Consider the following 57671-nt stretch of genomic DNA (forward strand, 5'->3'; position numbering starts at 1 on the left):
CGTCATCAGCCTGGCCAGCCGCTCCTCGCGCGGCAGACCCGCCAACTCCTTGTAATGGCGAACGAGGGCCTGAAAGCCCTCCTCCCGCATCAGCCGTTCGAGCTCGACCGGTGCGACGCGCTCGGCCGCCGCCACCCGCGCCACCTCGCGGCCGGCCCCCAGCGCCTGCGCCGCGCGCCGCCGATCCCGCCTTGCCGCGAAGGCATAGCGAGGAAGACGATGGCGAGACGCGCTGGGCCCATGCATGATCATGAGATTATAGGAATATAAGCAAGCGCGCAAGCTGGCATGCATGGCTGTTTTACGAAGCTCGCCGACGTCTTTGCCGAAGGAAAGAAGGACCGAGAAAGAGAAGGAAAAACGACGAGATCGGACCTGGCCGCACGGTGCTGTGGAGATATCGACTGTCTAACCCGGCCGGATTGACGCGCGCTCTGACAGCTCGCGCATGACGCCGTCACGCATCATGAACGGCCTCTCGGACTCGACGCATATGGGCGCATGCTGGAAGGGAATTTTCGCACAATACTGGATCGGCATTGCGCTCCTGCTCGTCGAACCGCCGCATGTGGCCGGCCGCTTACGGTTCGATTGCCGGCCCAAGGGCGATTTTCCCGGTCCGCCGGTGAATGGAATGCGCGTCGTCTTGGCCGAGAACATCTTCTACGAGTTCCAGGACGGCAGGATCTGGCGGTCCTCTCGATCGTCGACAGGGCCGCCATCGCGGCTCGGCTTTAGCCAAGGAGGCTCAAGGACCGGCCGGGTCGTCTCCCTGATCAAGAAAAGCCAGGACCATGCGGCTGAAGGCGGCCGGGGTCTGGAGCGGAGCGAAATGTCCCGTGTCGGGGAGAAGTTCCAGCCGCGCGCCGGGGATCGCCGCTGCCATCGACCGAGTATCGTCGGGATCGATGAATTCCTCGTACTGGCCATCGGCGATCAGCGTCCGCGTCCTGATCCGGGCAAGATCGGCCGATGTCCAGGACGGCTCCGTATCCCACATTCGCTGCACATCATGCGTGAGACGCTGCCAAGCGGCCGGTCCCGCACCGTCGGCGATGAAATCCTCCTCCGAGCGCTGGCCGATCTCCACCATCACGGGATTGATGACTGGCTTGACCAGGGCATCCGCCCGGCTGTTGGCGCCATAGGTGACAAGGCTCTGGAGACGCTCGGGATGGTGCATGGCGATGTCGAGGCCGATAATGCCGCCATCGCTCCAGCCAACCAGCGCCACCTTGCTCAGATGAAGGCTGTCGAGCAGGCCCAGATAATCGTCGGCCAACTGGTCATAGGTCATGGGTGCGCTGCCGCGCTCGCTCCGCCCATGGCCGCGCGTGTCGGCGACGATGACTTGGTGGTGCGCTGCGAGCGGGCCGACCACGGCCGCCCACTGCTCGGCGTTGCCGAGCCCGCCATGAATGAGGAGGACAGGCGAACCGGCGCCGTAAATGGCATAAGCCATCTTGAAGTCGCCGACCGTGGCGAAGCCCTGCCGGGCCGGAAGCGGCATCGCCGGCTCGGGCGGCAGGTCGAGCTGCCAGGCATAACGGCTAAAGAGCGGCGAATCGGTCGCCAGCGTGAAGGCGGAACAGCTAAGGGCGACGACTAGGCTCAAGGGGCCGAGCCAGCGCCACAGGCCGAAGAGCCCCACCTGGCCTTCCCTGCCAATGCCGCTGACCGACGCTGCCTGCATGACGCAATTATCCCTCAAGGCGACGCTCTGTTGCGACTCGAAAGAGGCACTTAGCAATGAAATGTCGTCGCGAAAGCGAAGACTGGCGGGTGGCGCCCTATGGTAAGCAAAAACGGACCATGCAGGCCTCAACCGCCGGCATGGCGGCGGAGGAAGAGAAGGCCCGGCAGACCGGACGCAAGAACGAGGAAGCCGCCGGGGAGCGGCGTCACGATGGCGCTCGCAACGTTGATGTCGACGAGGTTCGAGACGTATCGTCCACCCTTGGTATCACCGGGGACAACCAGCCGGGCGAAACCCGCGTCGCCCAGATCATGGCCGTCCTGCCTATAGGCGACCAGAACGCCTGCATTGCCGAAGTCGGTCAGCAATTCGCCCAGCGAGAACACCGCCTTGTAGCCGTCGCTGCCCGTGGCGGTGACGTAGCGGCTGAGGATCTCGCTCTTGATGCCGGGATTAGTCTTGACCGTCGCCCGGTCGAGAATATCGGTAAGAAGCACGCCCGTGAACGTCGACGTTACCGACCTCTTGCCGGCAAGATAGGTCACCGTGCGCGTGGTCGAAGGCAGGGCAGCCAGTGCCGCCTGATCATAGGTGGCGGGCGTCGTGACACCGCCGGACACGGTAAAGGCCGTCGAAAGGGCCGCCATGGCGTTCGAGACCAGCGCCAGGAATATGCTCGCGGCGAGGCCAAGAAGCCTAGTCGATGTCATTAGATGCCTTCCCCCTTCGGATAAGGGTGATATCTGCATGAATACAACGTCATGCTCAAGCATGAACGTCGGCTGGGAGAGCCAATATTGTCATCCCAAGATAGGCTTGCGGGCCAGGATATGCGCGTGGGCGAGATAAGGACCGAGCTTCCCGCCACGCGGAACGCCGGCCTCATCTTCATCGGCCGCATCCGCACGCCCTGGCAGGACCGCAAAGCCTGCCCCCGCCAGGGACGGCTGGACGGTCCCCTTTGCCGCATCGAGCTGGCGGATCCCTGGGGAAGGGCCCTGGACGGCATCGAGGTCTATGATCGGCTCGAGGTGCTCTACTGGCTGGATCGCTCGCGTCGCGATCTCCTGCGCCAGAGCCCGCGCGACGACGGCAGGACGCAAGGCACCTTCGCGCTGCGCTCGCCCGTGCGGCCAAATCCGATCGGCACCTCGATCGTCCGCCTCGTCGCCCGCGAGGGTGCAACGCTCCTCGTCCAGGGTCTGGACTGCCTGGATGGCACGCCACTTTTGGACCTGAAGCCGGATCGCAGCGTCTTTGGCCCCCTGGCCCAGGCCGGAGTCAGGGCCGGGAGCCGATAGGAAGCCGGGCCCGTTGTGTCGAGCGACGAATGGCGAGATAAAGAAGAGAGGGCAGCAGATGCTGCCACCCGCGACGAAAGGTTAGGACATGGGCCACGAAAAAGAATTCTATATCGATGGCAGTTGGGTCGATCCGATCGTTCCTAAACTACTCGATGTGATCGATCCCTCCAACGAGGAGCCGGTGGCGCAGATCTCGGTGGGCGGCAAGGCCGACGTCGATCGCGCGGTCGCCGCCGCCAAGGCCGCCTTTCCTTCCTTCTCGCAGGTCAGCCGCGAGGACCGTCTGGCCCTCCTGCGTCGTATCCTCGAGGTCTATGACCGCCGTGCCGAGGACCTGGCACAGGCCGTCAGCCGCGAAATGGGGGCTCCCCTCAAGTTCGCCCGCGAGGCGCAGGTCGCGATCGGTCGCGGGCATCTGGCCCAGATCATCAAGACGCTCGAGAGCTTCGCCTTCACCGAAGCGCGCGGCTCGACCCTGGTCGTCAAGGAGCCCATCGGCGTCGTCGGCATGATCACGCCATGGAACTGGCCCTTGAACCAGATCACCTGCAAGGTCGGCCCGGCCCTGGCCGCCGGCTGCACCATGGTCCTGAAGCCAAGCGAGATCGCACCTCTCGATGCGATCATCTTCGCCGAGATCCTGGATGAGGCCGGCGTGCCCAAGGGTGTATTCAACCTCGTCAACGGCGATGGCCCGACCGTGGGCGAAGCCCTCTCGCATCACCCCGACATCGACATGATGTCCTTCACGGGCTCGACCCGGGCTGGCATCCTGGTCGCCAAGGGCGCGGCCGAGACCGTCAAGCGCGTCAGCCAGGAATTGGGTGGCAAATCCGCCAACATCCTCCTGCCGGACGTTGATCTCGAGACAGCCGTCACCAAGGGCGTGGCCGGGTGCTTCGGCAATAGCGGCCAGTCCTGCAACGCGCCAACCCGCATGTTCGTGCCCGCCGATCTCATGGACAAGGCAGCCCTCATCGCCAAGCAGGCGGCCGAGACCTTCAAGGTCGGGCATCCCAATGCGGGCGACACCGTCCTGGGTCCGGTCGTCAGTGCCGTCCAGTTCGACAAGATCCAGGGCCTGATCCAGTCCGGCATCGAGGAAGGCGCCGAGCTTGTCGCCGGCGGCCTCGGCCGTCCCGAGGGGCTCAATCGCGGCTACTACGTGCGGCCGACCGTCTTTGCCCATGTCCGCCCCGAGATGCGCATCTCGCGAGAGGAGATCTTCGGCCCGGTCCTCTCGATCCTCGGCTACGAGAACGAGGAGCAGGCCATCGACCTCGCCAACGACACGCCCTATGGCCTGGCCGCCTACGTTCAGTCCAAGGACCTGGATCGGGCGCGCAGGGTCGCGTCCCGCATGCGCGCCGGCAACGTCTTCATCAACTATCCGGCCTGGGACTCAGCAGCGCCCTTTGGCGGCTACAAGCAGTCCGGCAACGGGCGCGAATATGCCGATTTCGGCCTGAACGAATTCCTCGAGATCAAGGGCGTGGTGGGCTACGAGGCCGCCTGAGGCGCCCTTCCACCGGCCAGCCGGCGGGTCTTCAAGCCCGCCGGCCATCGAAAAAGCCCGCCTCCGACAGGCGGGCTTTTTTCTTGCGGCCGGGCGGGGGCGCTGCCTAGGCCAGGTCGACCCAGACAGACTTGGTCTGGGTATAGTGGGTGAGGGCTTCGAGGCATTTATCGCGGCCATTGCCCGACTGCTTGAAGCCACCCCATGGCTGGGTCATGTCGCCATGGTCGAAGCAGTTGACCCAGACGACGCCGGCCTCGACGTCACGGGCGAAAGTAAGCGCCTTCTTGACGTCACTCGTCCAGATCGAAGCGGCCAGGCCAAAGCTCGTATCGTTCGCGATGGTGAGCGCCTCGGCCAGTCCATCGACCGGCAGGATCGAGGCCACCGGCCCGAAGATCTCCTCCTTGGCTATGGTCATCTGGTTGGTCACGTCGGCAAAGACCGTGGGGGAGACGAAGGCGCCCTTCTCCAGGCCCGCCGGCACGCCGCCACCCAACTTCAAGCTGGCCCCCTCGGCCTTGCCCTTCTCGATGAAGCCAAGCACACGCTTTTGCTGCTCGCTGGTGACGAGCGGGCCCATCGTCGTCTCCGGGGAGAGCGGGTCGCCCGGCTGGTAGCTCTCGGCCGCCACCGTCAGGAAGCGATCGAGGAAGCGATCGTGAACGCTGCGATCGACCAGAAGCCTGGAGCCCGCATTGCAGACCTCGCCCTGGTTGGCGAAGATGCCGTTCACCGCATAGGTGACCGCGCGATCGAGGTCGGCGACGTCGGGCAGGATGATTTGCGGCGTCTTGCCGCCGCATTCGGTCGTCACCCGCTTCATGTTCGACTGACCGGCATAGATCATCATCTTTTTGCCGATCTCGACGGAACCCGTGAAGCCGATCTTGTCGACATCCATGTGCAGTGCCAGCGCCGCACCTGCCTCGTGGCCCAGGCCCTGAACGACGTTGAACACACCCTCCGGTCCGCCCGCTTCGATGAAGAGATCGGCCAAAAGGACAGCACTGGAGGGCGATTGCTCTGCCGGCTTCAGGACGACCGAGTTGCCGCAGGCCAGGGCCGGCGCCAGCTTCCAGACGGCCATCATCAAGGGATAGTTCCAAGGCACGATCAGGCCGACCACGCCCAGAGGCTGGCGCAGGATATAATGGAAGGCGTCGAAGGCGGTGCTCGTCACGGCGCCCTCGATCTTGTCGATCGTCTCGGCGAAGAAGCGCATGCAGGTGGCCGAGCCCGGAACGTCGACATTGACCATGTCCATGACGGGCTTGCCCATGTCGAGCGTATCGAGCAAGGCAAAGCGCTCGGTATTGGCAGCGATGAGATCGGCGAATGTCGAGAGCACCGCCATCCGCTCGCGGGGGGCCAGCCTCGACCAGGCGCCGCCGCGAAACGCCTTACGGGCCGACTTGACAGCGACGTCGACGTCCTCGGCCGTGCTCCTTGGCGCCTTTGCCCGTACGGCACCGCTCACCGGGCTCACCACATCGAAGGTTTGCCCACTAAGCGCGCCCCCATGCCTGCCATCGATGACGTTGACGATCTCGACGGCCAGACCATCGGCCGCACTGTGCCATGCGGCGGTCGAGCGAGTGGCCAGGGCTTCTGACATGATGGCAATCCTCAATCGTGCGTGGGCGCGTCTGCCATCGCTATAGCGATATGCGTGCCACGTCCTCAAGCTACGATAGCTTGCCGTTATATTCACATGAATATACCGTCGGCCTCCGCGAAATCAGAGTCGCGAGCTTGCAAGGGAGCATGGATGAGCAGGATGCAGGCAGGCCTCCTCGGCCGGACGATCGGCGGGCCCGCCACGCTCGACCGAGCGGCAGCGATCGCCGCCATGCCGGCCACGCTCCGCCGTGAGCTCGGCCTGGAGACGGTGGCAGCCCAGCCGGCTTTATCGCGCCGCCGCTCGCTCTGGGAGTTGGACAGCGTCCTGCACTGCTCGATCATCGGCACCTGCCTGACGACCGGCGAGTTGCGCGCGATCATGGGGCGGGTCGATCCGGCCTTGAAGGACCGCCAGGCGCACGACGATCACGACGTGCATCATGCAGCCGTCCTGGCGGCCGGCCGGCCCGAGAAGGGTGGCAAGCTGCTGCACAAGGCGCTGGACCTCCGCTTTGCCGGCAAGATCCGCCAGTTCGCCCAGGCGGAGGACGAGGCTGCCCTGGTCCGGCTCTGGAAGCGGCATCTGGATGAAGGCGACGTTCCCGGCGCCTATTGGGCCGCACTCAGCCATCCAGCCCTCCGCCAGGACAGCCGGGCCCGGATCTTCGGCGACGTCCACATGCTCTCCCATCTGGTCGGCGCCTCGAATCGGGCCGCACTCAAGCAGCTCCAGGCGCTGGAGGCCGCCAATGCCACCCTCGCGGAGGAGCGGCAAAGGCTGCGCGCCGACCTGCAGGCCATGACCGCGCAACGGGACCGCCTCGAACGGGAACTGCATCGCGAGCGGGCAGCCGGCCTTGCGCATGAGCAGCTTACCGCCCGTCTGACCGGCCAGCTCCAGGACCGCGCGAGCATGGAAGCGCCGCGCGAGTTGCAGGCGGCCCGCGCCGCCGAGGCCACGGCACGCGGCCAGGCCATCGACCTTGCGAGCGAACTTTCGGCCGAGCGCCAGCGGCGGAGCGAGCTGGAGGCGGCGCTGGCCGACGCTCAGGCCGAGATCGACGTCTTGACCCGACTGCCGCAGGACGAGGCCGAAGCCCCGCTCGATCTGGCTGGCGGCCGGGTGCTCCTCGTGGGAGGCCGGACGGGTCAGGCAGCCCATGCGCGCGCCTTCGTTGAACGTCGCGGCGGCCGCTTTGCCCACCATGATGGCGGCCTCGAGCGCTCCTGCGCGCAGCTGCCCGCGCTGGCGAGCCAGGCCGACATCGTGCTGGTGCCGGTCGACTGCGTCAGCCACGAGGCGGCCCAACTGGCCAAGAAGGCGGCCCAGCACGCCGGTGCCGCCTTCATGCCCCTGCCCCGGAGTGGACTAGGCACCCTGGCACGGGCCCTGGCCGGCTGGACCCAGCAGCGGCGGGACGCAGCAATGCCCAGCGAGTCCGCCTGACGCACCGATCGCGGCCGTGGTAAACCTCCCGGGGTCGACAACCTGAGGGGAATGCATCAGGTGCAGATAGCGCTCGTCACCGGCACCAGCGGCATCGGCCGCGCGATCGCCCTGCGCCTGGCTGCCGACGGCATGACCGTCTGGGCACTGGGCATCGACCCCATAATCAACGCGGAGCTCGCCGAGATAGCCAAGGCGCGCGGCCTGGCTTTGTCCGTGCACGCTGCCGATATCGCCGCACCCGACCAGGTGCAGGCCGTCTTCAACGCGCTGGAGGCCACGCATGGCGGGCTGGACGTCATCGTCAACGCCGCGGCCATCCACCCCTATGGCGATGCCGTGGAAACCAGCCCGGCCACCTTCATGCGTTGCCTTGAGGTCAATGTGGGCGGGATCCATCTCACCGCCCATTTCGGAATTCCGCTGATACGCAAACGGGGCAAGGGAGTCATCGTCAACCTCGCCAGCGTCCAGGGCCATGCCTGCCAGGGGGGCGTTACCGCCTATGTCGCATCCAAGGGTGCGATCCATGCCATGACCCGAGCCATGGCGATCGACCATGCCAAGGAGGGCATCCGCGTCGTGTCGATCAGCCCGGGTTCGGTCCGAACCCCCATTCTCGAACTGGCTGCTCGCACCTTCGATGGGGCGGACGCCGATGTCGGGGCGGCCTTCGCCCGCTTCGGCGCCGCCCACCCGCTCGGCCGCATCGGCGAGCCCGAGGAGGTGGCGGCCCTGGCCGCCTTCCTCGTCTCCGACCAGGCGGCCTTTATCACCGGCGCCGACCATCGCATCGATGGCGGCCTGTTGGCGGGCCTGGGCGTGCGCTGAGCGCACCGCCACGTCGAGCGGGCAGATCCTCCCGTCGTGATCACAGAGGCCGCCCGACTCCCGCCCGGCGCGCCCGGACCGGCCCTCGCGCTCCTGTAGGGCCACGCAGGTGCAGCAGGCTGCGCATGTTGTGATCACAAATCTGCCCACGTGCTGGGCTGATATTCGCTGCCTGTCGCGACAAAGGGCGGCGAGGCAGCGATGGAACGAAAGTTGCGACAAGGGCGGCAGGAGCGTTTCGACGGCCGGTCCGGCAGCCGCTACGGCTGCGAAGCAAACGCGCATCTTCGCCGGGGAGCGGCATGAGCTTTAACGTCTGCATCGATATTGGTGGTACCTTCACCGATTGCCTTGTCGCCGACGAGGCTGGTGCCGTCTCGATCTTCAAGGCACCGACCACGCCCGGCGCCTTCCACAAAGGCTTCATCAACGTCCTGCACGTGGCCGCGAAGGGCTATGGCCTGGACGCCGCGGCGTTCATGGCGGCGATCGACGTGATCGTGCACGGCTCGACGGTCTCGACCAACGCCTTGGTCGAGCGCAAGGTCGCCAAGGCCGGCGTCATCGTCAATGCCGGGCATCGCGACGTGCTGGTGCTGCGTGAAGGGCCGCGCAAGGGCGCCTTCCAGTGGCGTCTCGACTATCCCGAACCTTATATCCCGCGCAGCCGCACCTGTACGGTCAAGGGTCGGATCGACGCGCGTGGCCACGAACTGGAGCCACTTTGCGAGGCCGACGTGCTGGCGGCCGTCCAGCACTTCAAGAATGAGGGTGTCGAGGCCATCGCCGTGGGCCTCCTCTGGTCGATCGTCAACCCGGCGCACGAGATCCGCACGCGCGAGCTCATCCAGGCGGTTTGGCCAGATATCCCCGTGACGCTGAGCTCGGAGATCAATCCGACGCCGCGCGAATATCGCCGCATCATCGCGGCCGCCATCGACGCCTCGATCAGCCCGATCATCAAGACCTATGTGCGCGCGCTGGAAACGGCCCTGGCCGAGGAGGGATTCAAGGGCGAACTGCTGCTGGCCAACTGCGTGGGCGGCATGATGCCGCCCAAGGAGATGATCGCCAAGCCGATCTACAGCGTCATGTCCGGCCCGACCCTGGCGCCCATCGCCGCCCTGGCCCTCTCGCCCGAGCCCGACATCATCGTCGGCGACATGGGCGGCACGACCTTCGACGTCTCGGCCCTGCGGGACCATCAGCTCATCGTCACCGCCGAATCGATGATCCACGACGACGCCCTTGGCATTCCCAAGGTCGACGTGCGCTCGGTCGGCGCCGGCGGCGGTTCCATCGCCTGGGTCGACGATGGCGGACTTTTGCATGTGGGCCCGCGCAGTGCCGGGGCCAGGCCAGGACCAGCCTGTTACGGCTTCGGCAACATGGAAGCCACGGTAACCGATGCCAACATCGTCCTTGGGATCATCGATCCAGACTACTTCCTGGGCGGCGCCATCAAGCTCGACCGGGCGCTGGCAGAGCAGGCGGTGGACGCCATCGCCCAACGGCTGAAGATAGGCCGCCTCGAGGCCGCCTATGCCATCCACACGACGAGCAACCACAACATGGTGGCGGCGATCGAGGAGATCACGATCCGCGAGGGGCTGAACCCGCGCGACAGCTATTTCGTCTGCGGCGGCGGTGCCACCGCCTGCCATGTGGCCGAGATGGCCGACATATTGGGCCTGAAGCGCTACATGATCCCGCGTTTCATGGCGGGACTCAGCGCCTTTGGCGGCCTCGTCTCGGCATTGCGCTGGGAGCAGAACGGCGTCCTCTACACGGATGCGAAGCGCTTTGACTTCAAGGGCGTCAATGCCCTCCTGGCCGATCTCAAGGCCACCAGTGCCGCCTTCCTGGCCGATGCGCGTGTGCCGGCCGAGCGGCAAAGCTTCGAGTTCGCCTTCATGGGCCGCTACGAGTACCAATCCTGGGAGATCGAGGTGCCCTTCGAGATGGAGGGCGACGAACTCCATCCGGACGAACTGCCCAAGCTGGTCGAGGCCTTCCATCGCATGCATGAGCGGATCTACTCGATCCGGGCCGAGAGCGATCTCGTCGAGTTCACCACCTGGAAGGTCAAGGCGGCCGGCGGCTATGCGCGCCAGGATCATTGGCGCGACTTCACGCTCGCGCCCCAGTCGGGTCCGGTCGCCGCCAAGGCCAGCCGGCCGCTCTATGCCCTGGAGGCCAAGGCACAGGAGGAGGTGCCTATCTACGATGCGGCCGCCCTGGGGGCCGGCGCCAGGCTTGCCGGCCCCTGCCTCGTCGAGGCGCCGACCTTCACCGCCGTCCTGAAGCGGGGGCACGAGGCTCTCGTCGACGATCACGGCAATTTCCTCGTCACCGTCGTCTGAAGCCGGAGAACAGGCATGAGCGATCAGCCAAACGCCGCGGCCGAGCCGGCCCTCGAATCAGCCAGCGACACGCGCCGCGTCGATCCCTTCTTGATGGCGGTCCTGAAGAGCCGCTTTGAGGCCATCGTCCGCGAGATGTCGCTGGTGGTCCTGAAAGCCAGCCGCTCGGCCGTGATCAAGAACGGCCGCGACTTCTCCTGCGCCATCCTCACCTATGACTGCCGCCTCGTCTCGACCGAGGATGCCCTGCCCATCCACGTGACCTCGATGGACCTGGCGATCCGCCCCATCCTGGAATTCTTCGACGACATCGCGCCCGGCGACATCTATCTCAATAACTGCCCCTATACCGGCGGCACGCATCACGCCGACATGATCATGGCGATGCCGGTCTTCGTGGACGGCAAGCCGCTCTTTTGGGCCGTGGCCCTCTCGCACCATGCCGACATGGGCGCACCCATCCCGACCACCTATCTGCCCTTTGCCAAGAACATCTACGAGGAGGGGCTGCATTTCCCTTGCGTGCGGGTCGTCGAGCGCGGCAAGGAACGCTCGGACGTCATCCGCATCGCCCTGATGAAAATCCGCGCCTCCAAGGTCTGGCATGGCGACTTCCAGGCCCAGATCGGCGCCTGCCGGACGGCGACGCAGCGGCTGGTCGAGCTCATCGGCCGCTATGGCGTGCCGACGGTCGAGGATTTCGTCGAGGACTGGTTCGACTATGGCGAGCGGCGGGCGATCGCCGAGATCAGGAAGCTGCCCGCCGGCACCTACCGTTACGAGACGCGCCACGACCCGGTGCCGGGCGTGGCCGATGCCGGCATTCCCGTCCGGATCGCGGTGACGGTCGACCCCGAGGCCGGCCGGATCACCGTCGACATCACCGACAATGTCGACAACGTGCCAGGCGGCCTCAACACGTCCGAGAACACCGCCTCGGGCTCGTGCCGCATGGGCGTCTTGAACAATCTCGATTCGTCCATTCCCCATAATCACGGCAGCATGAGCCGCATCGACGTGGTGATGGGAGAGGGCAAGGTCGTCGGCAAGCCACGTTATCCAGTCGGTACGTCGGTCGCCACCACCAACGTCAATGACCGACTGATCACCGCTGGCAACTGCGCCTTCACCGCGATGGGCGCGCCGCATGGGCAGGCCGAGGGCGGCGGCCACATGCCGGTTGGCAACGGCGTCATATCCGGCCATGACCCCTTCAAGGAGGGGCAATATTATATCAGCCAGATCTTCATCGGCTATGCCGGCAACGGCGCGCGCCACGGCCATGACGGCTGGCTGACCTTCTGCGGCCCGGCCAATGGCGGCCTGATCTCGCTGGATTCGATCGAGGTCGACGAATCCATGTATCCGATCATCGTCGAATCCCGCGAGATCCAGGCCGACACGCAAGGCTTTGGCACCTATGAGGGCGCGCCGGCCGTGGGCGGTGTCTTCTATCCGATCGATCACGCCATGACCGTCGTCTATGCCTCCGACGGGACGAGCTTCCCACCGGCCGGCGTGCTGGGTGGCACGGCCGCCGCCTCGGCCATCAACCGCAAGCAGAAGAGCTCGGGCGAAATCGTCGAACTACCGGCCTTCAGCGCCGAGGTGGTCGAGGCGGGCGAGAAGCTGGTTTTTCGCGCCTGCGGCGGCGGCGGCTATGGCCCGCCGGCCAAGCGCGACCGGGCGCGGGTGGCGGCAAGCGTCGCCAAAGGCTGGCTCTCTGCCGAAAAGGCCAAGGAAGTCTACGGCTACGAGGCCTGATTTCGTCGCCAGGACCCGTCAAGGTCGCCTTTGCGCTTTCATGGGGCAGGCGCTGCAAACTTCGCATGCCTCAGCGAGGCCGGCGCCGCTGCCATGGCCGGCCACCGCGTGATATTTGCGTGCGTCGGTATCCCTTCGTGGATGCCGGCAGGAGTTGGCAGACCTCGGGAGCCAACCGGGCGTCGATCATCAACGCAAATTTTCGCCGCTCTCCAAAGGGCGGCAACCGTCGTTTGCCGACTCCGCCGTTGCCCTCCAGAGGCATCGGCGAGCGACGCGCCCGAAATCCCGCGCTCGCGATAAGCGGGACCGATTGAAGCGAAAGCTTGGCTAGTCGAGTTCCGCCGCCAGCGAGGTAGCGAGCTTGCAGACCAGCTCCCGCCCGTCGGTGCTCTTGATCTTGCCGAAATCCTCGATCAGCCGTGCGGCCATGAGGCCATTCTGACCGTCCGCGTGGTCCGGCGACAACGGATCCAGCGGCAGCAATAAGAGGTCGGTCAGCTGCACCTGCAGGATCTGGGCGATATGCGCCAACCGGGCAATCGATATCCGATTGGAGCCAACCTCGTATTTGTGCAATTGCTGATAGGAAATGCCCAGGCGCTGCGCCAATTGCGCCAGCCCCATGCCTTTTCTCATGCGCGCCACCCGAATGCGCGGACCTATGGATCGCTCGAAATCGATCCACTCTTGGGGAATGCTGGGCCCTGCCCTTTCGGGAGTCGCCGCCCCGTTCATCGAGAAGCCCGGCCGGCGATCGACGAAGTGCCGCGGGCGATAAGGACCGAGCCCGGCCAGGCGAGGTCGCTAATTCGCGCACCCAAAGCGGCAGAACCGGTGAAGCACTGATCGGCGTTCGAATGTAACACGGGCCATGAACCGCCGATGCGTTCTTTGTGCGACAGCCGGTCTACGCCGATTTTTAGCCTAACATACATTGGGTACTCAGAACATGAATACTTGAGAAGAATAGATCGATTTATGAGCCGTTTCTTACCACAAGGCCTCCAAAAAATACAAGTGCATCAAGTTAATATATCATGGCGATGATTTCAGCATGGCGATACTTAACTCACAGTTAATTATGATGTACGTTGATTAATCAAATGAGTTGCCGCCAACGTTTTGCCCGGTTGCGGCGACTCCGCTCTCGGTCCGTCAGGGCTATCGTTGGCGCTCGCTTCACGACGATGCTGGCGAACCGCATCCGCCGGAACGCTCTGCAGGCGGGCGCGTTCATCATCGACGGGATAACGAGCAAGGAGCGCAATCATGAAACTGCAATGGCGCACGGCCCTTGGCGGCGCGGCCATGTTGACGCTGACCGCCTGTGGCGGCGGCGATGGAAGCGGTAGCAACACCGCCACGGCAACGCCGGATGCGGCAACGCGGATGAGTGCCGGCCTCAGCGACGCCGACAAGAGCTTCATTACCGACACCGCGCACGGCAATTACGGCGAAATCGCCGCCGCGCAGGTGGCGACGCGGAGCAGCAATGCCGCCGTACGCGATTTTGCTGTGAAGATGATCAAAGATCATTCGGCCATGAACAATGAGTTGGCGGTGCTGGCGACCAAGAAGGGGATCGAGCCACCGACCAACTCTGGCGTGACGAACTCGGCCGAGAACGCCTATCTCAAGCTCCTCCCGGGTGCCACATTCGATTCCCAGTATGCCAGCCGCCAGGTAAGCGACCATCAAGCCGTCCTGCAGGCCCTCCAGAATGAAGCCGCCACCACGACGGACTCAGAGCTTCGTGCTTTCGCGAACAAATATATCCCGATCGTGCGGCAACATCTGACGGCCGCCCAAGCGCTCACGCAAAGCGTCGGCAAGGCGTCCTGAGGACGGCGTCGACCGGCTGATTGATAGAATTTATCGATTGCAGCATCGAAAACAGTGATTTGAACTACTCAAGGGAGGACCGCAGATTTGGAATAAGAGCAAAAATGATCAGGTGACGTTCACGTGCCAGCCAACCGCACCTTCGACGAGGCGGCAATCAAGGCCATCATCGCGGACATGAGGTCGCTCGACGGGCCCTTGATGCCCATCCTTCATGCGATCAACGACCGGCTGGGCTATGTCGATCAGCGCGCTTTGCCGCTTATCGCCCAGGAACTCAATCTCAGCCGGGCGGAGGTGCACGGCGTCTTCACCTTCTATCACGACTTCAGGAAGGCGCCGGCTGGCCGCCACGTCATCAAGGTGTGCGTGGCCGAGGCCTGCCAGTCGATGGGTAGTGACCGGCTGGTCGATCACCTCAGGGCGGCGTTCGGCATCGGCCTTGGCGAGACCACGCCCGATGGCCGAATCACCGTCGAGCCCATCTATTGCCTGGGCAATTGCGCGCTCTCGCCCTCAGCCATGATGGACGGCAAACTCTATGGCCGGGTCGAGGGCACGCGCGCCGATCGCCTGGTCCGCAGCGCTAACCTTGCCGCGGCCGGAGATGGCCGATGAGTCTTCGTCTCTATGTACCGGGCGACGCCTCGGCCCTGGCCATGGGTGCCAGCGATGTCGTCCTGGCCATCAAGGCCGAACTCGCCCGGCGCGGGATCGAGGCCACAATCATTAGGAACGGCAGCCGGGGTCTCTTTTGGCTGGAACCTTTGGTCGAGGTCGAGACGCCCGAGGGCCGGGTGGGCTACGGCCCGGTCGAGCCCGAGGATGTTCCCGGCCTGTTCGAGGCCGGTTTCCTCCATGGTGGCGCGCACGCACATCGTGTCGGCCTGGTCGAGGAAATCCCCTATCTTAAGAAGCAGCAGCGTCTGACCTTTGCCCGCTGCGGCATCATCGATCCCCTCTCCCTTGCCGACTACGAGGCGCATGGCGGCCTCGCCGGCCTGCGTCGCGCCCTCACACTGAGCGGCGAGGCCATCGTTAAGGAAGTCACCGATTCCGGCCTGCGTGGCCGTGGCGGCGCCGCCTTTCCCACCGGCATCAAGTGGGAGACAGTCCGCAAGGCGGAGGCGGCGCAAAAATACATTGTCTGCAACGCCGACGAGGGCGATAGCGGGACCTTCGCCGACCGCATGCTCATGGAAGGCGACCCCTTCGTCCTGATCGAAGGCATGGCGATCGCCGGACTGGCGGTCGGTGCCACCAAGGGCTTTGTCTACATCCGCTCGGAATATCCGCACGCCTTTCGCCAGATGAACCGAGCCATCGACGAGGCGCGGGCGGCGGGCCTGCTCGGCGCCGACATCCTGGGCTCCGGCCGCACCTTCGACATGGAGACGCGACTAGGCGCCGGCGCCTATATCTGCGGCGAGGAGACCTCGCTGCTCGAGAGCCTCGAGGGCAGGCGCGGCACGATCCGCTTCAAACCGCCTTTGCCGGCGCTGAAGGGCCTCTTCGGCCAGCCCACCGTCATCAACAACCTGATCTCGCTGGCCAGCGTGCCCATCATCCTGGACAAGGGAAGCGCCTTTTACCGCGACTACGGCATGGGCCGCTCACGAGGTACCCTGCCCTTCCAGTTGGGCGGCAATATCAAGCATGGCGGCCTCATCGAGCTCGCTTTCGGCCCGACACTGCGCGAGGTGATCGAAGAGTATGGCGGCGGCACCCATAGCGGTCGGCCGGTGCGCGCCATCCAGGTAGGCGGCCCACTTGGCGCCTATTGGCCGGCCTCGCTCATGGATGTGGCGCTCGACTATGAGGAATTCATCAAGCACGACGGCATGATCGGCCATGGCGGCATCGTCGTCTTCGACGACACGGTGGACATGGCCAAGCAAGCGCAGTTCGCCTTCGAGTTCTGCGCGCATGAGAGCTGCGGCAAGTGCACGCCCTGCCGTATCGGCTCGACCAGGGGTGCTGAGACCGTAGCAAAGGTCCGCCGGGGCCAGGATGTCGAGGCCAATCTCGTGCTGTTGCGCGATCTGGCGCTGACCATGCGCGACGGCTCGCTTTGCGCCCTGGGCGGTCTGACACCAATGCCGGTCGTCTCGGCGATCGACCATTTCCCCGAGGACTTTGACGGCGGCGGCCCGATCAATGACAGGCCGCCCAACATACCAGAACCGCATCGCTTGCCGGGTTCGCCCGGGCTTGCAGCAGAATAAGGGAGAGAGAGCCATGGCTATGCTCAAGGAGCAGGATCACGGCACCCCTAGTCGTGTCAGCGAGGAGACGGTGTCGCTCACGATCGACGGCCAGCCGGTCAGCGTGCCGAAGGGCTCGTCGGTCATGCATGCCGCCAGCCTCATGGGCACGGCGATTCCCAAGCTTTGCGCCACCGACAGCCTCGAGCCCTTCGGTTCCTGCCGCCTTTGCCTGGTCGAGATCGAGGGGCGGCGCGGCACGCCCGCTTCGTGCACGACGCTGGTCGAGCCGGGCATGAAGGTGACGACCCAGAATGACCGGCTGGCCAAGCTCCGCAAGGGTGTCATGGAGCTCTATATCTCCGACCATCCGCTGGATTGCTTGACCTGTAGCGCCAACGGCGATTGCGAATTGCAGGACATGGCGGGTGCCGTCGGCCTGCGCGAGGTACGCTATGGCTATGACGGCCAGAACCATCTGGGCCAGGCCAAGGACCTCTCGAACCCATATTTCCAGTTCGACCCCTCCAAATGCATCGTCTGCTCGCGCTGCGTGCGCGCCTGCGAAGAGGTTCAGGGCACCTTCGCGCTCACGATCGGCGAGCGAGGCTTCGGCAGCCACGTCTCCCCCGGCATGGACGAGTCGTTCCTTTCCTCCGAATGCGTTTCCTGCGGCGCCTGCGTCCAGGCCTGCCCGACGGCGACGCTGATCGACAAGAGCGTCGTGGAGCACGGCCAGCCCGACCGCTCGGTGGTCACGACCTGCGCCTATTGCGGCGTCGGCTGTGCCTTCAAGGCGGAGCTCAAGGGCAATGAGATCGTCCGAATGATGCCCTACAAGGACGGCAAGGCCAATCACGGCCATAGCTGCGTCAAGGGCCGTTTCGCCTGGGGCTATGCGACCCACAAGGATCGCATGCTGAAGCCCATGATCAGGAAATCGATCCGCGAGCCCTGGAAGGAGGTCTCCTGGGAGGAGGCCATCGGTTATGCCGCCGCCGAGTTCAAACGCATCCAGGCCGATCACGGCCGAGGAGCTGTCGGCGGCCTGACCTCCTCGCGCTGTACCAACGAGGAAGCCTATCTGGTCCAAAAGCTGGTCCGTGCTGCCTTCGGCAATAATAATGTCGATACCTGTGCCCGCGTCTGCCATTCGCCCACCGGCTATGGCCTGAAGACGGCCTTCGGCACGAGCGCCGGGACGCAGGATTTCGACAGCGTCATGGATAGCGACGTGATCTTCGTGATCGGCGCCAATCCAACCGACGGCCACCCGGTCTTTGGCAGCCGCATGAAGCGCCGCCTGCGCGAGGGGGCAAGGCTCATCGTCGCCGACCCGAGGCGGATCGACCTTGTGAAATCGCCGCACATCAAGGCCGATTATCACCTCCAGCTGCGACCCGGCACCAACGTCGCCCTGGTCAACGCCCTGGCCTACACGGTGATCGAGGAGGGACTGGCCAACATGCGCTTCATCGAGGAGCGCTGCGACCCGGTCGATTTCGCCGTCTGGCTCGAATTCATCCAAAGGGACGAGAACCGGCCGGAGGCGGTAGCCGAGCGCATCGGCGTCAAGGCAGACGATATCCGTGCCGCTGCCCGCCTCTATGCCACCGGCGGCCGGGCCGCCATCTATTATGGACTGGGTGTGACCGAGCACAGCCAGGGCTCGACCATGGTGATGGGCATGGCCAACCTTGCCATGTTGACGGGCAATATCGGCCGCCGCGGCGTGGGCATTAACCCTCTGCGCGGTCAAAATAATGTCCAGGGCTCCTGCGACATGGGCTCATTCCCCCACGAATTGCCAGGCTATCGCCACATCTCGGACGAGGTGACCCGCAGGCTCTTCGAGGCGGCTTGGCAGGTCGAGCTCGATGGCGAGCCCGGCTTTCGCATTCCCAACATGCTGGATGCCGCGGTCGAGGGCGGCTTCAAGGGCCTCTATGTGCAGGGCGAGGACATCGCCCAGAGCGATCCCAACACGCAGCACGTCACCGCAGCGCTCGAGAACATGGAATGCGTCGTCGTCCAGGATCTGTTCTTGAACGAGACGGCGAACTACGCCCATGTCTTCCTGCCGGGCTCATCCTTCCTCGAGAAGGACGGCACCTTCACGAATGCGGAGCGTCGCATCAGCCGCGTTCGCCAGGCGATCCCGCCCATGGCCGGCTATGCGGACTGGGAAGTGACGATGATGCTCAGCAATGCGCTGGGCTACCCCATGCATTACGACCATCCGAGCCAGATCATGGCGGAGATCGCCGCCCTTACCCCGACCTTCAAGGGCGTTTCTTTCGAGCGCTTGGAGGAGCTGGGCTCGATCCAGTGGCCCTGCAACGACGAGCACCCCACCGGCACGCCCATCATGCACGAGTCGATGTTCGTGCGCGGCAAAGGCAGCTTCGTCGTCACCGAGTACATCCCGACGGACGAGAAGGTCGGGCCGCGCTTTCCGCTCCTGCTCACCACCGGGCGCATCCTCAGCCATTATAATGTGGGTGCCCAGACGCGGCGCACCGCGAACACGGCCTGGCATCCGGAGGATCTGCTAGAGATCCACGCCCATGACGCCGAGGAGCGAGGCATTCGCGAGGGCGATTGGGTGGCGATCCAGTCGCGGGCCGGCGAGACCAGTCTGCGCGCCAAAATCTCCGATCGCGTGCAGCCCGGCGTGGTCTATACGACCTTCCATCATCCGCTGACCGGCGCCAACGTCATCACCACGGAAAATTCCGACTGGGCTACCAATTGTCCGGAATACAAGGTCACGGCAGTGCAGGTCAGGCTGACCAATACCGTCTCCCACTGGCAGGAAGATTATCAGGCTTTCCGCGAGGTGGCGCGACAGGTCGGCCCCGAGGAGATTGCCGCGGAGTGAGCTTGTCCGTGCGGCGGCCGGCCCGGTAACGGACGGCTGACTTCTCAAGCCTTAAAGGAGATCGTCAATTTCCAGCGCATCGTCCATCGATCGCCTGGTGGTGATGGCCAACCAGATCGCGACATTCTTCGCCTCCAAGCCTTTCGCTGAAGGAGTGAGCCAAACCGCCGATCACATTCGTCAGTTTTGGGACCCACGCATGCGAGCCAGCCTTTGCGCTCACCTAGAAGCTGGCGGTGTCGGCCTGTCGCCGCTGGCGCTTGCCGCCGCCCGGGAACTTGCATGCCAGCCGGCGCCGCCGCATGATCCTGTGACCTGGACGAGCCGTGATAGCACCGAGGCGGATGCTGGATATCCTTAAGGCTGAATTACCGATCTTGTACTAGCCGAGTGGTTGGCTTACCTGCGTGCGGACGGGATGTTTCCTCGTCACAGTGCTCAACGCGACCGTGTCGCACGGTCGGAGCCCATATGGCGAGATATAGGCATGATCCGCATTGGCTATGGTAAGCACGGGCAGGTACAGACCGCCGTCGAACAATGCAGGAAGGCGCTTGGTCCAGGCGCGCCGCATTTGCTGTTGGCATTTTGCGGCGGCAAGCATGCGCCGGCCGAAGCCATGGCGGCCATCCGCGAGAATTTCGGCGCGGACGTACCGGTCGTCGGCGGGTCGGCTGCCGGCGCCATCGCCAGGACCGGTCTTGGATATACCGGCCTTGAGATCGCCATAGCCGCCTTCGACGACGTCGAGACCCTCCCCTCCCTGCACGTCGCCCACGGCATGGACAGTGGCGAGTTCGAGGCCGGCGAGCGGCTCGGACAATCGATAGGGACGGCCGCCAGCGACGGCGCCGTTGTCCTCCTCTTCTATGACAGTGTTGCCGCGCACGAGCCGCTGAGACTGCATAATGCCAGCACATTGCTGCGCGGCATCAACGCCGGGCTCGCCGGCAAAAGCGTGCGTCTCATCGGCGGCGGCACGCTTACCAACCTTAACCTCTCCGATGGCTGGGTGTTCGACGGTACGCAAGCCTGCAAACATGCGGCCGTTGCCCTCGTCTTTCCGCCCTCGGTCGTCGAGGAGACGCGTATCCTCCATGGCTGCCGGCCGGTCAGCACCTTCATGAAGATCACCAGCATCGACGAGGCAGAGGTCTTCGAACTCGACGGCGAGCCAGCGCTCCAGGTAATCGAAAGCAAGCTTGGCATCTCGGTCGGCGATGGCGCTGGCGAGGCGCTTTCCTTGATCGCCACCTTGGGTGAGAAGCATGGCGACCTTTATGCGCCCTATGACGAGAACAGCTATGTCAACCGGCTGATCCTCCGCGCCGATCCGAACAAGGGCTCGATCACGCTGTTCGAAGAGGATTTCAAGCTTGGCTCGACGGTGCAGATCATGGGACGCGACAATGCCTTAATGCTGGACAGCGTGCGCGACGGCGTCGCAGCGCTCAATGAACGCCTGCCCCATCTCGATCCCTTTCTCGTGCTCTACATCGACTGCGCCGGGCGCGGCAGCGTGCGCAGCGGTGCGCCCGTCGAGGAGGCCCAGCTCGTGGTCGATGGCCTGGGCGGACAGACGCCGATGCTCGGTTTCTACTCGGGCGTCGAGGTAGCCCCGGTAGCTGGCCAGAGCCGGCCGCTCGACTGGACGGGGGTTCTAACTGTACTCGCGATACGATGACCACCGAGGGGGATCCGGCCTCTGAACTGGCTCGGGCCCTAGCCTACTACAAGCAGGAATGCGATGCCCTGGGCGCGCGTCTCCTGCGCATGCAGGAGGAGCAGAGCCAGTATTACCGCGAGGCGCGCCGCAGTCAGGTGGTCGCCAAGCTGGTCCGCGAAGCCAACCAAATCGCCGACAGGACGCCGGAGGCAGAGCAGATCGGTTATCAGGTCCTCGAGATCGTCGTCGAGAATACGAGCTGCGACGGGGCGGCGATCCTCGTGGAGGATCCGATCGACAGCCGTGGCTTCAAGATCTGCGACATGCTGGGCATGAATCACCATGCCGACACCTCATTGAGCCTGTCGACCGTACCCGCCTTCTGCTTCACGAGTTCGCGCGAGCCCCCCAACAGCGCGGCCCAGGAACTGATGCGGTTCTTGGAGTTCCCATTTCTCCTTTGGGCCTATGACCGCACTACCGGCTACGCCATGGTCATCACCAACCACTCGGAGGCCAACGTGAATCGCGCCTTCGAGGCGCGCGACCGGATGCTGATCGAGGGCGCGCTTTCGATCTATCTCGACGTGGTGGCACGCAAGCAAGCGCACAGCAAAGTGCGCGAGGCGATGCGCCTGGCGGAGCAGGCCAATCTCACCAAGGAGGCCTTCCTCGCCACGCTCAGCCATGAATTACGCACACCCTTGAACGCCATCCTGGGCTTGGCAGATATCATGAGCGGCAAGACCCAGCGCGGTCTGTCCCTGGAGGACTGCCAAAGCTATGCGGCCGAGATCGGCCAGTCAGGTCGGCATCTCCTGCGCCTCATCAACGACATTCTCGATTATTCGAGCATCGGCCAGGGCAAGCTGACCCTGCAACCGGAATGGATGCGTCTGTCGCAAGGTGTGGGCGCCGCCGTCCGGGCAGCACAGGGTGTAGCCTCTCAGCGTGACGTGGCGCTTGCCGCTGGTCACATCGATCCGGGGATCGGCGTCTTCGTCGACACGGTACGGTTTCGGCAGATCATGGATAATCTGATCGGCAATGCCATCAAGTTCACGCCCTCGGGCGGCAGCGTTCGCGTTGAACTGCGCCAGCCGGCGGAAGGAGGTCTGCATATCGAGGTGATCGATACCGGGATCGGAATGTCGCCCGACGATATCGAGATTGCCCTGGCGGCTTTCGGCCAGGTCGACAGCGCCTTGAGCCGGCGATCGTCCGGCACGGGCCTGGGCCTGCCCATCACGGTCGGCCTCATAGAAGCGCATGGCGGCCATCTGGTCGTCCAAAGCGAGTCCGGCCAGGGCAGCACCTTGCGTGTCGTCCTGCCCGCCAACCGCGTTCGCCTGCCCGAGGCAACACTCGACCCCGCTGACTGACCCCGTTCAACGCCGTCGCCCCGCAACGGCGACGTTGAATGATGTCAGGCACGCGATCCGGTCTCAATGCTGCCAATCCGGCAGGGCATCGCGAGGAGTCGCGGCCAGGGTGCCGAGATTTTCGTCGATGGCGCTAAAGAGGCCCCAGTTCTCGCCATAATTAATGGGAAAGCCCGGGCAGCCGGCGTCGACGTCGTTCTGGCGACTATGGATATAGCTGGTCCACTCGCCAGCCGGGCGGCGATGGTGAAAGTCGTGACAAGGGGCATCACCCACCAGCACGGTCAGGCGCACGAACAGCTGGACCGTCAGCATGTTAGCCCACCAGCCGCTCCAGGCGAGAAGGCCCGCGGCCGTGGTCGCCGCCATCTCGGGTGGCTGCGCGCCGGGAAAGACGCCAGCTGTGGCAAGGCAAATGAACTCACGGCCACGAGCCGCGATCAAGGCCGGCTCGGGAAAGCGATGCTCACAGAGGATCCGGCCGATCGTCGCCAACTGCAAAAGCAGGGTTACGGGCAGAACCCAGACCAGCAGGAAGGGCAAAAGCAGTCCGCTTGCCGCGGCAAGGGCGAAGGAGCCGGCCCAAAAGCCGATCGAGACCAGATTATGGGTCCGGTCGGGCGACGTCGTCGCGGCCTTGAGCCGGCGGTACAGAAAGCGCACGTGGAAGCTGGGTGAAAAGACCACATTCAAGAGAACCCGGCGCCAGAGTTCGCCTTTGCTCAAGGATGGTTCGAGCCGGCACATGCCGAGCACGAAATCGGCGAACTCATCGTCCTCCGTCAACAATTTGCGGGCATTATGGTGCATCATGTGCTCTTGACGGTAAGCATCGAAATGTTTGAAAAGAAATAAGGCGGAAATAAGACGACCGACATCGCGGTTGTGTTTCTTTTCCTTGAAAACGGCTCCGTGACCGCAATGATGAAAAATAACGACCTGGAAAAGACCCAGGCCGGAAGTCGTCAATGTCAGAGAGATGAATAGCATCAGGCTAAAGATCAGCGTGTCGTCGGCTATGAAAGCTGCGGCCCCCAAGCCGATGCCCGCCACCATGAGACCGATTGCTTCATGCACGTAATGCGTGGCGGGAAGAGCAGGCGCTGCTTCTCCCGGCGCGGGTCGCGCGGTCAGCCAAGTCAGGAACGGCTGGATCGTGCCCGGAAGCCGATTGGCCATGGCCGTTCGGGGATCGAGCTGATAGCCAGCCTGGCTTTTCTGCTCGGTGATTGTATGAACATCGGCGAGGATCGATGACACTTTGGCCCTCCTTTAGGGTCTCAACTAGCTCGTATGCGGTAACCTCGGCAGGCTAGAATTCCTGTTAAGCCCGAGCTGTACCGCGCATGACACGACAGACAGAAAGTCAACACCATAGGTTTACAAACCCAGGGTGTCACAACGCTAAAAAGCTAGCGTGCAGGAATTCATACGAGCAAGATTAATCGCTGCGAACGCAGACTTAGAGTTGCATTCAACTTAGCAAACGAATCTAAATCAGAGTTTATCTAAAGTTCAACCCTGGATTGATATACCGCCAGTCAAGGCGCCATTGAGATGCAATTGCGCCCAGCCGACTTGGCGGCATAGAGAGCACGATCCGCGCGCCTGATCAGCGCATCGCCATCTGTGTTGGCTACAGTGGCGATGGCCACGCCGACGCTTACGGTGACATGCAGGCCGCGCGCCGCTTCGACGTCAAATCGGCTCTCGTCGATCCGCCTGCGCAGGCGTGCTGCCACACTCGCTATCTCTTCATCCGACATGCCGACGATGACGATGATGAACTCCTCGCCGCCCAGCCGTGCCGCGAGGTCGACGATGCGCGTCTCCTCGCTCATCATTCGCGCCACCTGCAAGAGCACGCCATCGCCGACGGCATGACCAAACCGGTCATTGAATTCTTTGAATCGATCGATATCGATGAGCAGGACGGCCACGCGCGCGAAGGGCTCGGCGGCAAGCTGACTATCGAGATGTCGGCGGAAATAGCGCCGATTATAGAGTCCTGTCAGTGGATCGACGAGTGCCAGACGCATGGCGTCGTCGAGGTCCTGCCGTAGACGATCTTGGTAGAGCTTGCGACGAATGAGATTGCGCGCCCGGACGCGCAATTCGTTAATGTCCAGCGGCCGCACGATCCAGTCATTGGCGCCGAGATCGATGCCGCGCAAAATAACGTCGCGCTGATCCGCCTCGGCCACCAGTAGAAGGGGCACATCCCGTCCGAGGGGCGCGGCGCGCAGCCGCGAGGCCAGTCGAAGTGGATCGCCCGTGCCCAGTGATAGATTGATGACCACAAGATCGAGCGCGACGTTCCGCAGACAGTGCAGCGTCTCGTGTTCATCGCCCGCCCGCATGCAGCTGATACCTTCGTCGGCCAAAGCCTGGGTGATGCGCTCCGCACCCAGGTCCCAGTCATCGACCAGCAATGCACGTGTCGCCTCGACGCTCACCGCGCCCGGTCCATCGCCCTCGATCAGGCCCAGCGAATGCGATGTCTCCCAACGAGCCTGCCACTCGTCGGAGAGCCTCTTTAGACGCACCAGGCTGCGCACCCTTGCCATGGTCGTGGCGGCCTCGATCGGTCGGGTCAGGAAGTCGTCGGCGCCACATTCGAGACCGCGCAGCTTGGCGGCAGACCCGTCCAGCGCCGTGACCATGATGACCGGGATTTGTGCCGTTCCTACATTGCGCTTGAGTTGGCGGCAGACCTCATAGCCATCCATGCCTGGCATCATGACATCGAGGATGATGACATCTGGATGCCAGACGGCCGCCTTTTCCAGCGCCTCGGGGCCGTTGATGGCAGTAGCCACCTCGTAATAATCCTGGGAGGCCATCACGCTGAGGAGGCGGACATTCGCCTCCGTATCGTCGACGACCAGAATGCGCGCCGTCATGAAAGCCCCTTTAGTTCCGTCTCGCGGTGAGAGCTCTCATCGATTTGGAAGCTTCGTCAGGAAGCGTGGTCCGATAAACCAGTTAAGAATCAATCCTACAGTAGGCATGACGCATGTTTCAGGCTGCTTCGATATCCCAATAGCTTTTTTGCGGCGTTGACGTACTGCCTTTGGGACGGAAATTCACCAGTACGCCTTGCAGACCCCGCGTCGGCGCAGCGGGGGCAAGGCCTTCCTCGCGCATTGCGCGCATGGTGGGCGACGCCGGATGGCGCACGATCGCCAAGCTGTATTCGGGAAGTGAATCGGTCTCCTCGACCTTGCGCAACGTGCTGGCGAACTTGGCCAGCGTATCCTCGCAGCCGACACGACGGCGTAATTTGTCGAGACCGATGACAAAGGAGGCCTGGTTGCCACAATGACTGCGCGCCACTTCATAGAGTCGGCGCTCGATGGGGCCAAGCGTGAAATAGCGGTGGTCATAGGTGAGAATACGGAGATCTTTGAGGATCGCCCGATAGAGCCAGTCGCAAAGCCGGACTTTGATGGCCTTCAGCCGCCGCTCGCCGGTTCGTGCTTTTGAGTATTGGACCCTCGCCTCAGACACCCAGGAAAAGAAGCCGTCCTCGCCCTCGCCGCCTGCCTCGATGTTCGTCTTGATCTGCGTGCCTTGCAGGCGCTCCAGCGCCTTGGTCAGTCGTTCATAGGACCTGGCCGACCGATTAGCCCCCACCACACGCAGGAAATCATGGCCCGTAAACACGAAGTCCTGCTCAGGTCGTTCGCCACGGTTCATCTTCTCGACCATCAGCGAGGCGATGTAGAGAAGAATTTCCTTATCATAGATCGTCGCGACGCCGATCGAACTCGGCCGCACCTCGATCGTCACCCGGCTGTCTGTGAAGACCAGAGGCTGCATGCGCCGCCCCTTGGAGAGATGAAAGAACGGGAATTCCATAATCGACCGCTCGCCTTTGACCTTGCCGGTCAAAGGACTGTCGTAGAGGGCTAATTCCGTCTGGATGAGCGTCATCGGCGTTCTTTATCGATTCGTTTCGGGCAAGTTCGTCGATCGATCGAGAATGATAGACATCGCCGTCTTGGTCGATGTCCATACCGTCGATTCGTGCTTTCGCACCAGAATCCGCGTTAGCACGAATCTTAGTCACGAACGAGAGGCAGGCTCGAGTGACGGTTTCGCCCGCGACTTGGTGGGCATCGTTCGTTTCGTGCTTTCGAGGATTGTTTGGTTAGAAGGTTATGAGAGTCTTAGAGATAGGATGTTAACGCTCTGGTATCGTCATGAAAAATATGGATAAAAGACTTCTTTGACGACTCGAAGGCACGAATCTCATGGGGCAAAACCACGAATCAGCCTGACGGTCAAAGCACGAACGGGCCTTCCTGATCGCACGAAGAGGAAGCTCAGGAACCCTGCGCTGCTGGGCCAGGGTTACGGGGTGTGAAAGCACGAAAAGTCTGCCATCTCCCGACCCTTCGTGCTTTCGCACCGATATGTGGGCTTACCAATCCGTAAAGACGGAACGAGGCGGCGGTAAGCCCTGTCCTGTTATCGAAGTCCGTTCTTTGCCCTGCGGGCTCGAAGGAGAAGCAAGACGATGCTTAGACGAATGGTCGACATGGTTGCCACCCGGCGCCGGCCATCCCGACCCAGCGGGTCGAACCGGACCTATTACAATGCCCCGCATCTGGGCCTCGATGGCCATATGGATTATCGAAGCCGGATTGTTGGCTTCGAGGCCCTCTATCCTTATCTGGCCGGCCAGAGCGTCCTGGATCTTGGTTGCGCCGAAGGCCTTATCCTCGACCATCTCCTGCCGGCGGGCCCCGCGTCGATCCATGGCGTGGACAACAGCCAGCACCGTATCGAGGCGGCGCGTCGGCTTTTCACCGACCCTCGCCTGCGCTTCGACGTGGCCGACCTCAACGATCCCACTTGCTTTCAGTCGTCGAGCTTCGCGGCCCGCTATGACGTTGTGATGATCCTTGGGGTTTATCAGCATTTGCTGGCCGAGCGCCGTGCCCAGATGCTGGCCGAGGCCCTGGCGCGCTGTGGCTCCACCTTTATCCTCCGGCTGCCGCGCATACACGCTGACCTCGATGCTGGCGCCGTCGCGCAACATGCGGGCTTCGCGCCAAAGGCCCGCTTCGAGCGTCCAGGTGGCGACCTACAGGTCTTCGCGCGCGCCCCAGGCTGAACCGGCCCCTCATTCGTAAAATTGGTGTTTCAAGCTATTCTCGGGCACACCGGCATTGAGCGAACTCAAGCGGAGGCTCCTTGCGCATTCTTCTGATCGAGGACGACACCAAGACCGCTGATTTCGTCCGCGCTGGGCTCGAAGAGGCTGGCCATACCATCGAGTGGGCGCAAACCGGTAATGACGGCCTGTTCCTAGCGACGACCGAGGCCTTCGATGTGCTGATCGTTGATCGCCTGCTGCCGGCCCTGGACGGACTGACGATCGTCAAGATGCTGCGCGCCGGTGAAGTCCGGACGCCCGTCTTATTCCTCAGCACGCTGGCCGGCATCGACGATCGCGTCAGCGGGCTGGAGGCCGGCGGCGATGATTATCTGGTCAAGCCGTTCGCCTTTTCCGAGTTGCAGGCGCGGGTGAACGCGCTGAGCAGGCGTCCCTCGCTGGTCGACGTGCCTAGTCTTTTGCGGGCCGGGCATATCGAGATGGATCTGGCCAGGCGGCAAGTGCGCTATCGCGGCCGGCGGATCGACCTGCAGCCGCGCGAGTTCCGGCTGCTCGAATATCTCCTGCGCAACGCCGATCGCGTGGTCACGCGCACGATGCTGTTGGAGCATGTCTGGGATTTCAGTTTCGATCCCAAGACCAGCCTGGTCGAGACCCATATCAGCCGTTTGCGTGGCAAGATCGACAAGGATCACGGGCACGAACTGATCGAGACGGTCAGGGGTGCCGGTTACTGCCTACGTGCCGCCCTTTAGCTTCATCCGCTCGGCCACTTTCCGCATCGTTCTGATCGGCGTCGCCCTCTTCCTTTGCGCCCTCACCCTCGTCTTCAGCGCCACTTATATCTTCACCGCCCGCGAGCTTTTGCGCATGCTGGACGACGACATCATCTCCGAGATGTCGGAACTGGACACGCAGGCGGCGGCCTCGGGCCTGCCGGCGATCCGTGCCGCCGTCGAGCTGCGCATGAATGATCCCGCCGGCTCGACTGGCTACTACACACTGATCGATGCCAGCGATCATCTCCTTCTCTCGAACCTGCCGTTGGCCCAGCCGCGAGACGGCTGGTTCGACCTCCTCCTACCCCATGAACGAGGCGCGCCCGAAACCATCCGGGTCGAAGGCAAGCGGCTGGCCGGCAATTTGTTTCTGGCGATTGGCCGCTCGCGCGCCGACATCGACACGATTCGCGCTATCTTCGTGCGTAACTTCCTGATCTGCGTGGCAGCAACCATCCTCTTGACCCTGGCCGCAAGTTCGCTCTTCGTCAGCCGCATCCTCAGGCGGGTTGAGGGCATCAACCACGCGGTTGACGAGATCATGGGCGGGGATCTCAGCCGCCGCGTGCCGACAGGGCGGCGCACCGACGAGTTCGACGAACTGGCGCTCCGGCTGAACGCCATGCTCGACCGCATCACGGCCTTGATGAGCCAGGTAAGGCAGGTGTCGGACGATATCGCTCATGATCTGCGCACGCCGCTGGCACGCCTGCGTCAGGAACTCTATCTTGTGCGCCGCAGGGCAGGCACGATGGCCGATTATGAGGGCGCCGTCGATGCGGCGATCGAGGAGGCTGATGCGATCATCGCCACCTTCGCCTCCCTTCTGCGCATCGCCCAGGTGGAGGCGGGTGCCAGGCGGGCGGGTTTTCGCCGTGTCGATCTCTCGGAACTGGCCGAGGCCATGGTCGAGAGCTATACGCCCGTGGCCGAGGACCGCCAGCAGATCCTGGAAGCGGAGGTACGGCCGGGCCTCGAGGTGGTGGGCGATCGCGAGCTGCTGGGGCAGATGCTGGCTAATCTCATCGAGAACGCGCTCAACCACGGTCCCAAGGGCGCGCGGCTGGACCTGCGGTTGCGCCAGATCAACGGGACGCCCGAGTTGTGCATGATCGATGACGGGCCCGGCATCCCGACCGAGATGCGCGGCGAGGTATTCAAGCGATTCGTCAGGCTCGACAAGAGCCGCGGCAAGGGTGGCACCGGGCTGGGCCTCAGCCTCGTTCGTGCTATCGCCGATCTCCATGGGCTCGAGGTGAGGCTCGAGGACGCCTGGCCTGGCCGGCTTCCGCCCGGGCTCTGCGTTCGCGTCCGCTTCGGCGAGGCCCGCCCGCCGTCGCCCGGCGCCGACGACCCCCGCCAATCGCCTGTGCCCGGCAAATCCTCTATGGTCAGGGGCCTGACCCCAAACGGCAGCCAGAGGATAATATCATGACATCGAACAGCGGCGACGGGCGCTTTCGCTTCCTCCACACGATGGTTCGCGTGCAGGACCTGGAGAAGTCCTTGGACTTCTATACGCGACTCCTCGGCATGAAGCTCCTGCGGCGCAAGGACTATCCCGAGGGCCGCTTCACCCTGGCCTTTGTCGGCTACGGCCCCGAGGATTCGCATGCGGTCATCGAATTGACCCATAATTGGGATCAGGACCGGCCCTATGATCTGGGTACCGGCTATGGCCACGTGGCGCTGGGCGTGCGGGACATCTACGCCATCTGCGCGGAACTCGAGAAGGCGGGTGCCAATATTCCGAGGAAACCCGGGCCGATGAAGCACGGCACCACCCATATTGCCTTCGTCGAGGATCCCGACGGCTACAAGATTGAACTCATCGACCTTAGCACCAGGGACTGAGACCCGGCCTCTTTCTTGCGTGCGTGACCGGGTCAAGGCTGGCGACGCGCCAGCCTATCTTTATCGATAGCGGGGCGTCTTGGATGTTGCGATTGGGGTTCGTCGGTACAGGTGCGCTCAGCGAGGCGGTGGTGAAGGGCCTGCAATCTTTGCCCGGACAGCGCCAACCCATACTTCTCTCGCCGCGCTCGGCCGCGATCTCGACGGCGCTGGCTGCGGCCTACCCGCTGGTGACGCGGGCCGAGAGCAACCAGGAGGTCGTGGACGGCAGCGACATCGTCTTCCTGGCCGTGCTGCCGCGCCAGCTCAGGGAGGTGGCGACCAGCCTGCGCTTTCGGCCTGAGCAGACGGTGATCAGCCTTGTGGCCGGCGTGATGCTGGCTGAACTCGCCGATTATGTGGCGCCGGCGCGAACGATCTGCCGGGCCATCCCCCTTCCCCCCATCCGCTTCAAGCGCGGTCCCATCCTGCTCTATCCGCAGATCGAGCCGGCCCTCTCGGTGATGGCCCCTCTGGGCGACGTCGTGCCGCTCGATTCCGAGGCGGCGATGGTCAAGCTCACCAGCGCCACCGCGCTGATGTCCAGCTTCTTCGAGGCGCAGAACACGGTTGTCCACTGGCTGCGGACGCAGGGCTTGGAGGAAGGCACGACCACGTCCTTCGTCCGCTCGCTCTTCGACGGGCTCTCGACCCTGGCGCAGCACGAGGAACAGGCCGGTCATCCCCTGATCCCAGCCGAGCACGAGACCAAGGGCGGCCTGAACGAGAGCGTGCGGCGCTATCTCCTGGACAAAGGCTGGTTTGCCGAGTTGCAGGCGGCTCTCGACCATGTGGCACGCCATCGCCTCACCTGAAGGCTTGGCGGGATCTGCATCTGGCCCTGCTGTGCCTTCAATGGGTCAAGGCAGGACCTGTCAGGGCACGCCGATGGCGCGGCCCATGCTGCCGCGCGAATCGTGCGCGCCGAAAAGTGTGGCGCCGGCGGCCGGCGCCTGTCCGAGCGGCAGCGAGTTCGCCGCGTTGCCGGGGCTCGCTTTCGTCAGCGTGGGGGCCCCCGTGACGATCGCCTCGGCCATGCCCCAAGGCGCGCTGTCGGTGAAATGATGGCCGCGCTGCTCGAGGATCGCTCGCGTGTCGGGTGAGAGAGCGAAGGGTTCGAGATAGACAGTGTCGGGCAGCCATTGCTCATGCAGCCGGGGAGCGTCGATGGCCTCCTGCACGCTCATGCCGTGATCGACCATGTTCAAGATGGCAAGGAGCGTGATCGTGATGATGCGGGCACCGCCCGGGCTGCCCAGGACGAGCTTGAGGGTACCGTCCTTGGTGACGATGGTGGGCGACATCGAGCTCAGGGGTGTCTTGCCTGGGGCGATGGCGTTGGCCTCGCCCTGGACCAGGCCATAGGCATTGGGGGTCCCGGGCTTGGTCGTGAAATCGTCCATCTCGTTGTTCATGAAGATGCCGGTCGAGCCGGCGATCTTGGCGATGCCGAACCAGGAATTGAGCGTGTAGGTCACGGCCACGGCCATGCCGTCCTTGTCGACGATCGAATAATGCGTCGTGTTGGACCCCTCATGCTGCGGTGTGGCCGGGCCCAGATCCCGGGATGGCGTGGCGCGCAAGGGGTCGATGGTAGCGCGCAACTTGGCAGCATAGAGCGGGTCCAGCAGCAAGGATGTCGGATTGTCGACGAAGTCGGGATCGCCCAGCTGTGTGTTGCGGTCGACATAGGCGCGCCGCATGGCCTCGATCAGGAAATGCACCTCGGGTGCCGAGCGATAGCCCAGTGCCGCCAGGTCGTAGCCGCCAAGGATGTTCAAGGTCTCGCAGATCGCGACACCACCCGAGCTGGGTGGCGGCGGCGCAATGACATGATAACCGCGATAGTCGCAGGTGATGGGCTCGAACTCGCGAACTTTGTAGGTGGCGAAATCGGCCTCGCTCAAGATCCCGCCGCCGGCTCGCGCGGCGGCCACGATCGCCTTGCCGATCGGCCCCTCGTACATGGCGGCCTCGGGTCCGTTCAGGGCGATCGCCTCGAGCGAGGCCGCCAGAGCGGGCTGGACCAACCTCTCGCCCGGCTGACGCGGGCGGCCTGCCTGGTCGAGCAGCAGGCTGGAGGCCGACGGATCGCGCGCCAGGCGGCTGGCGGCGGTGCTGGTGATGGCGACATCGCCGGGTGCGAGCTCGAACCCGTCACGTGCTAGCGCGATGGCTGGCGCCATCAAGGTCGCGCGCGGCAAGCTGCCGAAATGGCTGCTGGCATACTCGAGACCGGCCGGCGTTCCAGGGACGCCCACGGCCAGCCAGGAATTCTCCGAGGCGCCGGGAACGAGATTGCCCGCGCGGTCAAGAAACATGCCGCTGGTGGCCGCAAGCGGCGCCTTCTCGCGGAAATCGATGAAATGCGCCTGGCCGTCCGGGAGGCGCAGGGTCATGAAGCCGCCGCCGCCCAGATTGCCGGCGGCCGGCATGACGACGGCCAGCGCATAGCCGACGGCCACGGCCGCATCGACGGCGTTGCCGCCCTGCCGCAGGATGTCGGCACCCACCTGCGAGGCCAGATGCTGGGCGGTGACCACCATGCCCTCGCGCCCGGCGATCGGAGCGGGTGACGCCGCCACGGCCGGCAGTGCGAGGACGAGGCAGGCTGTGAAGGCCGCGAGCGGCGCCAGGCAACGTCGCTGCATGCGAATCTCCAGGTCAGGAACCTTCTCGGACCGACGTTTTGCCCGGCAGGAGCCGCAGGCAACTGACACCGGCGGCGCCGGCGGCGACGATGGCGGCGACGACCAGGGTCAGGACAAAGCCGCCCTCGCCGCCATGCGCGAGGATAAGGGCCGTACAGGCGGCACCCGTCGTCTGGCCCAGCATGCGCGCCGTGCCCAGCATGCCGCTGGCGGCCCCGCTGCGCTCGATCGGTGCGGCTGCGATCATCGCCCGGTTGTTGGGGGATTGGAAAAGGCCGAACCCTGCCCCGCATAACCCCATCCGCCAGACGATGTCGAACGGGGCGGCATGGGGTGGCAGGACCGCCAGGAGGCCAAGGCCGATCGCCAGCATGACCAGCCCGCAGCCGCCAAGGAGCCCGGCCGGGTAGCGATCCGCAAGGCGTCCAGCCAGGATCGCCGCAAGGCCGGTCATCGTCGGCCAGGGTGTCATGAGCAATCCCGTCATCACCTCGCTCTGCCCGAGCGGGCCCTGGATGAAGAAGGGCAGCGCCACGAAGGCCATCGTCAGGGCGCCGAAGGAGCAGATCGAGGTCAGGACGGACATCCGGAAGACTGGAATCTTGAAGAGGTCGATCGGGACCAGAGGGGGTTCGAGCTGGCGCTGGCGGCGGAAGAGGAGGAATCCCGCCACGAGGAGGAGCAGGACGACAAGGGTGGTCAGGCCGAAGCCCTGACTATGGGCAATCGCGTCGATCGAGCCGATGAAGAGGCTGAGAGTCAGGACATAGAGTCCAGCACTGAGCGGATCGAGGCGTCGATCCTTATGGCGGGGCGTGATCGGCAAGGTGCGTGACGCCAGAAGGGAGAACAGGCCCAAGGGCACGTTGACCAGGAACAACCAGGGCCATGGTCCGATCGCCAGCAGCGAGGAGGCGAGTGTCGGGCCGATGGCGCTCGAGGTGGCCACGACCAGGGCGATCATGCCGATGCCGCGCCCTAGAAGTGCGCGCGGATAGACGAAACGGGTTAGGGCGACGTTGACGCTGAGGATACCAGCAGCACCCACGGCCTGGACGCCGCGCGCCAGCGTCAGCGTCTCGACCGAGCGGGTCAGCGCGCAGGCGAGCGAGGCCGCGGTGAAGATGACGACGCCTGTGCGCGAGATGAGGCGGTAGCCGACGATCTCGCCCAGCGTCGCCAGCGGCAGGAGCAGCACCATGACGACGAGGAGATAGATCTTGACGATCCAGACCGAGGTTGCCGGGTCCGCGCCCAGGTCATGGCCGATCGACGGCAGGGCGACATTGACGATCGAGCTGTCGAGAACGGAGAGCATCAAGGGCAAAGCGATGGCGAGGATGCCCCAGTAACGCTGCGGCAAAGGCAGGCCATCTTCCGTAGCCATATCGAGCGTCGCCTCCTTTGCCGATCACTTGGCCTTCACTGCCTGCCAGGCTGCCGTGTCGTCAAGGCACGCCAAGCTGGCATGAATTTCGCTTCTGGCTCGCTGACGTATCAGACAGCGAGGCGGTGCAGCATGATCGTGAGAGCGCGCCACATTGCGCAGAAAGCCGTGCGCCAGTGCCACCGGGTCGCCGCCGTGGTCCATGACTGGATCATGGAGCTGGAGGTGGAAGACCGGGGGCATGGCCGGCATTAATCAGGTCTGCCGGGGTACCGGCGGCTTGGACGGGGTCGCGCGGGATACGGAGCGCAGCGTCTACTTCCCTTTTAGCTGACAAAGGCGGCGATCGTCGGCAGGTCATCCCCATCGCTCGCGCTCGGAGTGAATGAATCTGGCGGCCGACGGCGACGTCGTCGATCCGGCTTCTTTCGCGGATACATGCTGCCAATTCTGACGGCCATCAGCTTGAGCTACGGAAGGTCGCGATCGGGACCGTCGACTTCACCTTCCTGTTCGGCTTGAAGCGTTCGGCCATGGCGGCGTGGCGGCCATCAGATGCTGGCGCCTCGCCCTCTCGCCGGCGCCTGCCATGTGCATATGAATGCAAAAAGTGCAGCCCTTGATCAATGAGGTGCCGATCTCCGCGCACCTTGATGAGGCTACTTATCAGCCTCGCGGCGCTGTCGTCGCGACTGGGCTCCACTGACGGCGTCCTGATCGGGGCGCTTTCGCCAGATATCCTAATCTGTCGTAGGGGCCGGTTCAGCTTTTTGGGCGCTGAACGCAGGCAGAGCTGCCCAATCTTTCCGATGTGACTCCCACCTACCATCTTTCAACAATTACGAAATTCGGGCCAGAACGATCACAAAAGATCATATTTCTGATTGACCGTGATCGTTTGTTCGCGCATCAACCGCGCCAGCGAGCGGGGACGTCAATGAAGCTCAACAGGCAGGCGGCATTGCGTCGCCATCTTTATCTGGATGAAGCGGTAAGTGTCGCCGACCTGGCGCAGCGCATCGGTGCGTCCTTGGCAACGGTGCGGCGCGACCTGCAGGAACTGGAAGCGCAGGGCGTGGTGGCGCGTTCGCATGGCGGTGCTAGGCTGCTTCAGGGAGCTGCCACCGAGCTTGCCTTCAGGCTGCGTGAGCAGCAGCGGCTCGACGCCAAGAAGGCAATCGCCCTTGCCGCCTACGCCCTGATCCGCCCGCAATCGACCATTTTTCTTGATGCCGGCACGACCGTGCTCCAGCTGGCCCGGCAAATTCGCCTGGATCCGATCCCGCTTACGATCGTCACCAACGGCTTGCCCGTGGCGCAGGAACTGGTCGAAGTCGAAGGGATCAAGGTCATCATGCTGGCGGGCCAGATCCGCGATGAGAATCTGTCGCTGATCGGCCCGTTGGCCGAGGCTACCCTGGAACGGCTGCATGTCGATCAACTCTTTTTGGGTGCTTCGGCCATCGCCGACGACCTCAATATCTACGGCCGCGACATGACCGAGGCGCGCCTGAACGAGCGCATGCTGGCCCATGCGAGTGATCGCCTGCTCCTGGCGGACGCCGCTAAATTCGGCTGCCACGACAGCTATCTCGTGGCCCCGCTCTCGAGCGTCGGTCAGATCGTTGTGGACGCGGCCCTGTCGACTGTATGGCGATCGCGGATCGCGGAGGCTGGCATCGGTCTCGTCGAGGCGAGTGGAGCAGCCGAGGCATGAGCGAGATCCCGTTGGTCCTGGGTCTCGACAGCGGCGGCAGCAAGACGCTCGCGGCCGTGGCCGACCCGGCCGGCGGGATCGTCATGTTGGCGATGGCGGGTGGGACAGGCGCCCTCGATCGGCCGGATTGGGACGACGTGCTGGCCGGCCTCTTGCGGCGCTGCCTGCGGCCGGGACTGGTGGCAGCCGCGCTCGGGCTTTCCTCCTTCGGCGAGGTTGAGGCCTCGACGGCGCGTCAGACGGCCCTGGTCCAGGACCTACTGCCCTGCCCCGCTTTGCTGCGTCATCCAGCTCTCCTGCGCAACGATGTCGAGATCGCCTTCCATGGCGCCTTCGCCGGCGGTCCCGGCATTCTCCTCCTGGCCGGCACGGGCTCGATGGTGTGGGCGGGTGCGGCCGACGGCACCCGGATTCGTGTCGGTGGCTGGGGCGACCTCTTCGGCGACGAGGGAAGTGCCTATTGGATCGGCCGCGAGGCGCTCGCCCGGGCCGCCATGGCGCTGGATGGCCGACAGGACGGCAGGGCCTTCGCCAGCGCCGTTCTCGCGGCGATCGGTGCCGAGGCCGTCGACGCCAGAGAAGGCGGCGCGCTGCTGGATTGGGCCTATGGCCTGGATCATCGCCGCCCGGCCATCGCCGCCCTCGCCCGCACGGTGGATGCAGAGGCCGTCAAAGGCGATTTGCTCGCCCGCGATCTCCTGGCGGCGGCGGCCGATCATCTAGCCATGCATGTGGCGGCGGCCCGGCGCCGACTACCTGGCGGGGCAACGCTTCCCTGGAGCCTCGCCGGCGGTCTTTTCGACAGCAAGACGTTGACCGACCTCGTGGTCCAGCGGATCGGCAGGGATCCGCTCCCCGCTCGTCTGCCGCCTCTGGGTGGCGCTCTGCTAGCGGCCGCTCGCGCCGCCGGCTGGCCGATCGACGACGGCTGGATCGAGCGCGTGCGGGCATCCCTTCTCCAAGCCCGTCCAACCTGAACTTCAAGCTGCGGAAACGAACCATGCGTCGCTCCAAACTGCTTCGCGCCATGCCAATGGCGGCCATGCTGCTTCTCACCGCGGCTGGCGGTGTCCTGCCGGCCGCGGCCATCGCCGCCGACGCTCAACCTTATGCGGGCCAGACGATCACGGTGATCCTGCCGCCCTGGGGCACGCTGCCCAAGGCGCTGCTGGACGACTTCACCGCCAAGACGGGCGTCAATGTCGACCTTCAGACCCTGGGCTGGGACGATATCCGCACCAAGATCGTGACATCCATGGTGGCGGGCACGGCACCGGCCGACGTCACCGACGTCGACTGGTCCTGGGTCGGCCAGTTTGCCGCCGCCAACTGGTACCTGCCGCTCAACGACGTCGTCGCGAAAGACGTGCTGAGCGACCTGCCGGCCGCCCCCAATTTCACCGTCGACGGGAAGCTGGTGGCGGTTCCCTACAACAATGATTTCCGGATTTTGATCGTCAATGGCGCGCATCTGAAGGCGGCCGGCATCACCAGCCTGCCCAAGACGCCGGACGAGCTCCTGACGGCGGCGCGCGCCATCAAGGCCAAGGGCATCGCGACCTATCCGCTGGCCCTGCCGCTCTCCGCCAGCGAGGGCACATCGACCGCCTGGTATCTGCTCACCAAGGCCTTTGGCGGCGATCTCTTCAACAAGGACATGCAGCCCGCCTTCACCGATCCACAATCGGGCGGCTACAAGGCCCTGGCCTTCGAGCTGCAGGCCTTGAAGGAGGGCCTGATCGATCCCGCCATGACCGGCATGACGGATGTGCAGCTCCAGCAGCTTTTCGCCGACGGCAAGGTAAGCATCGATCTCGCGGGCTGGGCCGGCAACCCTTCGGTCTATGCCGACAAGAGCAAGTCCAAGGTGGCCGACGCGGTGGCAACCGGGCTCGTGCCGAACGTCAGCGGCAAGAGCCGCAGCTACGCCTTGCCCGAGGGTCTGGGCATTCCGATTTCCGCCCCGCATAAGGAGGCGGCCCGTCTCTTCGTTGCCTGGTGGACGCAGCCCGACACGCAGCAAGCCGTCTATGCCGCTCTCGGCGATCTGCCGACACTGACCTCGGCTCTTCAGGCCTTGAACAAGGAGGGCAAGCTCGTGGGCGGCGATACACTCCTGGCGCAGACACCGTTCCTCGAGCCCTTGTTCCCGGCCGGTGCGCCTGCCTGGTACGCGGAGTTCAGCAGCGCGGTCTCGACGACGATCAACCAGGCGGCCAAGGGTCAGCTGGGTCTGGAAGAAGCGATCGCCGCTATTGCCAAGGGTGCCAGGGAGGCTATGGAGCCCTGATGCCGGCGGCAGCCAGGACGGTCGGCCGGCCAGCGCGAGGTCTTGGCGGCAGCGATGCCAGGCTCGGCTGGCTGCTCGTAGCGCCGCTCGCTATCGTCATGCTGGCCTTGGTCTTCGTGCCGCTCGGTATGACGCTCATCGACAGCCTCTACCGCGTCGATCCGATGCGCGCGGCCCAGCCCTTCATCGGCTTGCGGCACTATGTCGACCTCGCGGCCGACACGAATGTGCGGACGAGCGCGCTCAACACGCTTGCCCTGGTTGCCATCTGCGTCGTGCTGGAGACGGTGGGGGGCATCGCTGCCGCCCTCCTTTTGCAGCGCATCGAGAAAGGCCGCATGTGGCTTCTCGCGGCCTTGATCGTGCCCTGGGCCTTGCCGCCGGTGGTCAATGCCCTGGTCTGGCTCTGGATCTACCATCCAAGCGTGGGCCTTTTGAACAATCTGCTGCTTTCAGCCGGCCTGATCAGCCACAAGGTCGTCTGGTTTAACGACAGGGCCACCGCCCTCTTCCTCGTCGCGGTCGTCCATGTCTGGCGCATGCTGCCCTTGACCGCGATCATCGTCCTGGCTGCCCTCCAGGCTATCCCGACCGATCTTTATGAGGCCGCCAGGCTGGACGGTGCCGGACCGGTGCGCAGCTTCTTGACCATCACGCTGCCCTTGATAGCCGGCGGCCTCGGCATCGCGATGACGCAATCCACGGTCTTTGCCTTCAACCTGTTCGACGAGGCCTGGATCCTGGCCGGTGCCAGCCTGGACACGCGAACGGTCCTGATCCAGGTCTACATGTCGGCCTTCCAGCAGCTCCACTTCTCCTACGGCATGGCGCTCTCGGTCCTGCTCATGCTGGCCTCGCTGGCCGTCTCGATCTTCTACGTCCTTGGCGTCTATCGCGAGACGAGGATCGATTGATGCGCCGCCTTCCCGCCCGCTTGCCGGTCTTCCTGGGCGTTCTGCTCCTCCTTCTCTGGTCGCTCGGGCCGATCTACTGGTCGCTCGTCTCGAGCCTGATGCGGCCAGCCGATCTGGTCGCCGACCCGCCGCATTATCTGCCGCCCGTCTGGACGTTCGAGCATTACGGCAAGCTTTTGGGAGCGACCAGCTCCTATTTCGGCACGGAGATCCAGTCGGTGTGGCCGCAATTCAAGCGGGCCTTGATCAACAGCATCGTTACGTCCGGGGCCGCCACGATCGTGACCGTGCTGCTCGCCGCCCTTGGCGGCTATGCTTTCGCCCGGCTGCGGTTTCCCGGCCGCGACCTCACGTTCGCCCTCATCACGGCAACGCTGGCGATCCCTGCCTATACCGTCATGATCCCCCTCTACCGGATCATGGTGGCGGCCGGTCTCATCGACACCTATCTGGGCGTGACACTGATCTATGCCTCGGCCTTCCTGCCGCTGGCGCTTTGGCTGATGCGCAGCTTCTACGCGGTCCTGCCGGCCTCGCTCGAGGAGGCAGCCGCCCTGGATGGTGCCGGGCGGCTCTACACGCTCTTTCGTATCGTCATGCCGCTGGCGGCCCCGGGACTGATCGCGGCGGCCCTCCTCACGTTTCTCTCCGCCTGGGGGCAGTTCGTCGTCCCCCTCGTTTTCTCGCCGACCTTGGGGACCAAGCCGCTCACCGTGCTGATCCCCGAATTCGTCGGCAAGAACTATGTCGATTACGGGCTCATGAATGCCGCCGGCATGCTCTCGATCATCCCGCCCGTTCTCCTTGTCCTCCTCTTGAACCGCTACCTCATCCGCGGGCTGACCGCGGGTGCCACGAAATGACATCGGAAAAAACCACCATGGCGTTGAATGTCACCGAACGTACGATTTTCGATCAGTTCCCGTTCTGGCGGAATGTGTTGGGCTTCGAGGCGACCCTGACGCCGGGACGAACGCAGATCGTCGTCGGCTGCGGGACGTCCTATCACCTGGCGCAGTCGATTGCCGCCGCCTTGAACGAGAGCGGCACGGGTGCTCTGGCCGTGCCCGGCGGCGAGTGGTCCAGGCGCCATCGGAGCTATTGCCCGGCCAGCGAGGGGCTCGAGGTCATCGCCCTCTCACGCAGCGGCGAATCCACCGAGACGGTTCAGGCAGCGCAGATCAGTCGGCAGGTCGGCGTGCCCGTCACCGCCCTGACCTGTGCCGACGGCAGTCTTTCCAGGAATGCCGACAGCGTGCTCTTCGCGCCTACGCATCCCGAGGAAGGCATCGTCATGACAGCCTCGGCCAGCCTCATGCTGCAGATGGGCCTGATCCAGGCGCGCGTGCCCATGCATGGCGGCACGGTGGAGGCGGCCGAGGAACTCCTGGCCTTGGCCGACAAGCATCTGGCGACGATCATCGAGGGCCGGTCGCATTTCGTCTGCCTCGGCGGTGGCGCGCTCTACGGCGTGGCGCAGGAGGCGACGATCAAGCTGCAGGAGATGAGCCTTTCCTGGACGCAGGCCTATCATCCCATGGAATATCGCCATGGGCCGATTAGCCTGATCGATCAGAGGAGCTTCGTCGCCATGCTCTATCATCCCGACACGGCCGACGAGGAGGCGCGCATCGCCAGCGAACTGCGCGCGAAGGGCGCCTTCGTCCTGGGCCTTGGCGGTCCCGGCGATCTTTCCCTGCCGGTCAGCGTTCCCGCCAGTGTCCGTCCCCTCGTCTATCTGCCGACGCTGCAATTGCTGGGCGAGCGGGTGGCACAGATGAAGGGGCTCGACAGCACGGCGCCTCGTCATCTGCAGAAGGTCGTCGTTCTCTCCTGAGTTGCCTTCGCGGTCGTCCTGCATCGCCGTATGCCCTGTGCCGGCATGCCGGGCCACTGAGCGGTCAGTGTCGGGCGGCGGCAAAGCCCGCGAAGCTGGGCCTCACCGTCTGATAGAGGGCACGAAAGGCGGCCAGGCGCTCGCGATAGGGCTCGACCAGATGGCGCTCTGGCTCGACCAGCCTTTTCAAGCGCGGCTGCCGAAGCGTCGTCTCAGGATCGCCGCCGGCTGCCAGTCTGGCCAGCCGCGCCGCACCGAAGGCGGGCCCGGCCTCGGCCGATTCCAGGAGGCGGATCGGCATATCCAGGACGGCCGCCAGAATGCGCGCCCAGAGAAGACTTCGCGCGCCACCGCCGATGAAGCCCGCCTGCTCGGGCCGGCGTGCCACGCTGCAGACGGCATCCAGGCAGTCCGCGATCGTGAAGGCCACGCCTTCTAGGGCCGCCAGGACGAGCGATGATCGCGGCGTGCCGCCATCCAGGCCGAAGATCACTCCCCTTGCATCGGGATCGTTGTGCGGCGTGCGCTCGCCCGCGAGATAGGGCAGGAAGATGAGGCTGGACGGGCCATTGAACGCGGCCTCGGCCTCGGCCAGGAGGACTCTGACGTCGCGTTCGCCCAAAAGGCCGGCCACGAAGCCCAGGACACTGGCGCCGTTCAGCATCGCCCCCATCTGGTACCAAGTGGCCGGCAAAGCGTGCGCGAAGGCGTGCACATAGGCGCCCGGCGCCGGCCGATGGGCGCTGGCCGCCAGGAAGAATTGGCCCGATGTGCCGAGCGAGACCAAGGCATCGCCGTCACGCACGGCGCCGATGCCGACGCCGCCCACGGCGGTATCGCCGCCCCCTGCGGCGATCACGACGTCATGCTCCATGCCAAAGCGTGCGGCCAGGGCGGGCCGCAGCCTGCCTGCCTTGGCCGATGCCTCCAGGATCGGCGGCAGGATCGCCATGTCGATGCCTGCAGCGGCCGCCGCCTCGGCGCTCCATTGTCGCGTCGACTGGTCCATGAGCCAGGTGCCGGCCGCGTCCGAGGCGTCCGTCGCAAGCTCGCCCGAGAGCTCGAGCCGGATGAAATCCTTGGGCAGGAGGAGATGGCGGGCAGCGTCCATCAGCGACGGCTGATGGCGACGCAGCCACATGAGCTTGGGTGCCGTGAAGCCCGGCATGGCCGGCACGCCAAGGCTGGCTGCCATCGCCCCTCCAAGCGCTTCAAGCTCGGCTGCTTCCTCCCGCGCCCGGCCATCGTTCCAGAGGATGGCCGGCCCCAGCGGTCGGGCGGCCGCGTCAAGGAGAAGGGATGCGTGCATCTGGCCGGAAAGGCCTATGGCGCGAACCTGCCGCATCGATTCGGGATGGGCCGCGCGCAATTCGTCCAGGGCCCGCAGCATGGCGGCATTCCAACTGGCCGGATCCTGCTCCGACCAGCCCGGCCGTGGCCGGCTTGTGTCGAGCGGAACGGTCACCGCTGCGAGCACCGTCTCGTCCGAATCGACGATGACGGCCTTGAGGCCGGATGTTCCGAGATCGAGACCGATGAAATTGGTCATGACGCCGCAGCCTCCCTTGCGCAGATGCGGTGTAGCCGCTGCGGCATCTCCCTCCAAGACAGATGCTGGCGGGTGGCTCGGCCGCCGGTCGGTGATCATTCCGGGCGTTGCTTCAGCGCCGTGAGGTCGGCCATGATCAAGCCGGCATCGCGCTTGAATTCGGCATTGGGCATGGCCGGGCTGGCGAAAGCGGGTGAGGACATCCGTGGCATCGCCTTGGAACATCATACGCAGCCGTGCCTGGATCTCGGGCAGGCCCGGGCGTGCCACCCGATCATTGAGGATATCCCAGCCGTTCGGCGGGCTGAATTCTAGCGTGGTATGGCCAACTGGCGTTTGCGCCACCCACCCCTTCTCTGCCCGGGCAACTGGCCTTGCGCGAGGCCGGCGCCGGACGGTGAAAGTCTGCAATTGCGAGGCAAAGGCATGAGTGCTGGCAAAGGGCGCGCGATCATCATGCTCAGATGACAGACCGATGGAGGCTCATGCCTCCTGGCTCCGGTCGGCGAGCTGGTCGCGGCTGCTCATCGCTCAATGCCGCCTGTTGAGGTCGCGTAAAAGGCTTAGTAGTCGATCCAGTTCGGTCTCGTTATTGTAGTAATGCGGCGAGGCGCGCACGACGGCCGGCAGATGACGGGCTTGCGCGTCCAGAAGCGTGCTATCGGGTCGCGAGACGTTTACGTTGATGCCGGCATTGCCGGCGCTGGCCATGATTTCGTCGGCCGTCCACCCCGCAACGGTGAAGCTGACAATGGCAGAGGGTTTGGGCCCGAGATCATGGAGCGTGATGCCGGGTACGGCGCGCAGCCCGTCGCGCAATCGCCCGGCGAGGTGCTGACAGCGCTCGGCAATGCCTGCCAGCCCAAGGCCCAGCGCATAGTCGATTGCGGCACCGAGGCCTAAAAAAGCGGCCCAGTCCTTCTCCCAGGTCTCGAAGCGCCGGGCGTCGGCTCGAAGCTCGTAGCGGTCCGGGGCCTTCCAGGGGGCGCCGCCATGATCGATCATGGCAGGCTCGAGATCGTGGCAAAAGCCGGCGCGCACATAGAGAAAGCCAGTCCCGCGGGGCCCGCGGAGAAATTTGCGGCCAGTGCCTGTCAGCATGTCGCAGCCAATCACTTCCACATCGACCGGAAACTGCCCTACCGCCTGGCAGGCGTCCAAAAGATAGGGAATGCCGTGCGCGCGAGCGACAGAGCCCACCTCGGCTGCCGGGTTGACCAAGCCGCCATTGGTAGGCGCCCAGGTGATGGCGATGAGTTTCACGCGCTCGTCAAGCATTTCCGCGAGCGCGGCGGGGTCGAGCACGCCGTCCTGGTCGTCGGGGATGACCTCGATACGCGCGCCGGTTCGCCGCGCCACTTGAAGGAATGCCACGTAATTGGCGGCATATTCGGCCCTGGCTGTCAGGATGCGGTCGCCCGGCCCGAAACTGAGCGCGTAGAATGCGGCCTGCCAGGCGGTGGTGGCGCTTGAAAACAGCGCCACCTCGTCGGCCGTCGCGTTAAGGAGACGAGCGAGACTGTCATAGATTGCCTCGAAGCGGGGTGCCGCTTCCGCTGCCGCCTCGTAGCCGCCGATCTCGCTTTCCCGCCGCAGATGGCCGATCACCGTCTCCAGAACCGGACTCGACAGGAGGCTGGCCCCCGCATTGTTCAGGTGGACTCGCCGGCCCACGCCCGGCGTCGCCGCGCGGATGGCTTCTATAGGCAGGTTCATCGACGTGCGTCCTTGTCATCTGGCCATGGTACCTGGTGACAGATCGGGCGGCGCACGCCAAGACCCAGTCGGCATCGATCGAATGACGACAGCCAACTGACAACAGATACTGGAGAACAAATGACTTCAGTCCAGCCCGGGCTGCCGCCGGCAAGAAGGGGGTACTCGACGCGGATCCGGCTCAGTACGATCCATGATCGGGGCTGTCATCCTCGGCCAAGCACCTGCGCGGTGCTCGGCCGAGCCGGCGGAGCCAGCGTCACCGGTCAATATTGGCGGCGGCCGTCCAGCTCGCGATAGGGCGGCACGTCGATGCCGAAGGCGCGCATCATCTCGATGAAGAGTTCCTTCTTGCCCCAGCCACGCCGTGCCGCTTCCTCCTCGAACCGGTTGCGGATGGTGACGGGCATATTGTTGAACGACATCATGACCCGTTCCTCGCGGCGGATGCGTGAGAGCTCGTCGCTGACAAGGCGCGGACTTTGCGTTGCCAGCTCTTCGAGAGCGGTTCCGACCCGGCGTGATGGCCCCTCCCCTGCCCGTCGTCGGCGCGCAGGCGATGGTGCGACTGCTGGCGGCGTCTCATCCTCGGCATCGAAGGCGCCCAGATCAAGCGGCTTTAGTTTTGCCACGACGGCCTCCCAGAAGTTTGTCGGCCCTGAGGGCCTGGATGAACTCGTGCAGATGACGGGCGGCGGCGCCTTCGGGCAGCTGGCCGGTCGTGTGCATTTCCTTAAAGCCCGTCAGGCTTGGAAGCCCCGCTTTGTAGAGTGGCGCCTCCGCCGTGGTATAGGCCTCACTGACATTGGCCGTCACGCGGGCTGCCGGGTTGTGGTTCATCAGCACAATCTGCACCGCCTTCGGCCGGCCGGAGATCGCCTGTACCTGCTTGATTTTCTTCCAGGTGCGGATAGCGCCGGCCGCGTCGGGGCGGCTGGCCCCGCTCGGGATGAGGACGAGGTCGGCGGCCGCCGCCACGTAGACGATCATCTGGCTGTCGATGCCGGCACTGTCGATCAGGATGACGTCATATTTGGGCCTGAGCCGGTCGACCACCTCGGTGACATTGTCCTCGTTCGTCTCGGCATAGACGTCAAAGCCCGGGTCCGCCAGATCGTGAAAGTCCATGCATGTGTGTTGGCGGTCGGTGTCGATGACGAGCACCTTGTCCCCTGCCCGCGCCAGGACAAGAGCCAGGGCGCAGAGCAGCGTGCTCTTCCCGACGCCACCCTTTTGCTGGATTGCCGCAATAACCTGCGCCATCCTTCTCCTCCATTCTTTGCGCGCAGCCTACCTGAATTCGGCATACAGTAAACTGTCATTAGTTATGTGTCGTCAGCCTATGGGTACAACTGGTGATGCTCCTCGTCCCATGCGGTCGATATACAGTCAACCAAGGTCAGACAACTAACTACAGACAACAGACGCATGACCTATAATCCGTTTATGTCCCAGCCTGCCCCGCAGTCAGTGCCTATTGTATTTTGGGCTAGGTCTATCGACAGACGACTGACAACTGCATAGCAGCTCCAGCGAACTAACGCCAGGCGACCAATAACCGGCAACCGACAACAGACACCAGATATAAAAAATGCGAACTCGCGGACGACAGCCTTCATCGAGCGGCCCCGTGCGATGCTTTCTTTCTGCCGCTTTTCGATCATCGCCCAATGGAGGAGCGTCAACAGCCAACTGGCAACAGACAACAGACGACAGACGACAGACGACAGACAGATATGAATCTGCGTAAGTGGTTAGACCAATCGTACATACGGTTTCGGGCGAACGGGGGAAGGGCGGCCAACCCGGCACGGGAGCGGGATCGTCGGGCGTCTTGACAAGGTGGCTCGGCTAACATCGATCGGGCCATGATGAAGGCCGCCGGGGCCGATCGGCAACTTGGGATTGCCAGCGCGATGGCAAGCGTCTCAAGCAAGAAGCTCTAAGAGACAGGCCGCCATGCCCATGCGCCTGTCGCTGATGGGGCGTTCCGACGTAACCCCGAGGAGGGGAGGGGTGCCGCCGGCCACTGCGGGATGCCCCGATGGGTGCGAGCGGCTAGGCGCGGGCAGGGCTCAGGCGCCGATCGCCGACTCTGAGGGCCAAGGCGCCCACGAGCCCGATAGCTGCGAGAATGGCCCATAGTTCCGGCCCGTCTCCCGTCAGCAGGAAGGTCGAACCGAGCAGGCTGCCGATACCGCCGCCCAGCGCGAAGGAGAGCTCGTAGACACCATAATAGCTGCCGCGCTGGCCGCTGCTGTCGGAATAGTCGCCGAGGGCGAGGTCGACGGCGGGCAGGATCATCGTCTCGCCGATAGCGCAGACGACCACGCAGCTGAATGTCCAGAAGAGCCCGGCGGGCAGAAGGGGCATCAGCGCCATGCCGCTGGCCATGACGAGGAGGCCCAGGCGAATGAGCGCGCCGGGGCGCAGGCTCTTAAAGATAGAGCGGAGCGCGAACATGGCGACAAAGCAGCTGCCGCCATTGACCAGCCAGACATAGCCCGCGGCGGCCTGGCCGCCGACGGCGGTGGCGGCCAGGGGAAAGGCGACGCTTAGCTGGGTGAAGAGAATCCAAAAGCTCGTCATGATCAGGCTGAAGGCCAGGAAGCGATGGTCACGCAGGACGATGAGCAGGCCCTGTCGCCGGGGTGGCCGTTCGGCCTGATCCGCGAAATTGGTCACGGAGGCTAGAAGGATGGCGCCAAGGATGAGGATCGCGGCGGCGACGAGGAGGACGCAGGTCGAACCCCTCTGGATCAGGAGGCTGCCGAGCAGCGGGCCCAAAATGGCACCGAGATTGGCCAATTGGTTAAGCCAGGTCACAGCCACCCGCCGCGCTTCGCCGGGGCGATCGATGAAGAAGGCGCCGATCAGTGTATGGTAGAAGGCACCTCCTAACCCGGCCAATGCCGCGGCGGCCAGGAGCGCCGGAAGGCTGCCCGTCAGTGCCAAGCTGCCATAGCCCAGAGCTCGCAGAAGCAGGCCCAACATGATCAGGCGGCGATAGCCAAAGCGTTCACCAAGGCCGCCGACGAGCAGGGGAGCCGCTTGCTGGACGATCAGCAGCGTGGCCATGACCGAGCCTGCCTGCACGCTCGAGAGATGCTTGACGTCTGCAAGGGTAACCATGATGAACGGTTGCGCCATGAAGGTGCCGACCGTCATGAGGAGGACGACGCTCAGGAGGGGAGTCCACCCAGCCGGCTCGTTTTCTCGTGCGCGTACCAAGAATTTTCGCCTTCCCTCACAGGGCGAGCCAGCGGGTGCAAGGGCAATACCTCGCCCATGCACCCGCCGCCCTTGCCTCAGGCCCGTGCCCGACGGGCCGTGCTAGCCCGGCGCGTGGCCTCGGTGCGAACCGTCGCCGGATCGTCCGTCTTCGATGCCAACTTCAAAGAAGTGGCACTGTCAACCTGCGGCAGCGGCATCTTGCACGCACCCAGCATGCTGCGGCCAAGTTCTTCCAGATAGTGGGGATCGGCAAGACGTGTCTGGTCGATTTCGGCTGGCATCATGATGTTGAGCGTGGTGGCGTCATCCTCGTGCACGACGACCCGACGCCCGCCCAATGACTCGGCATCGAGGCCGGCCGCGGTAAGGGCTTCGATGGGGTCTGACCGGAAAGCCGCACGGGCTTTAGGGTCGACGATGGCGGCAGCGAGTGCTGCGCCCAGTTGGCGAACGATCTGACGATCCTTGACGGTGAAGCGAGCCATGTTCATTCCTCGGCTTGGTTGTGCGCTGACGCCCGTGCCCCGACGGAGCACAACCCAGGCGCAAGCAAGCCGATCATAGGGACTAACCTTGGTGCAGCGAACCAATTTGTCCGGTGCGTCAGATGGCATCAATCTAGGATTGATATTCAGGCTTGATCATGCGGATGCCAATAGCGAGGCCACGTGCGACGCGTTGGAACGAGGTTTTACCACTTATTTCGGCTTGGGGCATGAAGTCGGCTCGTGCGTCCGTGTGGAACAAGCCGATGCTGCACGCTTCGCCTTCCTTCTTCATCTGAATGCTTCGTTCTCGGCCGGGTCCTGTCATATCGGCTACAGGCTGGAGGATCCGGCCGACGGCAGGCAGATCCTGGTCGGCTCGATCGTGTTGCCGGCCGATCTTGCCAGCATGATCGCTGGCGACGAGGCCGATCGCATCGCCTGCCCGGTCGAGTATGCGATCCTGCTCGAATGCGCCGCTGGGCGGACCATCGCCGGTGATGCCGCCATGCGTCGGAGCGAGGCTTTGCGCTTCTTCCATGTGCCGGAGGAAGGCCATCGCGAAGCTGCCCTGGCCCTCCTGCATACGGCACAGACCTTGAACGGCAATGATCCAGGGGTGCTGACCAGTCTGGCGCGGCTGGAGCTCGAACTGCTGGGCGACGTGATCGGGCCCGCTGCGTATGCCGATAGGGTGCAGGATATCGTCAGGTTGGCGGAAAAGGCACGGCTCTGCGATTCGGACCGGCCGATCGCTACCGTCCTTCTCGCCATGGCGCATCTCAGGAGCGGTCGGGCAACTCCGGCGCGCGCGCTCCTGGCGCAATTGTCGCCCGATTCCTTCCGCCTGCCCGACATCGCTGTGCTTGCAGCCGAGCTCGGCGCCTATCTGGGTCAGCTCGACGAGACCCATACCGCCCGAGCGGTGGCGGCACTCTGCCTCCACCCGGCACCGCCGGATTGGTGGCGCCAGTCGCTCATCCCGGTTATGTCCATGGCGGACGAGCCGAATGCTCTGGTTCAGGCGCGCATGACCCAATGGCCCACGCTGGCCACGCTTGCCTGGCACGCCATCCTGGCCGAACGCCAGGGGGTTGGGAGCGAGGCCCGCGAGGCGATCGGCCGATGGCATGCCCGCTGGGGTTCAGATGCGATAGTCGGGAACGGGCGACGTCGCGCGGCTGCCACGGCCTGGCTTCGTCGGGCAGTGCCTTTCATCGAGAATGCCCGCGCCAACGCGTTGCGCGACCTCTTCCTCCAACTGGCCGGCATGAGCTGACTGGTTCTTTTCCGGAGATGCCGACCGCCCCGACAGGAAACTTCGGCAGTACGTACTCCGCCAATTCCTCCAGCACTTCGGCGACACGCCTTGCGCCTCTTGTCGCTTCCGCAAGGCGATCAGCGCATTCTTGCCCACGCGGAGGTGACGGCCGACTTGCAGCGGCGCGTCGGGGGCTCATCGAGGCCGAAGAACCCCCTGTAGCCGTAGGGCTTGAACACCTACCCGTCGCCGCGGGACCGCCATTGAGCCAACAGGTCCGAGAGTCTTGCGAAATCGCTTTGATGCAAGAGCCAGCCATCCACTCGATATCCTTTCCGCAGCAATCGATCGCCAAAACAGGTAGCCGGCCGTCGGCCGGCTTGGGCGCCAGGTCGAGATTCCTATCAAGCTTGCCGTAGTGCTCGGTCCAGTAACCAGGGAAGCGGCTTTCGGTGATGGTGCGCAGCAGCGCATGGGCCTCCCTGTAGCATTCCGCTCGGTTGTCGTAGCACCGGGCGACGCTGGGTATTCGGTGGCCCGGTCGCCTGTAGACAGGCCCGGCAACAGCCGGCCACCCGGCAGCTGATCGACGCTGGTTGCCTGTTTGGCGAGCAGCACCGGGTCGCGCGGCGTCATCGCCATACCCGCCGTGCCGATGTCTCGCGTGTTCGCCGCTGGCCAGCCCGCATCGACCATCGGATCGTGAATCTGGCCACATCGCCGAAGTAGGGATCAAGGAATGGTATGTCGCGCAGCCAGATTACGGCGAAGCCCAAAGCATCCGCCTGTCGCGCCAAGGCTTCGTGTCTTTCCAGAGTTGGTGCGGGACGCTCCGGGTAGCCTTCCAGCGGAGCGATAAAGCCGAAGTGAGCAGGCCCGGCCGGAAGACGCGTGCATAGGCATGGCGCTGCGCAAGGTCGGCCGGCAAGCTGCCAGTCTCGATGGCCATCATGCCCTTTCGCCCTTCGTTCCGTCATGTGCGTTCGACCGCCCCAGCAGAGCGAACACCAGCAGCGCCGTCAATGCAGACGCCGCCGCGAGCACATAAAGCACCCAGCGGAACGCCGTGTCGTAGGTCGTCAGCAGCAGTTCCTGTTCGCTTGGCAGCGCCGCACCGGCCCGGGCTATATCGCCCAAAGCTGCACGATTGGCTGCCTCGATCACGGCCGTCGGATCGGATGCGGGCAACGCGCCCAGCAGTCCGCCCTGAATTAGAAAGGCGAGCAGCGCACCAGCCAGGGCGATGGCAACACCATCGGCCGAGACACGCACACAGTTGAAGATGCCGGTTGCCATGCCGGCACGTTCCTTCTCCACCACGTTGACAGCCATGCCGTCCATCAGCCCCCACGGCAGTCCGATGCCGATGCCTATCAACGCCAGCGGTGCCATCAGGGCAGGACCGGCGCCACCGGCCAGCACCTGGCCAAGCCACACAAGCCCGGCACCTGCCAGCAACAGGCCGATGCCTGACTGAACGCCGGATGTGAGCCACCGCGATAGCAGCGCGGCCAGGAACGGCACGATCAGCAGAGGCGCAGCGAGCGCGATCATCATCTGCCCGGCTTCGAGGGCGTCCAATCCGTCGATGCCGATGAAGCGGCCTGGCAGCATTACGATCAACGTGACGAAGAAGAACGCCGGCGATGCTGCAAGCACCTGTACGCCTACGAAGCGGGCGCCGGCGAACAGGGACAGGTCGAGCATCGGCCGGGCGACGCGCCGCTCGATGCGCACGAAGGCAACGGACAGTAGGGCCGCGATCAGCAACGACCCGATGACCGTGGCGCTACGCCAGCCTTCCTCAGGCGCCAGCAGGATACCGTAGGTGAACAACGTGAGCGCGGCGGTGAAGCTGATGGCGCCGGGCCAGTCCAGGCCGGTCGCATCCGGGTCGCGGGATTCCGTGGCGCTGGTCCACGCCAGCGCGAAGCCCGCCACGCCGATCAGGGCAGTTGTCAGGAAGACCCAGCCCCAGCCCGCTATCTCCACCAGCCATCCAGACGCCAACGGTCCGAAGGCCAGGCCAATCCCGAACGTGGTGCCGAGAAGGCTGAATACGCGCGTGCGGATCGGGCCGTGGAAGGTCTGTGCCAGCGAAGACATGGCGCCGGCGAAGGCAGCCGCGCCGCCAAGTCCCTGCGCTAGGCGCAGCCCGTCGATCCAGCCGACCGAAGGGGACAGCGGAATGGCGAACGTCACCAGTGCGAACAGCGCGAGGCCGACCAGCCAGACCCGCTTGCGGCCATAGGTATCCGCTAGGCTGCCCGCAGCCATCATGGCGCTGCCGTAGGTCAGGATGTAGGCGTTGACCACCCAGTTCAGTTGTAGGGCCGTTCCCCCGAGTTCTTGACTGATGGACGGCAGCACGACGGCCGGCCCGGTGAAGCACAATGGAATCAGAAGGCCGGTGAGGCAGGCGGCGAACAGTTGCAGCCAGTCGCGTCGGGTGGTGCCGCTCGCGGCGGCCAAAGTCTGTGTCATGGGGAACGTCCGCAAACAATCCGAGGAAGACCAGGCGGACGCCCGAAACCGCATCCAGAGCGAGGCAACCGCATCCACCTTGTGAATGCAGGAGCGTAGTGACTAACGCTGATGAGAAAAATTGGCTAAAGTTACGAACATATCGGACGGATTTTCTTAGATAGAGGATGATGGTGGAGTCCCTCAACGGCATTGCGTTCTTCGTCCGGGCAGCGGAAACCCGTAGCTTTTCCGAGGCTGGGCGAGTCCTCGGCATCTCGTCTTCCGCCGTAGGCAAGAGCGTGGCCCGGCTGGAGGATCGGCTGGGTGTGCGCTTGCTCCACCGCAGTACCCGCAGCATCACGCTGACTGCCGAGGGCTCGTTGTTCCTGGAGCGATGCCGACGCATCCTCTGTGAGATCGAGGCGGCGGAGCTGGAGCTGTCGGAAACCCAGCAGGCCCCTCAAGGCAGGCTGCGCGTAAGCCTGCCGCTGGTCAGCGGCTTGGTTATGCCGGCCCTGACAGCTTTCATGCACCGCTACCCGGCCATCGAACTGGACATGGATTTCTCGGACCGGATGGTCGATGTGATCGAGGAAGGCTTCGACGCGGTCATCCGCACAGGCGAGCTGACGGATTCCCGACTGATGTCTCGTCCGCTGGGCAACTTCAGACTGCTACTCGTCGGCTCACCCCGGTATTTCGCCGAACGCGGTACGCCAGGCACACCCGCCGATCTGACCCGCCACGCTTGCCTGCAACACAAGTTTCCCAGTACCGGCAAGTTCGAGCCGTGGCCGCTGCGGATACCGGATGGCGAGGCGGAACCCGTCCTCCCGACCTCAATGGTCTGCAATACCACCGAGGTACTGGTGCATGTCGCCCGCGATGGCTTAGGCATTGCCTGCCTACCGGACTTCATGGTGCGCGATGCAATCGCAGCAGGCGACCTAGTGACGGTGCTGGACGACTTCAACCGGCATCAGGGTGCCTTCCGCATGCTTTGGCCATCCAGCAAGCATCTGGCGCCGAAACTGCGGGCATTCATCGACTTCATGACGACGGAGCTTTTTAAAGGCTAATATCTGGGACTAGCCCAACGATTGCCCCTTTGTCGCCCGATTTTCCGCCACATCCCGCTACCACGCATCGTCGCTGCAAGCCGCCGCCCTTCGTCGGGCGAGACGGCATCCTCGGGCTTCGGCACGGTGCCTTTGCCCAGCATCGCTGTGTTGGTCTTCGACAGCGCTGTGCGTTCGGAGAACTGGCTGTTGATCCGCCGGCCGAGCTGGCACACGCTTTAGCTGCCGTGCAGGGAAGATTCGCTAGACACTGTCTGGCGAACTGGCCAAGTCAGGAAAAACGATCGCATCTGTTGCAAGTCCGGGCGGCTGCCCCCCGGAGCTGCGAGTAGTCCGGCGAAGTACCGGGCTCGAGGCATCGTCAAACAAAAACCATCCTCAGATAAGGATTGGGACGTCGTTCATATGGCGACGCGCCAGGCGTCGGCGGCGCCAGCCCATCCTTAAGGGGACATCGTAGAGGCGACCTTTCGCAAATCGGGGCCACCAGGGGCGCAGGCCCGGCACGATGACCCTGGCGACCGGCACACCGATATCAGCTCGGGTGAGATCGACGGCGTAGGCATCAAGGCCGACGGAGGCCAGTGCTGCCAGCAGGCCCTGGCGATCCAGCCTCTTCTCTGGCCAGTGCTGGGCGGGTTCGGCATCAGGATCCGGGACCAGATGCGGCAGGTCCTCGATCCGGGATTGCGCCGACCAGGCGCCAAAGCGCGAGCCCTCACGGTCCCGCGCCGCCAGGGCCGTATGGAAATGGCTCGACAATTCAGCCCGCGCCATCTCGAGCACGGCTTTTTCCACCGCCAGGGCAGGGGAGGGGGCGGCGCCGAAGCCGTAGGCAATTGTCTTGCCTTCGGGCGTCATCGAGATGGCGGCGACGACGGGCAGCGGAATGTCGGCGGTAAGGTCGAGGAGATAGGTCAGACGCTGGCGTTCCTTGAGCCACAGCCCGAGCGCGTCCAGTCGGCCGGCCGTTTCCGGCCAAGGCAGAAAAGGGCGGCGAAGGCGATTATACCACCAGATCGCCACCGCATCGCGCTCGACAAGCTCGATCAGTCCGGCCAGTTCGGCGCCGGCCGATGAGGCATGCGCGGCAAGACCGTTGGAATCGGAGACGTTGGCCCGGGCGGTCGCGAGGAGGACGCACTCGGCCGGGACGGCCACCTCGCGGCCGGGCGCTCCCATGGACTGGGCCATGATCCAGCCGGCAAGTCCGTCATCCGTCGTTGGCTCGGTATCAAGGAAGATCGATTGTGCCTTCAAATGGGGGAGATCCGCGCGCGTCGCTTCGTTCATGAGATCAGAGGCGCGCGCCAGGGCACTCTTTCGCTCGGCATACTCAAAGAGGCAGCGAAAAAAGGCAGCGTCCCGCTCGAGTCCGGCGCCACTGACGAACTCCGTCCCCTGACCATAATCCATCGCCCCCGCGAAAACGGCGATCGGCGAGCCCTTCAGGCCAATATCGAGCATGCGCAACTCGCCCGACTCGAACGGTCGACGAAGCGCTTGGGCAAGATCGGGATCGAGGTTCAAAGGCGTTATTCTTCACATTCGATCGTTGTGGAATCATTGCTTCCGCGCGCAGGACCTCCATGCTATCCACCCTCACGCGAAAGTTGCGCTAAATTTTTATATGATAAATTTCAAAGCGGAAAATCAATGGCAAGAATTCGCGGCGGCACGGCCTCAGTCCTGCAGAATATTGGCCGCGTAATTGCAGCAGCAACGACCGATCCAGTGGCGCGCAAGGCGCTGCTTAACGATCCCGAGGGCATGCTGGTCAGAGCGGGTATTGATCCGGTGCACCTCGCAGCGAAACGCGTCGTCGTACATGAGGACACGGCCTCGACGATACACATGGTCATTCCGTACGAATTGGATTCCAACCGGATCGCGGACACGGATTATCTGGAAGATCTAGGCCGGGCGGCGTTGGGCCAGTGCAAGGAACCCTCCTCCTAGAGGAGCGAGTGCTTAGCGAAGCTTGACGTTTTCAAGCAAGGCCGGCCGTATCTGGCCGAGTGTCAGGAGGAATCGCTGACGCAGTTCCGGTTCGCCGATGCAAAGGACGCTATCCAGCCAGGTACCCATTGCATCTGCGCCCGCGGTCTTGCTTTCAGCCTGGCGCGACCATGCCGACATGAAGCGATCGAGAGACTGACGCGCCCGATCGTGATCGCCGGCTTCCCAATAGCCGGTTGCCAGCCAGGCGAAATGACTGATCAGGCCCAAGCCTTGCGACGACATCATATCGAGAAAGGCTGGAATATTGCCTGCACTATATTCGATGACGGCGAGGTAGGAGGCGAAATAGGGCTTGTGGCCGGGCGCAATTTTCATAGCCCGGTTTGCCAGTGTACGCGCCTTGTCCACGAGGCCCAGACGCGCATGCCCCTCGGCGCAGGCCATGATAACCGCAGTGTCCGCCTGATTTTGCTCAAGGGCATTCTCGAAGTGGCGGCGGGCCAGTCCGTAATCCTTGTTCAGCATATAGGACCAGGCAGCACTGATATGGTTGCGCGCGTCCCAAGGATCGATCAGCACGGCACGGCGCGCATGTCCGATCGCCTGCTGGATCTTCTGTGCTGCCGCGGGCGAAGGTCGCAGGAGTTGCCTCATCGACAGGACGGTAGCCAGCCCGGCATGCGCGCGGGCAAAGCTCTTGTCCATCAGCGCCGCATCCTTGAGGAGCTTCTCGGCGGCGATGACGCCCTCGATGCTGAAATCGTCGGTGAGCCGGTCGGCCTGGGCCCAGAGGCGCCGCGGCTCGTAGATCGTGACAGCCTCACTGGCGAGATGACAGGTGAGCCGTCGGTCGATCAGGTTGACGACGCGCTCGATCAGCCGGTCCAGTTCGGGCAGAGGCGCGTCGCCTAGTGCGAACTGCTCGGCCCAGATGATCACGCGGCTCGATGCCTCGACGAGCTGCAGCACGAGTCTGCCCGTCTCGCCATTATAAGTCAGGCGGCTCTCGAGCCGATAATCGGCGCTCTGGAATTCCTCGGCATGCGCGGCTTCCGGCGAATAGACATAGGAGGCGGGACGGCCGATGACGGAAAGCGTGCGGAAGCGGGCAAGGCTCGTGATCAGATCGGCTGAGACGATGAACGCCATTTCCTCGACGGTGGCCCTGGGCCCCGTGCAGACAACCGGCAGGACCGCCAGGGTCGGCGTTTTTTTATCGCTCGGGACGATTGCGGGCGTGCGCAGGGCGACCGGCGCCTGCTGCCGTAGCGTTCCGGCCAGTTGCCTTGTGGCGGCGCTGGGCTCCACGCTGTGATGGTGGCGCAGCGCCTGGGTGCACATTTCATACTGTGCCAACGCTGCGCCGGTATCACCCTCGTTCAGCCAGCAGCGCATGAGGGTGCGGTGCGCCTCTTCATGCGTCGGGCTGAGGCGCAAAAGCGCCTGCGCGAATCCTCGGCAGGCATCAAGCGCGTCCGAGTTCAGTGCCGTTGCCATCAGGACGCGTAACTGGTCGATCAGCATCATGCCGCGCTTATGCGCTGCATGATGGCACCAAGCGCTAGCGCTCGTGTCGGGGAGATCGAACTGATGCACGATCGGCCCGGTGATCAGGTCGAGTGCCGGTCTGGCAAAGCCGGATGGATAAGCCTGCAGCAACTGCGCGGCCTGGTCGACGTCGATCTCCACCGCTTGCATGTCGAGTGCCAGCGTATTGCGATCGGCCAGGATAGGTGCGAGGCCGTGGCTGAGAAAGTGAAGCTTGAGCTCGCGGACGAGCTGACGCTGCGACGGGCCGGTCTGCTCCTCGGGCCGTCCTTTCCACAAGAGCTCGGCAAGGTCGCGGCGGTTCACCGAATGGGTGGGTGCAAGCGCCAAGATGGCAAGCGCAGCACGGGCGCGCTTGCCTACAGGCGTGACGTCCGCGCCCTCGTTCGCGACGCCAAACGCGCCGAACATCTTGATGCAGATCACCTTGAACCCCGCTATCGCCTGGGACCGCCGCCTCTCAATCGATGCTTATCCGATGAAATCTAGCACCTAGGGGCACGAAGCAACAGCCTATACCGCAAGCCGTTCCCCGCCATCATCGCGTCTAAGGCGATTTTTCAGCGACCATCGCGCAAGCGCCCGAGCGGTCTCGCCTCCCAGCGGGCGGTTGCGGCGTCCTGTAAGCGGGTTTATGTCGCAGGGCCGCCTCTGGGTGTTCGGATCATGAAGGGATTTGCACCGTGAAGACATTCCGTCTGGCCGTTCTTCCTGGCGATGGAATCGGCAAGGAAGTCGTGCCACCGGCGCAAGATGTCCTTCAGGCCGTGGCTGCCCGGTATGGCTTTGCTTTTTCCTTCGCGGAATTCGACTGGTCCTGCGAGACGTTCAAAGCCACGGGGCGCATGATGCCCGAGGATGGCATCGAGCGCCTAGCCCAGCATGACGCGATCTTCCTGGGTGCGGTGGGTTTTCCCGGCGTGCCCGACCATGTCTCGCTCTGGGGGCTCCTCATCCCGATCCGTCGGGCGTTCGACCAGTATGTCAATCTGCGTCCGGTCCGGCTCTTGCCGGGCATCCCCTGTCCGCTTGCCGGCAAGCAACCGGGCGACATCGATTTTTGGGTCGTGCGGGAGAACACCGAGGGCGAATATTCGCAGCTGGGTGGTCGTTTCACGCTGCCCGACGGCGATGAGGCGGTCATGCAGACAGCCGTTTTTACCGCCAAGGGCACGGATCGCATCCTTCGCTTCGCCTTCGATCTCGCCACGCGCCTCGACCGCCCGCACGTCACCTCGGCCACGAAATCGAACGGC

48 protein-coding genes and 3 pseudogenes (1 of these 51 running past the window's edge) are annotated in these 57671 nt (G+C 64.2%); 30 read left to right on the plus strand and 21 right to left on the minus strand.

Going from position 1 to position 57671, the window contains the following annotated elements; translation table 11 throughout:
• Nucleotides 1-282, minus strand: a 282-nt coding sequence (locus CFB17_RS14075) for a hypothetical protein (protein ID WP_133063916.1), incomplete at its 3' end; no start/stop codon positions are given.
• A 211-nt stretch (nt 283-493) separates the two neighbouring features.
• Here CFB17_RS14075 and CFB17_RS19975 point away from each other — a divergent pair.
• Nucleotides 494-679 (plus strand): annotated as a pseudogene (locus CFB17_RS19975) (ester cyclase); the annotation flags it as partial.
• 69 nt (nt 680-748) lie between these two features.
• On the opposite strand, the gene CFB17_RS14085 reads toward CFB17_RS19975, so the two are convergent.
• The gene (locus tag CFB17_RS14085; protein ID WP_088562211.1) at nt 749-1693 is read right to left on the minus strand and encodes an alpha/beta fold hydrolase; all 945 of its coding nucleotides are present in this window, start codon (nt 1691-1693) and stop codon (nt 749-751) included.
• Nucleotides 1694-1821: 128 nt separating this feature from the next.
• Complete coding sequence (locus tag CFB17_RS14090; protein WP_165769624.1) at nt 1822-2406, minus strand: molybdopterin-dependent oxidoreductase; 585 nt, start codon at nt 2404-2406, stop codon at nt 1822-1824.
• Nucleotides 2407-2526: 120 nt separating this feature from the next.
• Here CFB17_RS14090 and tsaA point away from each other — a divergent pair, with 120 nt between their 5' ends.
• Together tsaA and CFB17_RS14100 are read left to right on the plus strand one after the other, a co-directional pair.
• Complete coding sequence (tsaA, locus tag CFB17_RS14095) at nt 2527-2997, plus strand: tRNA (N6-threonylcarbamoyladenosine(37)-N6)-methyltransferase TrmO (RefSeq protein ID WP_207762116.1); 471 nt, start codon at nt 2527-2529, stop codon at nt 2995-2997.
• Between the two features lie 88 nt (nt 2998-3085).
• Nucleotides 3086-4516, plus strand: a complete 1431-nt coding sequence (locus tag CFB17_RS14100; protein WP_088562214.1) for an aldehyde dehydrogenase family protein — start codon at nt 3086-3088, stop codon at nt 4514-4516.
• A 106-nt stretch (nt 4517-4622) separates the two neighbouring features.
• Here the strand turns inward: CFB17_RS14100 and CFB17_RS14105 are convergent, their stop codons facing one another.
• Nucleotides 4623-6134 (minus strand): aldehyde dehydrogenase family protein, encoded by a 1512-nt coding sequence (locus tag CFB17_RS14105; RefSeq protein ID WP_088562215.1) that lies wholly within the window; start codon nt 6132-6134, stop codon nt 4623-4625.
• Between the two features lie 162 nt (nt 6135-6296).
• On the opposite strand from CFB17_RS14105, the gene CFB17_RS14110 reads away from it, so the two are divergent.
• The 4 genes from CFB17_RS14110 to CFB17_RS14125 all read left to right on the plus strand — a co-directional run bounded on the left by CFB17_RS14110 (nt 6297) and on the right by CFB17_RS14125 (nt 12544).
• Nucleotides 6297-7586, plus strand: a complete 1290-nt coding sequence (locus CFB17_RS14110; protein WP_165769625.1) for a DUF2325 domain-containing protein — start codon at nt 6297-6299, stop codon at nt 7584-7586.
• 60 nt (nt 7587-7646) lie between these two features.
• Entirely contained in the window at nt 7647-8417 is a 771-nt protein-coding gene (locus tag CFB17_RS14115) for an SDR family NAD(P)-dependent oxidoreductase (RefSeq protein ID WP_207762106.1), read from the plus strand.
• 302 nt (nt 8418-8719) lie between these two features.
• Nucleotides 8720-10780 carry a hydantoinase/oxoprolinase family protein gene (locus CFB17_RS14120; protein ID WP_088562218.1) on the plus strand — a complete coding sequence of 687 codons (2061 nt, stop codon included), beginning with the start codon at nt 8720-8722 and terminating at the stop codon, nt 10778-10780.
• A gap of 15 nt (nt 10781-10795) precedes the next feature.
• The gene (locus CFB17_RS14125) at nt 10796-12544 is read left to right on the plus strand and encodes a hydantoinase B/oxoprolinase family protein (protein ID WP_088562219.1); all 1749 of its coding nucleotides are present in this window, start codon (nt 10796-10798) and stop codon (nt 12542-12544) included.
• A gap of 330 nt (nt 12545-12874) precedes the next feature.
• Here CFB17_RS14125 and CFB17_RS14130 read toward each other — a convergent pair whose 3' ends face one another.
• Complete coding sequence (locus tag CFB17_RS14130) at nt 12875-13282, minus strand: helix-turn-helix domain-containing protein (RefSeq protein ID WP_088562220.1); 408 nt, start codon at nt 13280-13282, stop codon at nt 12875-12877.
• Nucleotides 13283-13816: 534 nt separating this feature from the next.
• On the opposite strand from CFB17_RS14130, the gene CFB17_RS14135 reads away from it, so the two are divergent.
• The 7 genes from CFB17_RS14135 (at nt 13817) to CFB17_RS14165 (ending at nt 22522) form a co-directional block, all read left to right on the plus strand.
• Nucleotides 13817-14389 (plus strand): DUF4142 domain-containing protein, encoded by a 573-nt coding sequence (locus tag CFB17_RS14135; RefSeq protein ID WP_088562221.1) that lies wholly within the window; start codon nt 13817-13819, stop codon nt 14387-14389.
• A 123-nt stretch (nt 14390-14512) separates the two neighbouring features.
• Entirely contained in the window at nt 14513-15007 is a 495-nt protein-coding gene (locus tag CFB17_RS14140) for a formate dehydrogenase subunit gamma (RefSeq protein ID WP_243389891.1), read from the plus strand.
• Complete coding sequence (locus CFB17_RS14145) at nt 15004-16614, plus strand: formate dehydrogenase beta subunit (protein ID WP_088562222.1); 1611 nt, start codon at nt 15004-15006, stop codon at nt 16612-16614. Before CFB17_RS14140 ends, CFB17_RS14145 begins: the two co-directional genes overlap by 4 nt.
• A 13-nt stretch (nt 16615-16627) precedes the next feature.
• Entirely contained in the window at nt 16628-19474 is a 2847-nt protein-coding gene (gene fdhF / locus CFB17_RS14150; protein WP_088562223.1) for a formate dehydrogenase subunit alpha, read from the plus strand.
• 103 nt (nt 19475-19577) lie between these two features.
• Nucleotides 19578-19835 (plus strand): formate dehydrogenase subunit delta, encoded by a 258-nt coding sequence (locus CFB17_RS14155; protein WP_088562224.1) that lies wholly within the window; start codon nt 19578-19580, stop codon nt 19833-19835.
• 126 nt (nt 19836-19961) lie between these two features.
• Nucleotides 19962-21158: an FIST signal transduction protein gene (locus CFB17_RS14160; protein ID WP_165769627.1), complete on the plus strand. Its 1197-nt coding sequence runs from the start codon at nt 19962-19964 to the stop codon at nt 21156-21158.
• Nucleotides 21155-22522, plus strand: a complete 1368-nt coding sequence (locus CFB17_RS14165) for a sensor histidine kinase (RefSeq protein ID WP_088562226.1) — start codon at nt 21155-21157, stop codon at nt 22520-22522. Before CFB17_RS14160 ends, CFB17_RS14165 begins: the two co-directional genes overlap by 4 nt.
• Before the next feature lie 63 nt (nt 22523-22585).
• Here CFB17_RS14165 and CFB17_RS14170 read toward each other — a convergent pair whose 3' ends face one another.
• The 3 genes from CFB17_RS14170 to CFB17_RS14180 all read right to left on the minus strand — a co-directional run bounded on the left by CFB17_RS14170 (nt 22586) and on the right by CFB17_RS14180 (nt 26458).
• On the minus strand, nt 22586-23782 hold the full coding sequence (locus tag CFB17_RS14170; RefSeq protein WP_088562227.1) for a fatty acid desaturase: 1197 nt from the start codon (nt 23780-23782) through the stop codon (nt 22586-22588).
• A gap of 281 nt (nt 23783-24063) precedes the next feature.
• Nucleotides 24064-25425 (minus strand): PleD family two-component system response regulator, encoded by a 1362-nt coding sequence (locus CFB17_RS14175; protein WP_088562228.1) that lies wholly within the window; start codon nt 25423-25425, stop codon nt 24064-24066.
• 118 nt (nt 25426-25543) lie between these two features.
• The gene (locus CFB17_RS14180) at nt 25544-26458 is read right to left on the minus strand and encodes a replication initiator protein A (RefSeq protein WP_088562229.1); all 915 of its coding nucleotides are present in this window, start codon (nt 26456-26458) and stop codon (nt 25544-25546) included.
• A gap of 586 nt (nt 26459-27044) precedes the next feature.
• On the opposite strand from CFB17_RS14180, the gene CFB17_RS14190 reads away from it, so the two are divergent.
• From CFB17_RS14190 to CFB17_RS14210, 5 genes are all read left to right on the plus strand, one after another.
• A complete protein-coding gene (locus CFB17_RS14190) occupies nt 27045-27644 on the plus strand; it encodes a class I SAM-dependent methyltransferase (protein ID WP_088562231.1) in 600 nt (199 codons plus the stop codon).
• An 80-nt stretch (nt 27645-27724) separates the two neighbouring features.
• Complete coding sequence (locus tag CFB17_RS14195; protein ID WP_088562232.1) at nt 27725-28402, plus strand: response regulator transcription factor; 678 nt, start codon at nt 27725-27727, stop codon at nt 28400-28402.
• Complete coding sequence (locus tag CFB17_RS14200) at nt 28371-29861, plus strand: sensor histidine kinase (protein WP_133063917.1); 1491 nt, start codon at nt 28371-28373, stop codon at nt 29859-29861. The genes CFB17_RS14195 and CFB17_RS14200 overlap by 32 nt, the downstream gene beginning before the upstream one ends.
• On the plus strand, nt 29858-30280 hold the full coding sequence (gene gloA, locus CFB17_RS14205) for a lactoylglutathione lyase (protein ID WP_088562234.1): 423 nt from the start codon (nt 29858-29860) through the stop codon (nt 30278-30280). Before CFB17_RS14200 ends, gloA begins: the two co-directional genes overlap by 4 nt.
• 83 nt (nt 30281-30363) lie before the next feature.
• Entirely contained in the window at nt 30364-31134 is a 771-nt protein-coding gene (locus CFB17_RS14210; protein WP_088562235.1) for an NAD(P)-binding domain-containing protein, read from the plus strand.
• 60 nt (nt 31135-31194) lie between these two features.
• Here the strand turns inward: CFB17_RS14210 and ggt are convergent, their stop codons facing one another.
• Nucleotides 31195-32970 (minus strand): gamma-glutamyltransferase, encoded by a 1776-nt coding sequence (gene ggt, locus CFB17_RS14215; RefSeq protein WP_088562236.1) that lies wholly within the window; start codon nt 32968-32970, stop codon nt 31195-31197.
• 13 nt (nt 32971-32983) lie between these two features.
• On the minus strand, nt 32984-34357 hold the full coding sequence (locus CFB17_RS14220) for an MFS transporter (RefSeq protein ID WP_088562237.1): 1374 nt from the start codon (nt 34355-34357) through the stop codon (nt 32984-32986).
• Nucleotides 34358-34489: 132 nt separating this feature from the next.
• On the opposite strand from CFB17_RS14220, the gene CFB17_RS19845 reads away from it, so the two are divergent.
• The 7 genes from CFB17_RS19845 to CFB17_RS14255 all read left to right on the plus strand — a co-directional run bounded on the left by CFB17_RS19845 (nt 34490) and on the right by CFB17_RS14255 (nt 41115).
• Nucleotides 34490-34612 (plus strand): hypothetical protein, encoded by a 123-nt coding sequence (locus tag CFB17_RS19845; protein ID WP_279311748.1) that lies wholly within the window; start codon nt 34490-34492, stop codon nt 34610-34612.
• Between the two features lie 682 nt (nt 34613-35294).
• The gene (locus CFB17_RS14230) at nt 35295-36074 is read left to right on the plus strand and encodes a DeoR/GlpR family DNA-binding transcription regulator (protein ID WP_088562239.1); all 780 of its coding nucleotides are present in this window, start codon (nt 35295-35297) and stop codon (nt 36072-36074) included.
• Nucleotides 36071-37051 (plus strand): BadF/BadG/BcrA/BcrD ATPase family protein, encoded by a 981-nt coding sequence (locus CFB17_RS14235; protein ID WP_165769628.1) that lies wholly within the window; start codon nt 36071-36073, stop codon nt 37049-37051. Before CFB17_RS14230 ends, CFB17_RS14235 begins: the two co-directional genes overlap by 4 nt.
• Nucleotides 37052-37074: 23 nt before the next feature.
• Nucleotides 37075-38364, plus strand: coding sequence for an ABC transporter substrate-binding protein (locus CFB17_RS14240; protein WP_207762107.1), 1290 nt, complete (start codon nt 37075-37077; stop codon nt 38362-38364).
• Complete coding sequence (locus CFB17_RS14245; RefSeq protein ID WP_088562241.1) at nt 38364-39278, plus strand: carbohydrate ABC transporter permease; 915 nt, start codon at nt 38364-38366, stop codon at nt 39276-39278. The genes CFB17_RS14240 and CFB17_RS14245 overlap by 1 nt, the downstream gene beginning before the upstream one ends.
• Nucleotides 39278-40141 carry a carbohydrate ABC transporter permease gene (locus CFB17_RS14250; RefSeq protein ID WP_088562242.1) on the plus strand — a complete coding sequence of 288 codons (864 nt, stop codon included), beginning with the start codon at nt 39278-39280 and terminating at the stop codon, nt 40139-40141. The genes CFB17_RS14245 and CFB17_RS14250 overlap by 1 nt, the downstream gene beginning before the upstream one ends.
• On the plus strand, nt 40138-41115 hold the full coding sequence (locus CFB17_RS14255) for an SIS domain-containing protein (RefSeq protein ID WP_243389892.1): 978 nt from the start codon (nt 40138-40140) through the stop codon (nt 41113-41115). The genes CFB17_RS14250 and CFB17_RS14255 overlap by 4 nt, the downstream gene beginning before the upstream one ends.
• Before the next feature lie 64 nt (nt 41116-41179).
• On the opposite strand, the gene xylB is transcribed toward CFB17_RS14255, so the two are convergent.
• The 6 genes from xylB to CFB17_RS14285 all read right to left on the minus strand — a co-directional run bounded on the left by xylB (nt 41180) and on the right by CFB17_RS14285 (nt 48099).
• Nucleotides 41180-42664 (minus strand): xylulokinase, encoded by a 1485-nt coding sequence (gene xylB, locus CFB17_RS14260; RefSeq protein WP_088562331.1) that lies wholly within the window; start codon nt 42662-42664, stop codon nt 41180-41182.
• Nucleotides 42665-43195: 531 nt separating this feature from the next.
• Complete coding sequence (locus CFB17_RS14265) at nt 43196-44380, minus strand: aminotransferase class V-fold PLP-dependent enzyme (RefSeq protein ID WP_088562243.1); 1185 nt, start codon at nt 44378-44380, stop codon at nt 43196-43198.
• A gap of 266 nt (nt 44381-44646) precedes the next feature.
• Nucleotides 44647-45012, minus strand: coding sequence for a hypothetical protein (locus tag CFB17_RS14270; RefSeq protein WP_088562244.1), 366 nt, complete (start codon nt 45010-45012; stop codon nt 44647-44649).
• Entirely contained in the window at nt 44990-45643 is a 654-nt protein-coding gene (locus tag CFB17_RS14275; protein WP_088562245.1) for a ParA family protein, read from the minus strand. Before CFB17_RS14275 ends, CFB17_RS14270 begins: the two co-directional genes overlap by 23 nt.
• Before the next feature lie 795 nt (nt 45644-46438).
• Nucleotides 46439-47611: an MFS transporter gene (locus CFB17_RS14280; RefSeq protein WP_133063918.1), complete on the minus strand. Its 1173-nt coding sequence runs from the start codon at nt 47609-47611 to the stop codon at nt 46439-46441.
• A gap of 77 nt (nt 47612-47688) precedes the next feature.
• Complete coding sequence (locus CFB17_RS14285; RefSeq protein WP_088562247.1) at nt 47689-48099, minus strand: hypothetical protein; 411 nt, start codon at nt 48097-48099, stop codon at nt 47689-47691.
• A 193-nt stretch (nt 48100-48292) separates the two neighbouring features.
• Between CFB17_RS14285 and CFB17_RS14290 the strand changes: the two genes are divergently transcribed.
• Nucleotides 48293-49378, plus strand: coding sequence for a hypothetical protein (locus CFB17_RS14290; RefSeq protein ID WP_133063919.1), 1086 nt, complete (start codon nt 48293-48295; stop codon nt 49376-49378).
• Between the two features lie 34 nt (nt 49379-49412).
• Here CFB17_RS14290 and CFB17_RS19980 read toward each other — a convergent pair.
• Both CFB17_RS19980 and CFB17_RS14300 read right to left on the minus strand, forming a co-directional pair.
• Nucleotides 49413-50309, minus strand: a pseudogene (locus CFB17_RS19980) (LLM class flavin-dependent oxidoreductase); the annotation flags it as partial.
• Nucleotides 50309-51844: an MFS transporter gene (locus tag CFB17_RS14300; RefSeq protein ID WP_088562249.1), complete on the minus strand. Its 1536-nt coding sequence runs from the start codon at nt 51842-51844 to the stop codon at nt 50309-50311. The gene CFB17_RS14300 and the pseudogene CFB17_RS19980, both read right to left, overlap by 1 nt.
• A 173-nt stretch (nt 51845-52017) precedes the next feature.
• On the opposite strand from CFB17_RS14300, the gene CFB17_RS14305 reads away from it, so the two are divergent.
• On the plus strand, nt 52018-52905 hold the full coding sequence (locus CFB17_RS14305; RefSeq protein WP_088562332.1) for a LysR family transcriptional regulator: 888 nt from the start codon (nt 52018-52020) through the stop codon (nt 52903-52905).
• Between the two features lie 89 nt (nt 52906-52994).
• Here the strand turns inward: CFB17_RS14305 and CFB17_RS19985 are convergent.
• Together CFB17_RS19985 and CFB17_RS14315 are read right to left on the minus strand one after the other, a co-directional pair.
• Nucleotides 52995-53222, minus strand: a pseudogene (locus CFB17_RS19985) (DUF1016 domain-containing protein); the annotation flags it as partial.
• A gap of 61 nt (nt 53223-53283) precedes the next feature.
• A complete protein-coding gene (locus CFB17_RS14315) occupies nt 53284-54435 on the minus strand; it encodes a YcaO-like family protein (RefSeq protein WP_088562250.1) in 1152 nt (383 codons plus the stop codon).
• A 126-nt stretch (nt 54436-54561) separates the two neighbouring features.
• Here CFB17_RS14315 and CFB17_RS14320 point away from each other — a divergent pair, with 126 nt between their 5' ends.
• Complete coding sequence (locus tag CFB17_RS14320; RefSeq protein WP_088562251.1) at nt 54562-54864, plus strand: hypothetical protein; 303 nt, start codon at nt 54562-54564, stop codon at nt 54862-54864.
• A 12-nt stretch (nt 54865-54876) separates the two neighbouring features.
• Here the strand turns inward: CFB17_RS14320 and CFB17_RS14325 are convergent, their stop codons facing one another.
• Nucleotides 54877-56841, minus strand: coding sequence for a BTAD domain-containing putative transcriptional regulator (locus CFB17_RS14325; RefSeq protein ID WP_207762110.1), 1965 nt, complete (start codon nt 56839-56841; stop codon nt 54877-54879).
• A 248-nt stretch (nt 56842-57089) separates the two neighbouring features.
• Here CFB17_RS14325 and CFB17_RS14330 point away from each other — a divergent pair, with 248 nt between their 5' ends.
• Nucleotides 57090-57671, plus strand: the 5' portion of a protein-coding gene (locus tag CFB17_RS14330) for a tartrate dehydrogenase (RefSeq protein WP_407642428.1). The gene runs 498 nt beyond the window's last position; 582 of the gene's 1080 nt are visible here — the first part of the coding sequence; it begins with the start codon at nt 57090-57092; its stop codon lies beyond the right edge, outside the window.

The organism is Arboricoccus pini (assembly GCF_900187945.1).
Taxonomy (GTDB): Bacteria; Pseudomonadota; Alphaproteobacteria; order Geminicoccales; family Geminicoccaceae; genus Arboricoccus; species Arboricoccus pini.

Excerpts from the sequence above, each read along its gene's own strand:
- CFB17_RS14250 (WP_088562242.1), top strand. The coding sequence starts at position 39,278 with ATGCGCCGCCTTCCCGCCCGCTTGCCGGTCTTCCTGGGCGTTCTGCTC.
- CFB17_RS14145 (WP_088562222.1), top strand. The coding sequence starts at position 15,004 with ATGAGTCTTCGTCTCTATGTACCGGGCGACGCCTCGGCCCTGGCCATG.
- xylB (WP_088562331.1), bottom strand. The coding sequence starts at position 42,664 with ATGACCAATTTCATCGGTCTCGATCTCGGAACATCCGGCCTCAAGGCC.
- gloA (WP_088562234.1), top strand. The coding sequence starts at position 29,858 with ATGACATCGAACAGCGGCGACGGGCGCTTTCGCTTCCTCCACACGATG.
- CFB17_RS14320 (WP_088562251.1), top strand. The coding sequence starts at position 54,562 with ATGGCAAGAATTCGCGGCGGCACGGCCTCAGTCCTGCAGAATATTGGC.
- CFB17_RS14120 (WP_088562218.1), top strand. The coding sequence starts at position 8,720 with ATGAGCTTTAACGTCTGCATCGATATTGGTGGTACCTTCACCGATTGC.
- tsaA (WP_207762116.1), top strand. The coding sequence starts at position 2,527 with ATGCGCGTGGGCGAGATAAGGACCGAGCTTCCCGCCACGCGGAACGCC.
- CFB17_RS14090 (WP_165769624.1), bottom strand. The coding sequence starts at position 2,406 with ATGACATCGACTAGGCTTCTTGGCCTCGCCGCGAGCATATTCCTGGCG.
- CFB17_RS14300 (WP_088562249.1), bottom strand. The coding sequence starts at position 51,844 with ATGACACAGACTTTGGCCGCCGCGAGCGGCACCACCCGACGCGACTGG.
- CFB17_RS14255 (WP_243389892.1), top strand. The coding sequence starts at position 40,138 with ATGACATCGGAAAAAACCACCATGGCGTTGAATGTCACCGAACGTACG.
- CFB17_RS14190 (WP_088562231.1), top strand. The coding sequence starts at position 27,045 with ATGCTTAGACGAATGGTCGACATGGTTGCCACCCGGCGCCGGCCATCC.
- CFB17_RS14240 (WP_207762107.1), top strand. The coding sequence starts at position 37,075 with ATGCGTCGCTCCAAACTGCTTCGCGCCATGCCAATGGCGGCCATGCTG.
- CFB17_RS14100 (WP_088562214.1), top strand. The coding sequence starts at position 3,086 with ATGGGCCACGAAAAAGAATTCTATATCGATGGCAGTTGGGTCGATCCG.
- CFB17_RS14230 (WP_088562239.1), top strand. The coding sequence starts at position 35,295 with ATGAAGCTCAACAGGCAGGCGGCATTGCGTCGCCATCTTTATCTGGAT.
- CFB17_RS14165 (WP_088562226.1), top strand. The coding sequence starts at position 21,155 with ATGACCACCGAGGGGGATCCGGCCTCTGAACTGGCTCGGGCCCTAGCC.
- CFB17_RS14085 (WP_088562211.1), bottom strand. The coding sequence starts at position 1,693 with ATGCAGGCAGCGTCGGTCAGCGGCATTGGCAGGGAAGGCCAGGTGGGG.
- CFB17_RS14135 (WP_088562221.1), top strand. The coding sequence starts at position 13,817 with ATGAAACTGCAATGGCGCACGGCCCTTGGCGGCGCGGCCATGTTGACG.
- CFB17_RS14245 (WP_088562241.1), top strand. The coding sequence starts at position 38,364 with ATGCCGGCGGCAGCCAGGACGGTCGGCCGGCCAGCGCGAGGTCTTGGC.
- CFB17_RS14210 (WP_088562235.1), top strand. The coding sequence starts at position 30,364 with ATGTTGCGATTGGGGTTCGTCGGTACAGGTGCGCTCAGCGAGGCGGTG.
- CFB17_RS14110 (WP_165769625.1), top strand. The coding sequence starts at position 6,297 with ATGCAGGCAGGCCTCCTCGGCCGGACGATCGGCGGGCCCGCCACGCTC.
- CFB17_RS19845 (WP_279311748.1), top strand. The coding sequence starts at position 34,490 with ATGATCGTGAGAGCGCGCCACATTGCGCAGAAAGCCGTGCGCCAGTGC.
- CFB17_RS14180 (WP_088562229.1), bottom strand. The coding sequence starts at position 26,458 with ATGACGCTCATCCAGACGGAATTAGCCCTCTACGACAGTCCTTTGACC.
- fdhF (WP_088562223.1), top strand. The coding sequence starts at position 16,628 with ATGGCTATGCTCAAGGAGCAGGATCACGGCACCCCTAGTCGTGTCAGC.
- CFB17_RS14105 (WP_088562215.1), bottom strand. The coding sequence starts at position 6,134 with ATGTCAGAAGCCCTGGCCACTCGCTCGACCGCCGCATGGCACAGTGCG.
- CFB17_RS14175 (WP_088562228.1), bottom strand. The coding sequence starts at position 25,425 with ATGACGGCGCGCATTCTGGTCGTCGACGATACGGAGGCGAATGTCCGC.
- CFB17_RS14160 (WP_165769627.1), top strand. The coding sequence starts at position 19,962 with ATGATCCGCATTGGCTATGGTAAGCACGGGCAGGTACAGACCGCCGTC.
- CFB17_RS14125 (WP_088562219.1), top strand. The coding sequence starts at position 10,796 with ATGAGCGATCAGCCAAACGCCGCGGCCGAGCCGGCCCTCGAATCAGCC.
- CFB17_RS14235 (WP_165769628.1), top strand. The coding sequence starts at position 36,071 with ATGAGCGAGATCCCGTTGGTCCTGGGTCTCGACAGCGGCGGCAGCAAG.
- CFB17_RS14155 (WP_088562224.1), top strand. The coding sequence starts at position 19,578 with ATGGCCAACCAGATCGCGACATTCTTCGCCTCCAAGCCTTTCGCTGAA.
- CFB17_RS14265 (WP_088562243.1), bottom strand. The coding sequence starts at position 44,380 with ATGAACCTGCCTATAGAAGCCATCCGCGCGGCGACGCCGGGCGTGGGC.
- CFB17_RS14220 (WP_088562237.1), bottom strand. The coding sequence starts at position 34,357 with ATGGCTACGGAAGATGGCCTGCCTTTGCCGCAGCGTTACTGGGGCATC.
- CFB17_RS14275 (WP_088562245.1), bottom strand. The coding sequence starts at position 45,643 with ATGGCGCAGGTTATTGCGGCAATCCAGCAAAAGGGTGGCGTCGGGAAG.
- CFB17_RS14130 (WP_088562220.1), bottom strand. The coding sequence starts at position 13,282 with ATGAACGGGGCGGCGACTCCCGAAAGGGCAGGGCCCAGCATTCCCCAA.
- ggt (WP_088562236.1), bottom strand. The coding sequence starts at position 32,970 with ATGCAGCGACGTTGCCTGGCGCCGCTCGCGGCCTTCACAGCCTGCCTC.
- CFB17_RS14285 (WP_088562247.1), bottom strand. The coding sequence starts at position 48,099 with ATGGCTCGCTTCACCGTCAAGGATCGTCAGATCGTTCGCCAACTGGGC.